The organism is Methylobacterium sp. J-070, from assembly GCF_022829385.1.
Taxonomy (GTDB): Bacteria; Pseudomonadota; Alphaproteobacteria; order Rhizobiales; family Beijerinckiaceae; genus Methylobacterium.
Window position 1 is genome coordinate 221,598 of record NZ_JAKSXX010000123.1, and the last position, 55,838, is coordinate 277,435.

A 55,838-nucleotide genomic window follows, 5' to 3' on the forward strand; every position below is an offset into this window, starting at 1 on the left:
TCGTCGCGCGCATCGTCAACGAGAATGCGCCATCGCCGCCAGACCGCCCGCTCTCCGTGCAGGTGACGGTCAGCGGCGACAAGACCAGCCTGTCCGCCAGCGTGACCGACACCTTCAGGCTGGCCTTCGGAGCCTTCGTGGGCATGCGGGTCGCGCCGATCACCGCCCGGTCGACCGCCACGATCATGGGCAAGATGCGCCTGTGCCTGCTCACCCTGGATCCCGCCGCGGTGGGCACCCTGCACCTGGAGAAGAACGCCAACCTGTCGGCGACCGCGTGCTCGCTGTACGCGGATTCCAAGGACGCCCACGCCATTCAGGGCGACGAGAACGCCATCGCCAAGGCCGACACGATCTGCAGCGTCGGCGGCGCCAGCACCACCCGGGCCAACTTCGCGCCGCCGGTCACATCGGGCTGCCCCGCGATCAAGGATCCCCTGGTCGGGACCATCACCGCGCCCGCGCCGGGCAGCTGCATCACCCTCGGCGCCTCCGCGGGGCCAGGGCCCGGGAAGGGACCGGGCGGCCCCGCCGCCGGGCTCGTCGCGGTCACGGCGAACACGACCCTCGATCCCGGCACCTATTGCGGCGGCCTGCACATCACCGGCACCGCCAACGTCACCCTCAACCCGGGCGTCTACATCATCAAGGACGGCCCGCTGATCGTCGATCAGACGGCCAGCATGGCGGGGCAGGGTGTCGGTTTCTACTTCATGGGCGACGCCGCCGGCGTCCTGTTCGATGCCGACAGCACGATCAGCCTGACGGCGCCGGTCACCGGCCCGCTCGCGGGGATCCTGATGACCGAGCAGCCCAGCGTCTCGTCCCCCGTCGCGCCGCCTCCGCCGCCGAAAGGATCTCCGCCGGCACCCCCCGGTCCGCCCTCGAAGCCGCTGCGCCAGTACCGGATCATCAGCAACAACGCCCGCACGATGCTGGGCACGATCTACCTGCCGGCCGGTCGGCTGATCATCGACGGCACCGCGGCCGTCAGCGATCAGTCCGCCTACACCGTCATCGTCGTGCAGCTGCTCAACCTCTATGACGGGCCGACGCTGTACCTGAACGCCAACTACGACGCGACGAGCGTGCCGGTGCCGAAGGGCGTCGGGCCGGTCACCGGCAAGATCCTCATCACGCAGTAGAGATCGTGGAGTCCCGACGACGGGCAGGCGTCCGGCTGCCGACCCCAACCGTCGGCAGACGCCGATCGACATCAGGCTCGCTGGCGAACGCGGGTCCCGCCCCGCGTACCGGGCTTCACCGCGTGCCGGCGGCGGCTAAGCCGGGGCGGTCGACAATCTTGACCGCCCCGCGCCGGAGTTCGATCAGTCCTGCCTCGGCCCATTGCGCGACAATACGGCTCACGACCTCGCGCACGCTGCCGACATCGTCGGCGAGCTTCTGGTGCGTCACCGCCGCGACGCCCTGCGGATCGGCCTCCGCCAGGAGCCGCTGCGCCAGACGCTGTTTCAGGGGGGCGAACGCCACCGCGTCGATCAGCGTGAACAGGCCCGACATCAGCCGCGTGTAGTCGTCCATCACGAAGCTGCGAAAGGCGGCGCTGTCGCCCATCAGGTGCTGGAACGTGCCCACCGGCAGGGCCGCAAGCTCGGTGCGTTCCTCGGCGATGCTCTGCGCCGGGAAGGTGCTGCCGGACAGGAGACATTGCGTGGTCAGGGCGCAGGTGCCGCCCGGGCCGACCTTGTAGATCAGGACCTCACGCCCGCCCTCCGACATGCGGAAGATGCGCGTGCGCCCCTCCAGGCACATCAGGTAGTGGGCGCACGCGCCGTCCAGTTCGTAGGCGACGGCGCCGGCCTCCAGAACCGGGAACTGCACGGTGCCCCTGGCGATCTGGAGGTGCGCGGGGCTGAGCGCCTGCATGAGCGGAAACCGGTCGATCCAGCGCTCGACCTTCTGCGCGTCCGTCATGGCTGGCATCGTCCTCCGGCCGTGACGACGGGCTGATCGTCCGGCGCGTGTCGCGTTTTTCTCCCGCCGCGCCGGACTTGTGTGACCTGGGTCACCGACCGGGCGCGGCGGCCCGGCATAGCATCGCGGCACACCGAACACGATACGGGCGCCGGTCATGCCCGGCCCCTGACGGGAGTGAACCGATGCGCCGCCTCGCCCTCAGCTTGATGCTCGCCGCCCTCGCCGCCGGCCCCGCGGCGGCCGAACAGGACCTGCTCCTCGGGGCCGACATGGCCTCGCCCGCGATGACGCAGGCCGAGATGAGCCGCGCCGACATCGAGGCGATGATCACGGCCGCCCACGGAAAGCCCATCGACCTCCACGACAAGGCCCTGTCCGGCCTCGATCTGTCCGGGCTGAACCTCCGGGGCGCCAACCTGCGGACCGCCCGCCTCAACAAGGCGAACCTGCGGGGCGCGGACCTCGGCGGGGCGAACCTCGAACAGGCGTGGTTCATCAAGGCGGACCTGAGCGGGGCCAAGCTGATGGACGCGCGGATGTTCGGCATCACCGCTCGGGATGCCAACCTCAGCGGTGCCGACCTGAGCCGGTCCATGCCGATCGGCGACTTCAAGGGCGCGAACATGAGCGGCGCGACGCTTGTCGATCTCAGAGGGGGTGCCGACATCAAGAACCAGTCCATGGGCCTGATGCGCGCGGTGTTCGTCTCGGTGAACCTCACGGGCGCGAACCTGAAGGGGGCCAACCTCGGCCGGTCGCGGCTCGAATACGCCGATCTCACGGATGCCGACCTCACGAACGTGATGCTGATGGGCTCGGACCTGTCCGGCGCGAACCTGACCGGCGCCACGGTCACGGGCGCGGACTTCAAGAACGTCGATGTCAGCGGCGCCCGGCTGATCGGCCTGAAGGGCCAGGACGGCGCCAAGGACTGGTCGGCGCGGGTGAACGTCGACCGCGCCATCACCCGGAGCGCCAACTGAGCCGTCCCCTTACGTCTGCGGCCACCCCGGAGAGACCTCCCATGACCCCCCGTCGCCTGCTGCTCGGCGCCTTCGCGGCCGCCCCCCTGCTGTTCGGTTCCGGCGCCGTCGCCGCCGGGACGGCCTACACGCCTGCCGCCTTCGCGGTCGCCCAGAAGGCGGGCAAGCCGATCCTCGTGCACATCACCGCGCCCTGGTGCACGACCTGCGCGGCGCAGAAGCCGATCCTGGCCAGGCTGGAGGCGGAACCCAGGTTCAAGGACCTGCAGGTGTTCGACGTCGACTTCGACAGCCGCCGGGACGTGGTGAAGCGGTTCGGCGCGACGATGCAGAGCACCCTGATCCCCTACAGGGGCGAGACGGAGGTCGGGCGCTCGGCCGGGGAGACCAAGCCGGAGGCGATCTCGGCGCTCCTCGACAAGGCGATCTGAGGCGGGGCCAGGGTCACGAGCATCGGCGGCGGGTTCCCGGCGATCGGCGATCGCGATGCGGGGAAGCGGATCGTCCGCCCCCGACCCACCCGGCTTTCGCACCGACCGGCCGGTCCCTCATGCCCTCCGGCGCGGGGCCACCCGGCCCAGGATGCGCCCGAGCTGATCGGCCGAGTACGGCTTGTGCAGCAGTTCGAAGCCGTGCAGCCCGTCCTGGGCCAGGACGTGGCTGTAGCCCGAAGCCAGGAGGACCGGCAGGCCGGGCATCCGGCGCTGCACGATCCTGGCGAGTTCGATGCCGCCCATGCCGGGCATCACCACGTCGGAGAACACGACATCGAAGCCGGCCCCGTCGGCTCCGAGCTTCTCCAACGCCGCCTCGGCGTTGGCGGTCCAGGTCGTGCGGTAGCCGATGTCTTCCAGGATCTGGGTGGCGAACCTGCCGACCTCGACATTGTCCTCGACGACCAGCACGCACTGGCCGTCGCCGGTCGGGAAGGTCTCATCGTCTCGGACGGAGGCCGGGCGTGCGGGCGCGCCCGCCAATATCTCCGGCAGGTAGAGCGTGAAGGTGGTGCCCCGTCCGGGCCCGCTCCGGACCGCGACGTCGCCCCCCGACTGCTTGGCGAAGCCGAAGACCTGGCTGAGGCCGAGCCCGGTGCCCTTGCCGACCTCCTTGGTCGTGAAGAACGGCTCGAAGATGCGGGAAAGCTGATCCGGCGCGATGCCGCTTCCGGTGTCGGTGAGGGCGATGGAGGCGAACCGGCCCGGCGCGGCGGCATGCCCGCGGATCGGCGGCAGGGTGCCGGTGTGATCGAGCCGGAGGGTCAGCGTGCCCTCGCCGTTCATGGCATCCCGGGCGTTCACCGCGATGTTGACGAGCGCCGTCTCGAACTGGCTGATGTCGGCCAGCACGAAGCACGGCGCGTCCGGGATCTCGGTGCCGACATGGATGCGGGCGCCGGTCACGGTATCGAGCATGTCGGCGACACCGCGCAGCCGCTCGCCGACGTCGAACACTTCGGGCTTCAGCGCCTGGCGCCGGGCGAAGGCGAGCAGCTGACCGGTGAGCTTGGCGGCGCGGTCGACGGTGTCGGAGACGGTATCCATGTACCGGACCCGACGCTCCTCGGGCAGGTCCGGACGCCTGAGGAAATCCACCGACGAGCGGATGATGGTCAGCAGGTTGTTGAAATCGTGCGCCACGCCCCCGGTCAACTGGCCCACAGCCTCGAGCTTCTGCGACTGGCGCAGCGCCTCCTCCGCCCGGCCCAGCGCGGCGGCCTGCTCGTACTCGACCGTCGTGTTCCGCCCGGTCGCGTAGATCTGGCCGTCCTCGAACGCCCCCGTCCAGGCGAACCGGCGATAGGTCCCGTCCGCGTGCCGGAGACGGTACTCGTAGGGTTCGACCAGCGGGGCCGTCATGATGCGGCCGAGCGCCGCCCGCGTCGGCTCCAGGTCCTCGGGGTGGGTGAACGTGACGAAGTTCTGCCCGATGAGGTCGGACGCCGCCCAGCCGAGCAGGTCCTGCCAGGCTGCGTTGACCGCCAGGAGCGTCCCTTGCGCATCCGCGATGGCCAGAAGATCCGGTGACAGCCGCCAGGCCCGCTCCAGGGCGCGCGCCCGGTCGGCGACCCGGGCTTCGAGGTTCGCGTTCAGGTCCCGCAGCGCGGCCGTCGCCGCCTCCGCGAGCCGCCGCGCCTCCAGCAGCTCGCGCTCGTAGCGCCGACGGTCAGAGGCGTTGAAGACGGTGATCCGGATGAAGCGCACGCCCCCCGCCGCGTCCTCGCGCACCACCGCGTTGACCAGGACCGGCAGCGTCGTGCCGTCCGCGCGCACGAGATCGAGGGCGACTTCGTTGAAGAAGCCCTGCATCCGCAGCATCGGCGCGAAATGGGTCTCGTAGTAGACCTTGCCGGCGAGGTTCAGGAGATCGAGGAAACGGCGTCCGACGAGCTGCTCGTTCGTGAAGCCGAGCCACGTCGCGAGCGTGCGATTGATCTTGGAGATGCGCCCGTTCGGCAGGGCCGAGGCGTAGCCGCAGGGCGCGTTCTCGAACAGATCCGACAGATCGTCCGTGTCCTGCACCCGGGCGTGAGGCGTCACCTCGTCCACGCTACCCACCCCGCAGGAAGCCCTCGATGGCCGCGATGGTCTCCCCGGGCGCACTCAGGTTCGGGCAATGGCCCGTCGCGTCGAGGAGAGCGAAGGCGCTGTTCTGCAGGTGCCGGTGGACGTACGTCCCTACCTCTATCGGGGCGATCACGTCCTCCGAGCTCTGGATGACGAGGCATCGCGCCGTCACGCCCGCCAGATCCGCGCGATTGTCGGCCAGGAAGGTGGTGCGGGCGAAGCGCTTGGCGATGTCCGGGTCCGTGCGGCAGAAGCTGTTGGTGAGTTCCTCGCCGAGTTCGGGGCGGTCGGGATTGCCCATGATCGCCGGTGCCATCGCCTGCGACCAGCCCATGTGGTTCGTGTCGAGGAAGTCGAGCAGCTCCTCGATCTGGGCTGCACTGAAACCGCCGACGTATCCGTCGTCGTCGAGATAGCGCGGCGACGGGCAAACCAGGACGAGGCTCGTAAACAGCTCGGGGGCCTTTATCGAGGCCAGAACCCCGATCATGGCGCTGACCGAGTGGCCGACGAACACGCCGCTCCTGACCTCCAGGGCGCGGCAGAGCTCGACCACGTCGTCGGCGTAGCCGTCGAGCGCGGCGTACTTCGCCGCCTCGTAGGCCGATAGGTCCGATCCGCCGGCGCCGATATGATCGAACAGGATCGTCCGGTAGCGGTCCGCGAACGCCGGATACACGAAGCGCCACATGTTCTGATCGCAGCCGAAGCCGTGCGCGAAGACCATGGCGGTTCCGCCGGTGCCGACCTGCCTCACGTTGTGTCGCCGTACGACAGACAAGCCCACGCTCCTCGGATGTCGCAAGTCTAGCATGCATCGGCGGACGGCGCTTGCCCACCCGTCGGACGTCTCCGGCGCGACGGCAGCCCGAAAGCCCACCGTGCCGGTGACCGGAATCGGTCGCCGGCCGGCGCGACAGCAATGTTCGCCGCCAGGCGCCGTCCCCTCGGACGCCGAGGACTTGTACGCCGGAGCCGGCTCATCTCCCGCGTGTCCCGCACCGGGCGTCCATGGGAATGCCAATCCGTTCAACCGGAAAGCGCAGACGCGGACGAGCCGAAGCCGCGCATTGTGGCATGTGGCCTCCGACCCGAGGTCGTCGCTTGCGGCGGCCCGAATTCCGCGCGGGAGCGGCCGTCCCTGGGGCGTCCGCGTCGGGCTCGAGGCCGCGCTCCGCGCGCTCTGGCAGGCCGGTCTGGCGCCGCACCTGCTGACGCCGGCGCGGGGCAACGTCGAGATCCTCGTGGGCGCGACCGCCCCTTGGGCACCGTCCGCCTCGGTGCTGCGGCATCGCCGACGCGGTGACCGGATCGGAGGCGGGGGACCCTGTCCGGAGGCGCGACCCGCACGGGGCCGTCCGCCGGACCGGCAACGGCTCTAACCAATGCTGATCCGGATGTATCAAATGCAATCGAAATCGGTATCGGCATCTACAGTCGGACGATGCATCCTGGAATGACCGGGGAAGGACGGCTCCGCCGACGATCGGCGCCCGCCACGGATCCCGGAAGCAGGACGCTCAGAGCATGCTCGCCCGCATCGTCAATGCACTGTTCCTCCGGGCTCTGCGTGCGCCGGCCTGCGGATGGGTGGTGCGTGCGGCCATCGTCCTGGCGTCGCGGGACGCATCGCCGCGCAGCGGCGCGGGCGCGATGGCGGCGGTCCGGTAGCCGGAGGGGGGGCGAGGGGCGGTTCAGGCCGCCCGAACGAGATCGCCCTCGATCGCGGCGAGCGCACGCTCCAGCGCCGCGAAGCAGTTCGGATCGAATGCCGTGCCGAGATCGGCGCGCATGATGCCGAGCGCCTTCTCCAGCGGCATGGCCGCCCGGTAGGGCCGGTCGGCGGTCAGCGCGTCGAACACATCGGCGACCGAGACGATGCGCGTCTCGGGTGCGATGGCGTCGCCTTTCAGCCCGCGGGGATAGCCCCGGCCGTCCAGCCGCTCGTGGTGGCCGCCGCCGATGCTGGCCATCTCGTGGAACACCGCCGCGCGGGTCAGGATGGTCTCCGACAGGGACGCGTGATTGCGCATGTCGCGCCACTCCGCGTCGTCCAGTTTGCCGTTCTTGTCGAGGATCGCGTTGGAGACGCCGAGCTTGCCGACATCGTGGAGGAGCGCCGCGCGCTTGAGCCAGCGGCGGCGCTCGGAGGGGTAGCCGAGTTCGGCCGCGATCATGTCGGCGTAGACCGCGACCCGCTCGGAATGGCCGGAGGTGAACGGGCTCTTGGCATCGATGATCTGGGCGAAGGCCCGGGCGATATCGTCGAGGTAATCCTCGTCCACGACGATCGGGCTGCCCGGAGCCAGCGCGAACACCGCCGCCTCGACCTCGTCCGAGGCCAGGGTCTCCCAGAAGCGGGATTCGGCGGCGACCGCCTCGAAGCAGGCGACGACCTCAGGATCGAACCATGTGCCCGAGCGCGCCCGCACCTCGGCGATCGCGGCCGCGCGGCCGGCTGCGGTGTGGAACACGTCCACCACTTGGGCGAGGAGCGCCACCCGTGCGTAGAGCGGGATCGCGGGGCCGGCGAGGTGGTCCGGTCGGCCGCTGCCGTTCCAGTGCTCGTCCAGCGCGTGGATGGCCTCGCAGACGCCCGCCGGGAAGCGAAGCTGACGGGCGATCTGGGCACCGCGCTGGCAGCGGGTCTGGATCAGGTCATCGACGATCGCGCCGCCATTCTGCAGGATGTTGAGCACGGCACGGAAGCGCTCGGCGAGGCCGGCCTTGAGGCCGGTATGGGCGAAGACGAAGCCCAGAACCTTGGGCAGGCTGTCGCTCACCGTCTTGAAGTCGCGCTTGAAGCCGAGATCGTCGGAGAGGTAGAGTTCGCAGATCCGCGCGGCGTTGCTGGAGCAACCGAGGTCCTTCAGCATGACCGTGTGGTAGAGTTCCCAGAGCTGCGCGTCGGTCAGCCCCAGCTCCCGACCGACGTGGAAGCCGATCCAGGTCGCCCGCACGCAATGCCCCACGGGCTGACCTTCCGTCAGGTCGAGGGCGTGGCTCAAGGCGCCGAGAACCTCCGATAGCTGAACCGTCCTGGCTTCTTCTTCTTTGCCTGACGCGATCCGCATCGTACTCGTCCAGCCTCTAGCGGTAGAAGCGGCAAGATTACCTTCAGAACCTGATCAAACCGTTGCGCCGTGCGCTTTCAGGCGGTTGTCCATCCGGTCCAAACCGAGGCGGCCGAAGGTGCGAGGCTTCGGCGATCCCGAAGCGGCCGCGCCCTTGATCATCGCCGCGTGAGCGGCCACGAGGCCGACCGGCCTGGCCCGGCAGATGACGACCGACCCACCGGGACGCAGGCCTGCACGTTCGGTGGCGGGCCAGCCGAATCGGTTTGAGCGCCGGCGGTCCGCGATCGGGCCGGCACCCGGGCCGACGCACGGGACGCGGCCGGGGCCTCCTTCGGTTGCGTAGCCCTCAGGAAGCCTCGGCCGTGTCCGTGACGGGCGCGGGGGCGCCGAGTTCGGCGGCGAAGGCGCCGAAGAACTGGTCGGCGAGCTTGCGCGAGGTCGCCTGGATCAGGCGCCCCCCGAGGGAGGCGATCTTGCCGCCGATCTCCGCCTTGGCCTCATAGGTCAGAACGGTCTCGACGTCCTCCTGCCGGAGCGCGACTGCGGCACGGCCCTTGGCGAAGCCCGCCATGCCGCCGTTGCCCTGACCCGTCAGGGTGTAACCCTCGGGCGCGCGGATATCCTCCAGCCGGACGGTGCCGGCGAAGGTCGCCGAGACCGGGCCGATCTTCAGGGCGACCTTGGCGGCAAACTCCTCGGGCGAGACCTGCGTGAGTTCCTTGCAGCCGGGGATGCAGCGCGCGAGCACCGCAGGATCGTTGAGGGCGGCCCAGACGGCCGCGCGCGGTGCCGCGATGCGGTATTCCCCGGTGATGTCCATCGTGTTCTCCCGTCCAAAGGCGCACCGGCCAGGCACTCAGACCGCGCAGTAGCGGTCCTGGATCTCGCTGTCGGCCCGCAGCGTCGCGGCCGAGCTTTCGTGGACGACCGCACCCTGGTCGATGATCACGGCGCGGTCGGCGAGGTTGAGGGCCCACTCGACGTTCTGCTCCACGAGGAGGAGCGTGACGCCGCGTGCCCGCAGGGCGACGAACAGGCGCCCCATCTCCTCGACGAGGACCGGCATGATGCCCTCCGAGGGCTCGTCGAGCAGGATCAGCTTGGGCCGCGCGATCAGGGCGCGGGCGATGGCGAGCATCTGCTGCTCGCCCCCCGACATCGTGACGGCGACCTGGTCGAGGCGCTCGGCGAGGCGGGGAAAGGTCTCGGCGATCTCGGCGATGGCCGGCCCCTCGCGGATCTCGGCCGGCGCGCGCAGCAAGCCGAGCTTCAGGTTCTCGCGCACGGTCAGGCCGGGCACGATCCGCCGGTCCTCCGGCACGTAGGCGAGCCCCAGGGGGAAGCGCGCATGGGCCGGGCGTCCGAGCAGGTCCTGACCGAGGAAACGGACCCGGCCGCCGACCTTGGGGATCAGGCCCATCACGGCCTTCATGGTGGTGGTCTTGCCGGCGCCGTTGCGGCCGATCAGGGCCAGGATCTCCCCCTCGCGCACCGCGAAGGTGAGGCCATGCAGGACGTGGCTCGCCCCGTACCACGCCTGGAGGCCGTCGAGCTCAAGCATGGCCGTACCCGCCGCTCTGGCCGAGATAGACCCGGCGGACCTCACGGTCGGCCTGGATCTCGGCCGGGCTGCCGTCGGCGATGAGGCGCCCATGGTGCAGGACGAGGATCCGTTCCGACAGGCCGAGGATCATCTTCATCTTGTGCTCGACCAGGAGGACGGCGCGCTCGGCCGACAGGCGGCGGAGCAGGGCCACCATGTCCTTCGTCTCCTCGGGCCCCATCCCGGCGGTGGGCTCGTCGAGGAGCAGAAGCGTCGGATCGGCGGCGAGCGCGATGGCGATCTCCAGGGCCCGCTGCTCCCCGTGTGCGAGGGCGGCGGCAGGCCGATCCCGGCGGCCGGCGAGGCCGACGGATTCGAGGAGCGTGTCGGCCCGCTCCGCGAGCCCGGCGAGCCGGTCGCGGCGGCTCCAGAAATCGTACCGGCTCACGCGCGCCTGCAGGGCCGTGCGGATGTTCTCGCGGGCGGTGAGCCGAGGGAAGACCGTGGTGATCTGGTAGGAGCGGGCGATGCCCAGATGCGCGAAGCGGGCCTGGGGCACGCGCCGCAGGTCCCGGCCGCCGAACAGGAGCGTCCCGCTCGTGGGCTTCAGGGCCCCGGAAAGCAGGTTGAAGAAGGTGCTCTTGCCCGCGCCGTTGGGACCGATGACCGCCGTGATGCGCTCGCGCCCGAGCGTCGCGCTGATCCCTTCGAGTGCGGTGAAGGCGCCGAAGCGGCGTCCGAGGTTCTCGACCTGGAGGACGGGTCCGGTCACGGGCGGCCCCGCATCGCATCGAGCCGGGCCAGAGCGGTGCCCCAGAGGCCCCGGGGCAGGAACAGCACGAACAGGATGAAGACGGTGCCGAGCGCCAGCTGCCAGTGCGGCGTCCAAAGGCTCAGGGTGTCCTCGAGCACGAGGACCGCCAGGGCGCCCACGAACGGTCCGAAGAAGGTCCCGGCGCCGCCGACCAGGGTCATCACCACGGCCATGCCCGAGGTGTGGTAGGCGAGGCTGTCCAGCGGCACGATCGACAGGTGGATCGCCGAGAGCGCGCCGGCGAGGCCGCAGAACAAGCCGGAGAGGACGAAGGCGAGCAGCTTGGTGCGCTCCACGTCGAAGCCGCAGGCCCGGGCCCGGGTCTCGTTCTCGCGGATCGCCTCGATCACCGCCCCGAAGGGGGAGGCGAGGATCCGCGAGATCATCGCCAGCGCCGCGCCGACGACGGCCAGCACCACGAGGTACTTGGTCAGCGGGTTCAGGATGTCGAAGGCGACCGGGCCGAGGCCGATCCGGGCGACCGTGAAGCCGCGCAGGCCGTTCTCGCCCCCCGTCCAGGCCGACGCCTGGAGCGCCGCGTAGTAGACGAGCTGCGCCAGCGCCAGCGTCACCATCGCGAAGTAGATGCCCCGCGACCGGATCGAGACCGCGCCGATGGCGAGCGCCAGCGCTCCGGCCGCCGCGACCGCGAGCCCCATCGCGGCCAGCGGGTGCAGGCCGTAGGCGCCGATCGCGATGCCGGTGACGTAGGCGCCGGTCCCGAAGAAGGCCGCATGGCCGAACGAGAGCAGGCCGGTGTAGCCGTAGAGCAGGTTGTAGCCGACGGCGTAGAGCCCGTAGATCAGGACGTTGACCGCGAGCGCCTGCGACGGGAGCAGGACGGGCAGCGCCAGGAGCGCGAGGATCGAGAGCGGCGCGCGCCATCGCGACAGGGCGCCGCCCGCCAGGGGCGAGCGGCGCGAGACCGCCGGCGCCGGGGGACCGATGACCGTCGGGTCGAGGGGCTGCGTCATCGCTCTCCCTCAGGCACCGAGGCCGGGCTTGCCGAACAGCCCCTGGGGCCGCACGAGCAGCACCAGGGCCATGAAGGCGAACATGGCGATGCTCGCCATCTCGGGGGCGATCAGAGCGGTCATCGAGACCACGACGCCGACGAGCAGCCCCGCCACGACGGAGCCCATCAGCGAGCCCATCCCGCCGATCACCGTGACGGCGAAGGCCTCGCCGAGGACGACATTGCCCATCTCCGGGTTGACCGAGCGCATCGGCGCGGCGAGGACGCCGCCGAGGGCCGCGAGCGCGATGCCGAGGCCGAAGACCCAGAGCCACAGCCGCTCGATATCGACGCCGAGCACCCGCAGGATCTCCGGGTCGCGGGCGCCGGCCCGGACGATCAGCCCGAGCTTCGTCCGCTCCAGCCCGATCCACAAGGCGACGAGGACCAGGGCGACGACGCCGATCACGAAGATCCGGTAGATCGGGAAGAAGCCGACCCCGAGGTCGGCCACGCCGGAGAGCGCCTCCGGCGTGGCGAAGGGCAGGCCGTCCGAGCCGAACAGGATGCGCACGCCCTCGACGAGCACGTAGCCGAGGCCGAAGGTTAGGAGCAGCGCGTCGTCCGGCGGGCGGCCGGCCAGCGGCCGGATCAGGAACCGCTCGATGAGCAGGCCCAGCGCCCCGACGAGGAGCGGCCCGAGGAGCAGGGCCGCCCAGAAGCTGCCGGTCCACTCCATCACGAACACGCCCGCATAGGCGCCGACCATGAAGATGTTGCCATGGGCGAAGTTCACGATGCCGAGCAGGCCGAAGATGATCGACAGGCCGAGCGCCAGCATCACGAACACCGCACCCAGCGCCACGCCCGAGAAGAGCTGCATGGCGATCAGTTCGAGGTCGAGGGATCCCCAATCCATGGCCGTCTCCCGCGCCCCGGTCAGGCGCGGTGCCCGAGTTCGTCGCAGCTCCGCAGGGCCGCCTCCGAGCCCGGCTCGATCTCCAGGATCTTGAACAGGTCCGCCTCGTTGGCCATCTCAGACTTCTTCTTGGATTCGGTGACGAGGACCGACTGGACGGCCTGATGGTCGCAGGCCCGGTAATGCTCCGGACCCTTGGCGACGTCGTACGTCAGGGTCTCCAGTGCCGCGATCACCTTGTCGGTGTCGGTGTCGCCGGCCGCCTTCACGGCCATCAGCAGCGAGCGGATGGCGGCATAGCCGTAGGCGCCGTAATCGGTGGGGACCGCACCCGCATAGGCGGCCCGGAACGCGTCGTTGAAGGCCTTCGCCGAGGGGACGGTGTCCTCCAGGCGCCAGTAATAGTTGCTGGCGCCGACGACGCCCTCGAACGCGTCGGGGCCGGCGGCGAGGCGCTGGTTGTGCAGGAGCACCGGAACGACGATCCGGGCGACCTTCTTCAGCCCGAAATCGTTGGCCTGCTTGATGCTGTTCGCCTGGTCGCGGCCGAAGTTGCAGATGCACAGGATGTCGGGCCGCATCGAGCGCAGGCGCGGCATGAAGGTCGAGTAATCCGCCGCGCCGAACGGGTGCAGGATCTCGCCGGCCGTCTCCGCGCCGATGGCGGCGGCGGCGCGCTTGAAGCCCCGCAGCATCTCGTGGCCGTAGGCGTAGTCGGCGACGAGATACGCCACCTTCGTGCCCTTGCCGAACGCGTGCTTGGCCACCGCCGCGGTGGTCATGTGCGGGTTCAGGGCCTCGTGGAAGGTCGTGCGGCTGAAGTCCTTGGCCTCGTTGATCGTGTCCGACTGGCTGATCGACACGTAGAGCACCTTGCGGGAGCGGGTGATCTCGTTGACCGACAGCTGCACCGCGCTCGACAGGGCGCCGACGATGAAATGGGCCCTGTCCTTCTCGATCAGCTCCAGGGTGCGCGTGGCGGCCTCGCCGGGGTTGAGCTTGTCGTCGCGGACCAGCAGCTCGGCCATCCGCCCGTCCAGGCCGCCGGCCTCGTTGAACTGCCTGACGGCCAGCTCGGCGGAGCGGATCTGGTCCTTGGCCTCGGCGCCGAACGGGCCGGTGACCGGCGTCGGGAAGCCGATGCGGATCGTCTCGGCGGCGCGGGCCGGGCGCGGCCGGCCGATCCCCGCGAGCGTGCCCGTGGCGGCCATGCCGGCGACGAGCGTCCGGCGCGAGAGCGTATCCTGACCCATCATCCGTTCCTCCTGTGCGCGCGGGCTCTTGCAGGCCGGCCCGCGTCGCGAAACCCAGAGAACCCTCACACCACGCCGAGCGCCCTCAGGATGCGCTCGGGCGTCATCGGCAGCTGCGAGACCGCGGCGCCGAGGGGAAGCAGGGCGTCGTTGACGGCGTTCAGCGCCGCGGCGCTGGAGGCGGCGGTGCCGGCCTCGCCGCAGCCCTTGGCGCCCAGTTCGGTGTCCTGCGTCGGCGTCTCGACGTGGCGGATGACGATGTCGGGCATCTCGCAGGCCATGGGCACGAGGTAGTCGGTCATCGACCCGTTCAGGAGCTGGCCGGTCTCGCCGTAGCGGCATTCCTCGAAGAAGGCGGCGCCGAGGCCCTGCACGACGCCGCCCCGGATCTGCTCGTCCACGAGGAGCGGGTTGATGATCCGGCCGCAATCCTCGACGACCCAATGCTTCAGGATGCGCACGAGTCCGGTCTCCGGATCGACCTCCACGAGGCTGCCATGGATGCCGTTGGTGAAGGCGAAGGGGTAGCCGCGCGGGGCGAAGTGGTGCGCCACCGTGAGCGCGGGCGACACGTCCGGCGGCAGCAGGTCGGAGCGGTAATAGGCGAGGTTGGCGACCTCGGTCAGCGTCATGCGGGGGCTGCCGTCCGCGTCGGTCACCGCGCCGTCGCGGATGTCGAGGGCGCTCGCTTCCGCCTGGAGGATGGCGGCGGCGATCTCCAGGATCCGCGCCCTCAGCTTGCGCGCGGCCTGGAGGGCGGTCTCGCCGCCGATCCCGGCCCCGCGGCAGGCCCAGGTCGCGCCGCCCGAGGGCGTCGTCTCGGTATCGCCGGTCAGCACCCGGACGCGGTCGCGGTCGAGCCCCACGCCCTCGGCGACGATCTGGCCGACGATCGCCTCGCTGCCCTGGCCCTGCTCGGTGATGCTGATGGCGCAGGCCACGTCGCCCGCGGGCGTCAGCTTGAGGACGCAGCCGTCCTGCGCCGAGATGTGGGCGCCCCCGACCCCGTAGAAGGCCGGCGTCGGGTTGGTGATCTCCACATAGGTGGCGATGCCGATGCCCCGGTGGATGCCCGTCTCCCGCAGGGCGGCCTGCTCGGCGCGCAGCGCCGGGTAGTCCATGAGGGCGTGGAGCCTGTCGAGGCAGGTGGCGAGGGAGAGCCTCTCGAACGTGTACCCGCTCGGCGTCCTGTGCGGGTACATGGTGTCGGTGACGTAGTTGCGCCGGCGGATCTCGAACGGGTCCAGGCCGAGCTCCCGCGCCGCCAGATCGACCAGCCGCTCCGTCACCGCGCAGGCGATCGGGTGGCCGACCGCCCGGTACTGGCTCATCTGCACCTTGTTCTGGGCGACGACGGTGAGGTCGGCCCGGTAGTCGCTGAGCCGGTAGGGCGCCCCGATCAGGCGCACCACCTGGTTGCCCTCCACGGCGCTGGTGCGCGGATAGGCCGAGAACGGGCCGACGCCGGTCACGTCGTCCACCTCGATCGCCCGCATCCGCCCATCCTCCGCGAAGGCGAGCCGGGCGCGCACCCGGTGGTCGCGGGCGTGGATGTCGCTGGCGAAGGCCTCCATCCGGTCGGCGGTGAACTTCACCGGCCGCTTGAGCAGCAGGCTCGCCCCCACCACCGCCATGTCCTCGTGGTAGAGATGCAGCTTCATCCCGAAGGAGCCGCCGACATCCGGGGCGATCACCCGGACCCGGGCCTCCGAGAGCCCGAAATGCCGGGCGTAGATGTCCTGGAACTGGTAGGGCGTCTGGGTCGACTGGTGGACCGTCAGCCGCTCCTCCGCCGGATCGTAATCGGCGACGAGCGCCCGGGGCTCCATGGTCACGGCGGTGTGCCGGCCGAAGCGCAGGTCGACCGCGACGCTGCGCGCCTCGGCGAAGGCCTCCGCCGTCGAGCCCGCCTCGATCCGGGTGCGGAACAGGACGTTGTCGGGGGCGTCCGCGTCGATCCGGGGCGCGTCGGCCGCCCGCGCGGCGTCGAGGTCGACGACGGGCTCCAGCTCCTCGAAGTCGATGCCGATGACCTCCAGGGCGTCCTCGGCCTCCGCGCGGCTCTCGGCGACGACCATCACCACCGGCTGGCCGGCCCAGACGACCCGGTCGGTCGGGAGGGGCCTCTGCGGGGCCGAGCGGAGCCCCTTGAAGTGGCTGAGCGTCCCGGTCCAGGGCGCGCAGATCCGCGCGAAGTCGGCGCCGGTCAGCACCGCATGCACGCCCGGCATCGCGGCCGCCTCGGCCGTCTCGATCGCCCCGAGACGGGCATGGGCGTAGGGGCTGCGCAGGAAGGCGGCGTGGAGCATGCGGGGCAGCACCACGTCGTCGGTGTAGCGCCCCCGTCCCGCGAGCAGCCGCTTGGCACCGGGCCGCGGAAGGCCCCGGCCGATATAGCGGCCCCGGCCCGGGCTGTCGGTGGCCGCGCTCACGCCGCCGCCTCGGCGGCGCACGCGGCCTCCGCGACGCCCTGGATGGCGTCGACGATCGCCTCGTAGCCGGTGCAGCGGCAGTAATTGCCCGACAGGGCGTCGCGGATCGCCCCCCGCGACGGGACGGCACCGCCGGCGCGGCAGTCCTTCAGGAAGGCGAGGGCGACGACCAGGATCCCCGGCGTGCAGAAGCCGCATTGCAGGGCATTGCGGGCGTGGAAGGCCGCCTGCAGCGCGGCGATGGCCCCCGAATCCGAGAGGCCCTCGACGGTCTCCACGTGCATCCCGTCCGCCTGCACCGCGAGCATCAGGCAGGCATGGACCGGTCGGCCGTCGAGATTGACGATGCAGGCCCCGCAGGCGCCGATCTCGCAGCCGAGATGCACAGCGGTGAGCCCGAGATCCTGGCGCAGGAAATCGGCGAGCGATAGGCGCGGCTCCACGAAGCGCCGGACCTTGGCGCCGTTGACCGTGAGGGCGACCGGTTGCGGCGCGATCATGCGGCCTCCGCCGTCAGACGGCCGTCCCCGAGGCCGGACAGGACCCGGCCGAGGAGGACCCCGGCCAGGTGCTTCCGCGCCGCGGCCGAGAGCGTGTCGTCGTCGTCCGGGTCGAGGTCCCCGGCCAGGGCCGCCTTCGCCGCCGCGATGCTCTCCGGTTCCAGGGGCCGGCCGGCCAGGGCCGCCTCGGCCGCAGGCGCCCGCACGGGGGTCGGGCCGACGGAGCAGAAGGCGAGGCGTGCCGTCTCGACGGCGTCGCCCGCGAGGACGAGGTGCGCCGCGAGCCCGACCATCGCGTAGTCGCCCCGCCGCCGGGCGATCTCGTCGAAGCGCATCCGCGTGTTCGGGCGGCCGAGCGGCACGCGCACCGCCGACAGGATCTCGCCCGGCGCGATCGCGGTCTCGAACAGGTCCCGGAAGAACGCGTCCGCGGCCACACTCCGGATGCCGGCCGGCCCGGTGATCTCGATGTATGCCCCGAGCGCCCGCATGCAGGCCGGCAGTTCGGAGGCGGGATCCGCCAGGGCGAGGCTGCCGCCCATCGTCCCGAGGTTGCGGATCGCCGGATGCGCCATGTAGGCCGCCGCCTCGGTCAGCATCGGCGCGTGGGTGGCGATCAGGTCGGAGGCCAGGGTCTCGGCGTGACGGGTCAGGGCGCCGATCCGCAGCGCGCCGCCCTCGACGGCGATTCCCCGCAGGGCGTCGATCCGGCCGATGTCGATGAGCAGGTCCGGTGCGTCGAGGCGCAGGTTCAGCGCCGGCAGGAGGCTCTGGCCGCCGGCGAGGTAGCGCGCCTCGCCCGGGCAGCCGGCATAGGCGTCGAGCGCCTCCGCCACGCTGGCGACGCGGCGGTAATCGAAGGCCCGCGCCTTCATGTGCGTCCCTCCCAGGCCGCCGATTTCGGGGTCGCTCGTTGTTGACCGCTTGGTTACAAGCTATCGAGAGGCGAACCGCGCCGTCAAGCGAAATAACCAACCGGTCACGAAGCATGGCTGAGATCGCCGCCTGCCCCGGGCATCCCGCGTCGACCAAGCCCCGGCGCCGCCTGCCTGCGGCCGAGCGCGAGCAGCAGATCGTGGAGGCCGCCGCGCAGTTCTTCGCCGAACACGGTCTCGGCGGACAGACGCGGGAACTCGCCCGGGAACTGGGCATCACGCATTCGGCGATCTTCCGGTACTTCCCCAGCAAGGACGCCCTGCTCGACCGCGTCTACGAGCACGTCTACGTCAAGCGCTGGAATCCCGCCTGGACCGGACTGGTCCGCGACCGGTCTCAACCGCTGAGTTCCCGGATCATCCGATTCTACACGGAGTACACCGAGCAGATCTTCGATTTCGTGTGGGTCAGGATCTTCGTCTTCTCAGGCCTGAAGGGCTACGACATCGCCCCCCGTTACCTCGCGACCATCCGCGAGCGGGTCATCCACCCGATCTGCGCGGAGGTCCGGGCCGATCTCGGTCTTCCGGACCCGGATACGATCCCGCTGACGGAACGGGAGATCGAGGCCGCCTGGGCGATGCACGGGAAGGTTTTCTATCTGGCGATCCGCAAATTCGTCTACGGATGGCCGATCCCGCAAAATCTGTCTCAGACGATCTCCGATGATGTCACATCCTTCCTGGAGGGATCGCGTTTCATCTTCCGGGACAGCGTGAGATCTGCCGGGCATTCATGATCGTGCGTCGGTCTTGATTTTGATTTGAGCGATAAAACAAGTGTCATGTACTCAGAATTGATGCGCATCTCTGCCGGTGAATTTGATTTCCTCCTGCCGCCAGATTGATGGGCCGCGCCTGTCGGGATCGGCGGCTCTTAAAATATTGTCGGTTTGAATTGGATCACGCGCTCGACGCTCTGAGCGCGCATCCCCTCCCCGCAAGGGGGAGGAGAGCGCGTTGCGCGTCGGGATCCAAATCAGGAAGAGAACGCTCTACGAAGCGCCCCCCGGCGGCGTCTCCGCGGCCGCCGTCCGCAGCGATCTGACGAGGCCGTCGACAGAGAACCGGCCGGCGCCGACGACCATGAGGGCGCACAGGCCGCCGGCGATCGCGAGATCCTTCTCGAAGTGCAGGACCTCGTTCCGCGCGGCGAAGTTGGTATGGAACAGGACGGCGGTGGCAAGGCAGAAGAGGCAGAGCGACAGCGCGGCCGCGCGCGTCTGCCAGCCTGTCGCGACCGCGAGCCCCGCGCCGAGCTGGAGCAGGATGGTCGCGGTTGCCAGCGAGGCCGGCACGCCGAGCTTGCCCATGGCCGTGAAGGCGGCATCGACGTTCGCCGCCAGGACGAACCCCTCGTGGAGGAAGATCCAGGCGAGCAGAAGCCGTGCGAGCAGGAGGAGGCCGTCGGCCACGGGGGCGGGGACGGCGCGAAACGCGTGGATCATGGCGACCTCCCGGTCGATGAGGGCCGGGCCCGGGACCGGTGACGGTGACGGGCCCAGCGGGGATCAGCCGCCGACCTTCGCGGCGATCGCTTTCTCGAGGTCCGCGCGCTCCTCGCAGCCGCCGGGACAGAGCTTCCCGAGTGCGGCAAGCTGGTCCCTCGCTTTGGCCATGTCGCCCATCTCGACGTACAATTCGCCGAGATACTCGCGTGCGGCCCTGAAGTCCGGCCTCAGGTCGAGGGCTTTCGTGTAGTAGGTCAGCGACGTCTTGAGATCGCCGGTCTTGCGCAGGGTGAAGCCGAGCAGGTTGTAGACCTCCGCCTGCTGGTTGTCCTCGGCCAGGTCGCGCAGCTCGGTCAGAGCCGCCTCGTAGTTCTTGGCGGCGATCTTCGCGCGCACGGAGGTGAGGTCGACCGATCCGCTCGCCGAGTCGTCATCGACCGCGAAGGCCGGACGCGACGCGGTGAGCAGGGTCGCCGTGAGGCCGGCCGCCAACGCGACGGCACGCAGGGAGGTTCTGTAAGTCATGGTCTGGCTTCCTTGTGTATCGGGCGGGTTCAGGCTTCCACGGGGGTGAAGGCGTAGGCGTTGCCGTCCCTGACGAAGGTGCCGAAGCCGGGGAACGGGAAGTGCGAGCCGCAGATCGACACCTTGTCGGCGATGATGCGGTCGACGAGCATGCGGCGGGTGCCGACAGCCATCGGCCCGTCCTGGTCGTAGGCGCCCTGCCAATCGGGATGGGGCGCGAGCAGGGCGGGCACGTACATCGTGTCGGCCGAGATCATCAGCTGGTCCGCGCCGGAGGACACCAGCAGCGCGGAGTGGCCGGGCGTGTGGCCCGGGGCGAACACGAGCCGGACGCCGGGCGCGACCTCGGAGCCGTCCTCCACCAGACGCCAGTTCTTCCAGGTCGGGAACACGTCCGCGATCCGCTTGCCCGCGCCGCGCCGACCCTCCGGCAGCTTCCCGAGCCGCTCCGGATCGGTCCACCACCGGTACTCCGTGCTGCTGACGACCAGTTCGGCGTTCGGAAAGGTCGGCGCGTTCGTGCCCTTCTGCATCAGCCCCCAGACGTGGTCGGGGTGGAAGTGCGAGACGAGAACGGTGTCGATCTTGGTGTGGTCGATGCCCGCCGCCGCCATGTTGCCGGGCAGGTGCGTGGCGTTGGCCTGCCACTGCCCGACGCCGGAGCCCGCGTCGCACAGGACGTAGCGATCGCCGAGCTTGAGCACGAAGACGGTCAGCGGGATCGGCATGAAGTCCGAGGCCAGGCCCGCCTTCTCCAGCGCCGCCTTGGTCTGGTCGACCGTCACGTCCCGGATGAAGGCCGGATCGTGCGGCTTTCGCCAGATGCCGTCGTAGACGGCCGTGACCTCGACCGAGCCGACCTTGAATCGGTGGAAGCCCACGGTCGGCTCAACCGGCGTGGCGCGGGCGTCGGGAATGAAGCGCAGGGGCCGGTTCAGGCCGAACGCCGCCGCCGCGCCCAGGGCCGCGCACGCGGCCCGGCGAGATAAAGTCACCATCGGTACCCTCTCCTATGTGAATGTCGGATCTCAAGGGGTGAGGGCAGGCGCGCTTCGCCGGGCATTCGGTCCGAAGAAGAGGCTCGTCTCCGGTGTGCAGCCAGGCAATGCCGCTCCTCACTACTGGGAGAGACTGCGAGCGGCGGCGATTTATTCGCTGGGTCCTGTCGTTTCGATCGTGGTTACGGAAGCGACGCGGGCGGAGAATAAATCGCGGCTGCGGACTGTCTCGCACGGAGAGGCCTGCACCGAGCCGCGTGACGGCACGAGAAGCGAGCGAGGGCGATGGCGAACGAACCGATGGGCGTGCCCGATCTGCACGGGGCGACGGCGGCTTACCGCGCGGGTCCGGCGATGCCGTTCGATTGGCTCGCGGGATGCTGGGACGCGCGCGCCGACGCGCTCGACCATGCCTGGGCGTGGATCGTCGCGCCTCGCGGCCGCCGGCCGGTGTCGCGGGTCCTCGCGTTCGCCGTGCAGTTGATCAAAGCGGCCTCGGTCGCCCACGACGAGGCGCGCCCGGTTCTCGACGCCGAGGCCAGCGAGCGGTTTCGGCGGCTGGTGCTCCCGCAACTGGACGCGGCCTACAGCTTCGCCCGCTTCCTCAGTCGCGATGCCGACGCCGCTCACGATATCGTACAGGACGCCTTCCTGAAGGCCTGCCGGCATTTCGGCAGCTTCCGGGACGGCAACGTCAGGGCGTGGCTGTTCGCGATCGTGCGCAACTGCCATCACGACTGGCACGCGGCCCGGGCCCGGACCGCCCGCTACGTGGCCGATCCCGATGCCGCCGACGACGACGATTTCGAGGGTGGGTCGGCGCTCGACCGGGTCGTCTCCGAGGAGGACACCCCCGAGGCAGCTCTGATCCGCAAGACGGAGGCGGGGCGTGTGCGAGGCGTGCTCCTCGGGCTGCCGCGGGCCCTGCGCGAAGTCCTCGTGCTGCGCGAGCTCGAAAACCTCTCCTACCGGGAGATCGCAGCGGTGACGGCGCTGCCGATCGGAACGGTGATGTCGCGCCTGGCACGGGCGAGGGGCGCCTTCGCTGCAGCCTGGACCGAGGATTCCGGGATCGGGAGGGCTCGCCCGTGAGGACCCCCGGACCTGACGGCTGCGCGCCCTGGGCTGCGACGCTGCATGGCTTCATCGACGGCGAACTCGACGCGGCCAACACCCTCGCGTTCGAGGCCCATCTGGCCGCCTGCCCGCATTGCCGCGCCGAGGTCGAGCGGTTCACGTCCTCGCGGCGGACGATGGGACAGGAGGGCGTCGCGTGGCCGGTCCCGGAACACGTCCGCGCGCAGGTGGTGGAGGCCGTCGCGCAAATGAGCGCGCGGCCGAAGCGCGACCCGCGTCGGCAGACGACCCAGGTCCTCGGCTTCGTCCGGCGCTGGAGCTTCGTCCCTTCGGCCGCCGTCCTGGCCGCCGGCCTCTTCCTGGTGCTCGCGGTCCCGCATTCGAGCTCGTCGCTTCAGGACGAGATCGTGGCGAGCCACGTCCGGTCGTTGCTGGTGGATCACCTCACCGACGTGCAGACCTCGGACCGACACACGGTCAAGCCGTGGTTCAACGGCAAGGCCGACGTCTCGCCGCCCGTCATCGACCTCGCCGCGCAGGGCTTCCCCCTGATCGGCGGGCGGCTCGACTACATCGCCGGACGCCCGGTGCCGGTCGTCGTCTATCGGCGCCACGGGCACGTCATCAATGTCTTCGTGTGGCCCGCCCGCGAGACGGCCGCGCAAACCTACAGCGAGCGCGGGTACAACATGGTCTGGTGGACGTCGAACGGGTTCACGTTCTGCGCCGTCTCGGACGTGGCGGACGCCGATCTGCTGCAGCTGCGCCAGGATTTCCTGCAGGCGGAGGCGCAGTGAGGACGTCCGTGCCGGGTCGGATCGCCGCGCATCCCGCTTCGTCACGGGTCCGAGGGGCGTGCGGGGACGCGGCCACGGCTTCCGCTCATGGCCCCGATTGGTCCGGGCGCCGTGTTCCGCCGCGATGCTCCGAACGTGACCGTACCGGCGGCATCAGGCGACGGATGAGCCCGTGCCCAGGAGGATCCCCGACGTGGCCGCGTTCGACAGGATCCGGCGGAGCAACTCCGATCTGATCCTGGCTTGGCTGCCGGGCACGGTCCGGATCAGCACCGCAAACCGGACGGATGATTCCGACAGCGCGGTCGCACCCAGGAAGCGGGGTGGCGAGATCAGCAGGGCACTCAACGTCGCGTCGGCCTCGATCTCGGCGACGGCCGCCTCGATGACGCCTGCCGGGACCGCGTAGGGCACGCCGAGGGGCACGTAGACCGGTACCTCCAGGCCTGCCCAGTCGCGCGAGAAGTTCGTCACCGCCTTCAACTCGCCGAACGCGACCGTGTGCATGTGGCCGTTGTCGTCGCGCAGGCGGACGGAGCGCAGCGAGAAGGCCTCCACCTGGCCTTGCAGGCTGCCGCTCTCGATGGTTTCGCCGACCCGGAAGGCGTCGTCGAGCAGCAGGAAGAAGCCCGAGATGATGTCCCGGACGAGCGCCTGTGCCCCGAAGCCGATCGTCAGACCGACCACGCCGGCGCCCGCGAGGAGCGGACCGATCTGCAGGCCGAACGCGGAGGCGATGCTCAGGGCGGCGGTGATCGAAAGCGCGACGAACACGACCGTGCGCACGGCGGGCAGCACCGTGGCGAGGCGGTCCGCGTGCTGTTCGCCGCCCACATGGGCGAGGCCGCGGTCGATGATGCTGCGGGCGACCTGCCAAGCCAGGTCGGTTCCGAGGAGGATCAACAGCGCGGACACGATCGCGCTGGTCATCGTGAAGCCCAGCCCCTGATCGGCCCCCGGGAGACCCTCGACGAGGAGCAGCAGGGCCGCGATCAGCGCGACGTTGCGCGCGACCCGCGCGACGATGCGTTCCTCGCGCGTCAGCGTGCCGGCGCGGTTCGGTCCGAACGCCACCGTCCGTGCCGCGTCACCCAGGGCCAGCGACAGGGCGGGGGCGAGGCCCAGAACCAGGACCGCCCAGGCGGACCCGGGGAGGGCGGCCTGGGCCAGCAGCCATGAGGCGGCGGGAACGAGTCCGAGGGCGACGGCGACCGGACGGGGCGACCGCCGCCCCGTCCCGCGCAGGGAGGCGACGACGCTGCCGATCACGGCCGGGCACACCAGGGCGCAGAGGAGCAGCGTCAGGCTGGTGACGGAGTCGGCGATCGCCGCATCCGCGCCGCCCAGACGCAGCAGGGTCGTCCAGAGGAGCCCCGTCGCCGCGGTGAGAGCCAGGATCGTGACCCCATGCTGCGCCCGCCACGCCGCGTTCGTCGGGAGGGCGACGAGGCGCAGCCGCGGACCGCCCGGCGCGAACAGGAAGCGGCCGATCGCGCGGGCGCTGCGCACGGCGACGATGGCCAGAAGCGCATCGAGCGCCATGACGCCCGCCAGACCCCGAGGGGCCGCGACGAGGTAGGCGAGGCAGGCGCCGGCCGCGAAGCTGAGGACGAGGCTCTGGGCGAACAACAGGCGCTGGGCCTGCGCCACGACTCTCTGGCGTGCCGTGGCGAGGGGGCTGTCCACGATCCGCTGCATCCACGGTGCGGACCAGTGCCAGAACAGCCGCTCAGCGAGGTAGCCGCCGAGCCAGAGAAGGAGCAGCCGCGCGACCAGACCGACGGGCGAGGCGGCCTCGTCGGCCACGAGCGCCGTGGCGGCCTTCAGGGTCGCCGCGGGCACCTTCGCCGCGGCCGCCGCCAGGGCGTCCGCCCGGTCGCGGATCGCACTGAGGTGCTGGTCGACGTCGCGGCCGAGCGCGAGGCCGGCGAAGCCGAGCGTCGGGGTCTGCGCGCGGGGTGGGGTCGCGATCATCGACAGGACGGCGGCGAGCGCCAAGCCCGGGACGATCCGGGACCTCACCACCATCGGCTCGCAGGCATGAGGCGTGACCCGCACACGAGAGGAATGCGACGCCGTCGGCCGGGTCGTCACTCCCTCCTACACGACCCTGCGCGCCGCGCCACCGGACCCCTCCAGATCGTCACCTCCGGGCCGTCGGGATCGGCCGGCCGTGTCCAGGCGCCGCGCCGCGGCGTCGCGGAGGTGCCGCCCAGGTGCCGGGCGGCGGGCCGGGCGCGTTCGGCCATCCGTCGCGCCGAGCGGCGTCATCCGCTCCGTGACCGACCTGCGCGATGGCGGCTCCGAATTGTCCCGGCGCGGGTTGAGCGACTGCGCCCATGGCGCGTTTGCGCGGTGACCCCGCGGAGCCGGAGACCCGATGTCCAGCCTGTCCGAGCGCAAGGCGCGCCTGATCGTCCACGGCGACCGCCCCTACAACGCCGAGCCGCCCCTGGACCGGCTGCGCACAGCTTACCGGACCCCGGCGCCGGACTTCTACGTCCGCTCCCACGGCGACCTGCCGGCGCTCGATCGGGACACGTGGCGTCTCACCGTCGACGGCGACGTCGGCACCGCGATGGAACTCTCGCTGCGGGGCCTGCGCAGCCGTTTCCGGGAGGTCACGGTGACGGCGACGATGCAATGCGCCGGCAATCGGCGGGCCGACATGCGCGCGGTCGCCCCCGTCTCGGGCGACCCCTGGGACGGGGGCGCCATCGGCACGGCCGACTGGACGGGCGTCCGCCTCGGCGACGTCCTGCGCGAGGCCGGAGCCGGGGAGGGGGCGGACCGCCACGTCGCCTTCGAGAGCCACGACGGGGTGGCGGGTCATCCCTACGGGGTCTCCATCCCGCTCGCCAAGGCGCTGGCCCCTGAGACCCTCCTCGCCTACGCGATGAACGGCGAGGCCCTTCTTCCCGAGCACGGCTTCCCGGTCAGGGCGGTGGTGCCGGGCTTCGCCGGCGTGCGCAGTCCAAAATGGCTGCGGCGCATCACGGTGCAGGACCGTCCCTCGGACAATCCGATCCAGGCCGGCGACTACAAGCTGTACCCGTCCGACGTGACCCCTGAGACCGCCGACCCGGTCCGGGGCCACACCATCGACGCGATGCCGCTCAACGCCGCGATCTGCGAGCCCGCACGCGGCGCGTCCCTCAAGGCCGGAGCGAACCGTGTCCGGGGCTACGCGATCGCGGGCGACCGGGCCGTCGTCCGCGTCGATGTCTCCGGCGACGGCGGACGGAACTGGGCGCAGGCCGCGCTGGAGCACGAGCCCGATGCGCCGTTCGCCTGGACCTTCTGGACGGCCGGGCTCGACCTGCCGCCGGGGGAACACGAACTCGCCGTCCGGGCCTGGGACTCGGCCGGACAGACCCAGCCGGCGCTGCCCGACGACACCTGGAACCACAAGGGCTACCTCTGCGCCTGCTGGCACCGGGTGCGGGTGAGCGTCGTCTGACGCTCAGGTCCTGGGGACCTCCATGCCGCGCTGGACCGCCGGCCGCTCACCGACCCGTGCCAGCCACGCGTGCACGTTCGGGACGCTCCCCAGCGTGTCCCTGAGCGGCTCTTTCAGGAACGACGTGGCCGCGAGGGTCCAGGCGTAGCAGGCGATGTCGGCGATGGAGTAGTCCGCACCCGCGAGGTAGGGCCCTTCGCCGAGGCGCCGGTCCATGACGTGCAGCAGGCGGTCGGCCTCGTCGGTGAAGCGCTTGATGGCCAACGGGGCCTTCTCGTCGGAACGCACCGCGAAGAAGCCGAGCTGGCCCAGCATCGGGCCCAGACCGCCGATCTGCCAATGCAGCCACTCCATCGCCCGGTAGCGGTCGGGACCGGACGGCGCGAGGAAGCGTCCGGTCTTCTCGGCGAGGTAGGTGAGGATCGCGCCGCTCTCGAACACGGATTGCGGGCCGCCTTCGGCCGCATCATCGACGATGGCGGGGATCTTGTTGTTCGGCGAGACCTTCAGGAAGTCGGGCGCGAACTGCTCGTCCTTGCCGATGTTCACCGGCACCACCGTGTAGGGCAGGCCGCATTCCTCCAGCATGATCGGGATCTTGCGACCGTTCGGGGTCGACCATGTGTACAGCGTGATCATGGCGCGTTCCTCACCTGACTGCCCGGATCGGAGGACCGCCGCTATCGCAGGGTCGGCGACTCGCCGGGCTTCAGGTGGGGGTCTCCGCCCTCGGGGCCACCGAGGGAGACGTGATCGTTCAGGCGTCCCAGGTGTTCGAAGACGTGCTCGAACGCGTTCGTGACGGCCTGCTCGAAGGCGCCATCGCCCTTCCCCTGCGCGGCCTTGAGGGCGCTGAGCAGCGCGCGGTGCTTCTCGAGATCGCTCGACATGTCATCCTCCCGGCCGGCGTGAGCGCCGGCTCGGTAAGCCAATTTCCGTCGTCAGGCCCGGTTCCTCCGCAGACCGGCGACAGATCCATCCGGGACGGCGCGCGGCCATCGGGATTGATGCGCGCGGGGTCTCGCACCTAACATCCGGGCCGCCACGATGCGGGCCCGGGCCCCGCGCCACCATCGGACCTCCGCGTCGGGGCGCCGGGCGCGCCGGCCTCCGGGGCCGCCCTCGACGGCCGGGAACCGGGCGTTGCCGCCCCGAAGGGTCACCGGCCTGCCACGTCACCCGGGGAATGCTGCCGATGCCGAACCCAGTCCAGTCCGCCTTCCGCGCCGCCGCCGAGGGCGGCGTCGCCCTGGTGGCGGCCTGCAACCGGCTGCGCCTGCCCGGAACGCAAAACCCCTTCGTGGTCGGCGTTCACGAGCCGATGCGCGAGGAGCTGACGCTGCACGACCTGCCCGTGACCGGGACGATCCCGCCCGGGCTCGACGGCCTCTACCTCAAGATGGGAGCCAACCCCGTCCGCCCGGCGACGCGGGGCCACGACTGGTTCCTCGGCGACGGCATGGTGCACGGCCTCGCGATCGAGGGCGGGCGGGCGCTGTGGTACCGCAACCGCTGGATCGGGTCGCGCACGGCCGCGGCAGCGCTGGGCCGGCCCGCCGCGCCCGGACCGCGGCGGGGCGGCAACGACACCGTCAACACCAACGTCGTCGAGATCGGCGGCCGGATCTTCGCGGTGGTGGAGGCCGGCAGCTTCCCCGTCGAACTCTCGCGGACCCTCGAGGCGCAGCGCTACGACCCGTTCGACGGGACGCTTGCCGGGTCCTTCACCGGACACCCGCACCGCGATCCGCTGACCGGCGAGACCCACGCGATCGCCTACGACGGCCGCGTCTGGGACAGCGTCCGCCACGTCGTCGTCGCGCCGACCGGGCGGGTCGTGCGGGAGGTGCCGGTCGCGGTCGCGCACGGCCCCTGCATCCACGACTGCGCGATTACGGAACGCTTCGCGATCGTGCTGGACCTGCCCGTCACGTTCTCGTTCCGGGCGCTGCTCGCCGGCTACCGCTTCCCGTTCCGCTGGAACCCCGGCCACCGGGCCCGCGTGGGCCTCCTCCCCCGGACGGGCGACGGCGCCGACATCGCATGGTGCGCCGTCGAGCCCTGCTTCGTGTTCCACGCCGCCAACGCCTACGACGACGCGGACGGGCGGGTGATCCTCGACGTCGTCGCCTACGAGACGGTGTTCGCCTCGGCCGGGGGCGGCCTCGACGCGCCGGGCCGGCTCGAACGCTGGACGATCGACCCTTCGGCGAAGCGGGTCGAGCGGCGGCTGATCGACCCTGCGGCCCAGGAATTCCCCCGCATCGACGAGCGGCTCTTCGGGCAGCGTCACCGCTACGTCTACACGGTCAGCGTCCCCGCCGACGGCAACACGCAGCTTTCCGGTGCGACGCAGCTCTACAAGCACGACCTGGAGACGGGCGCCCGCCGCGTGCACGAATTCGGCGGCCGTCGCGTCCCGGGGGAGTTCGTGTTCGTGCCGGCGCGCCCCGGGGCCGGCGAGGACGAAGGCTGGCTCGTCGGTCTCGTCATCGACACCGCGCGCGACACCACGGACTTCACCGTCCTCGACGCGCGCGCGTTCGAGGCGCCCCCCGTCGCCAGCGTCCACCTCGGGCACCGGATCCCGCCGGGCTTCCACGGCAACTGGTTCCCGACACGCGACCGGGCCGGGACGGCCACCCGCGGCACCCGCGAGGAGCGCGCCGGCGCGGGGTCGTGAGGCACCCGCCGTCAGGACCGCCGGCGCCTCACGCCGCGGCGGTCCAGCCGATCACCGCCGTCATGGGGTCGCCGGAGCCGCCCTCGGGCCTCAGCACGCGTACGTCGATGCGGGCGAAGCCGGCGCGCTGCAGATACAGCCTGACGAGTTGCGCGTGTCCCGCCCCGTCGAGGGCGTTCCAGACGGCAACCGCCTTGGTCGGGAAGCAGCGGTTCGAGAAGCTGATCACCGCCGGGGCGCCGGGGCGCAGCACGCGGGCGATCTCGGACAGGACGGCGACCGGCCGTTGCAGATACTGCACCGAGACGCAGACCAGGGCGGCATCGGCGCAGGCCGTGTCGAGGGGCAGGTGCGGCTCGGCGTTGAGGTCCTGCACGAAATGCCGGGTGAGCCGGGGGTTGGCGGCGAGTTCCGCCGCATTCAGGCCGTGACCGATGACGTCGGCGTAGGCGATCTCGTCCGGCAGGTGGCTGACCCAACTCGACATCAGGTCGAGGACGACACCCCCCGCAGGGACGACCGTCCGATACAGGCCGGTCACGGCCGCGATCGCTGCGGCATCGATATGGGTGACGAAGCGGGGCTGCGCGTAGAACTGGGGATCGGGCGCACGATCGTGCTTCGTGAACGCTTCCGGCGGCAGGCCCGACAGTTCTTGGGTCATCGTCGCGCAGGCCTCCGGACCGAATGCGGCGCCGGCATCGACAGCCGGCGCATGAACCTTGGAGCCGGGACGAGGGTAGGGGGGATCGGGCGGACTCCCAGGGCCGGCGTCCAAGTTGCCGCATCCCCACGAGGGCGCGGACGACGGCCCGCGCCGGGCCGCGCGGCGCATCGGCTCCTTTCGCGGGACGCGCCCGCGCAGGGCACCCCGACGCCCGTGACGGGGCCCGGCGGGAAGCCGCCGGTCCGCTTCTTGCTCGCCCCCTGCAGAGGACTCAGTCGAGGCTATCGAACCGGGAGATCCTGCATGCGTCGATCCCTGCACACGGATGAGGAGATCGCGTTCCTGCTCACGGAAGCCGAACGCGGCATTCCGGTCGCCGAGATCTGCGCGAGCGCCCATGTCTCGCTCGGCACCTTCTATCGCTGGCGCCGGCGGCTCGGCGGCCTGGAGCCCGCGGGCGTCGTCCGCCTCAAGGACGTCGAGCGGGAGAATGCCGGCCTCCGGGCGGAGGTGCAGCGCCTCCGGGCCGCCCTGCTCGTGCAGCCGTTGCATCCGGAGCCGATGCGGACAGCCGCGACGGACCGCACGGCCCCGCACCAAGGGCCGCGCCATCGCGGGGCTCCGGCCTGTGTCGGCCGCTTCGCCTTCGGGCGAAGCGCCAACTGAACGCCCGCCCGCCCCCTCAGGCCGCCCGGGACGGATCCGTGTGGAGGGCGGCCTTGGGCAGGAGCATGTGCACGCCCTTGTTGCCGTCCACCGTCTGGGTGATCCGCAGGTTCCCGGCGAGGGAGCACAGCATGTAGGCCTGGTTGCGGGTGAGGCCGGTCCGGGCACAGACGAGGCGGACCATCTCGCGCACCGCCTGCCGCATCGCCTCGTCCAGGCTCTCGTGCAGGCCGATGCTCATCAGGTCGTCGGGGGTCTCGGCGAAGGGCCACGCGCCCGGGAGATCCTTGCGCACGGTCAGCCGGAAGGTGCCGGTCAGTCCGGTCTCCAGGGCGGTGATGCAGACCTCGCCGTCGCCCTGCACGCCGTGGCCGTCGCCCGCGTAGAAGCCGCCGCCGGGGTTGAACACCGGCAGGTAGAGGGTCGTGCCGACCCGCATCTCCTTGTTGTCCATGTTGCCCCCGAAGGCCCGGGGCACCGGCGTGCCGACGCGCCCCCAGGCGGCGGGCGGGGCGGTGCCCAGGATGCCGAAGAACGGGTCGAGGGGCAGCTCCGTGCCCCAGGGCAGCCGGCAGACGCCGCGGGCGGTATCGATGTCGGCGTGGATCGTCTCGTAGTCGGTGAACTCGTCCGGCAGGGTGCCGAGCAGCGGCAGGATCGCCACGAAGCCCCAGTCCAGGCGGAACTTCAGGTCGAGGATGTCGACCTGCAGCATGTCGCCGGGCTCCGCGCCCTCCACGTGGACCGGGCCGGTGACGAAGTGCGGGCCGGGGCCGCGCTCCAGCGTGTCGAGGGCCTGCAGCAGGTCGGCGGGCACCCGGGCCGGATCGGGGTGGAGCGACTCGCGCCCGCCCGCCGGATGCGAGTGCAGGGTGACGGTGTCGCCGGACGCGACGGTGAGCACCGGCGGCAGGGCGGCGTCGAAATAGCCGAGCACCATCGTGTCGGGGGTGGCGGGGATCTCGTGATGCGTGGGCACGGCGTCTCCTTGTCTGGCTGTCAGACGGCGATGTGACGGGTGAGCGTGTCGTGGTTCAGCGCAGCCGGGTCGCCGCGCTCGACGACGCTGCCCCGGGACAGCACCACCACCGCGTCGGCGACCCGGAGCGCGAAGTCGAGATACTGTTCCACGAGCAGCACCGTGATCCGCCCCTTCAGGCCGGCGATCACGGTCTCGATGGCGGCCACGATCGAGGGCTGGATGCCCTCCGTCGGCTCGTCGAGGAGGAGGGCGCGGGGCCGGGTGGCCAGCGCCCGGGCGATGGCGAGCTGCTGCTGCTGGCCCCCCGAGAGGTTGCCGCCCGGGCGGTGCCAGAGCCCGCGCAGGGCCGGGAACAGGGCGACGGCCTCGTCCACGGCGTCGGTGCGGTCGAGCCCATGGGCGCGGGCAGCGACCCGCAGGTTCTCGGCGACGGTCAGCTCCGGGAAGATCTCGCGGCCCTGGGGCACGTAGGCGAGGCCCGAGCGGGCGCGCCGGTCCGGCGAGAGGCGGCTCAGCTCGGTCCCGTCCAGGGCGATCCGGCCGCGGCTCGCCGGGATGAGGCCGGTGAGGCAGCGCAGCAGCGTGGTCTTGCCGGCGCCGTTGCGGCCGAGCACGGCGAGGCAGGCCCCCGGCTCGACGGCGAGGTCGATCCCGCGCAGCACCTGGGCGCTGCCGTAATGCTGGTCGAGCCCCTCGACGGCGAGGCGTGCCGGTGCGGGCGTCATCGGCCGAGGAAGACCTCGATGACGCGGGCGTCGCCGCGGGCGCCGCGCATGCTGCCCTCGTAGAGGGTGCGGCCCTCGTGCAGCACCGTCACCCGGTCGGCGACGGCCTCGACGAAGCCCATGTCGTGCTCGATCACCAGGATCGCCCGGTCCGGCCGCCGCAGCGCGCGGATCAACGCGGCGGTGTGGGCCGTCTCGGCGTCGGACAGGCCGGCCACCGGCTCGTCGAGGAGGAGGAGCGCGGGCTCGGCGGCGAGCACCATGCCGATCTCCAGCCACTGCTTCTCGCCGTGGGCGAGGCGTCCCGCCAGCACCGCGGCGCGCGGAGCGAGGCCGATCTCCGCCAGGACGGAGGCGATGCGGGCCGGGCGCGCCCGCCCGCTCAGGGTCGGCCCGCAGCCGATCTCCAGGTTCTCCCGCACGGTCAGCGCCGGGAAGACGCTGGGCTTCTGGAACTTGCGCCGCACGCCGGCCCGGGCGATGGCGGCCTCGGAGCTCTTCGTCAGGTCGATCCCGTCGCCGAGCGTCACGCGGCCGGAGACCGGCTTGGTGATGCCGGAGATGACGTCGAGCAGCGTGGTCTTGCCGGCGCCGTTCGGCCCGATCACGGCCCGTACCTCGCCGGGATCGACCGCGAGGGAGACGGCATCGAGGGCGGTGAACCGCCCGAAGGCGACCGTCAGGGCGTCGACCACCAGCGCACTCATCGGGCCGCCCGCAGCCAGGTCGGGCGCAGGCGCAGGCCCGGGAGGTCGAGGAGCCCGTTCGGCAGGACCAGCACCACGAGCAGCACCAGTCCCGACAGGATGAAGGGCCACGCCTCCGGCATCGCGGCGCTGAGCCAGAACTTCAGGCCGTTGACGAGGATCGCGCCGATCACCGCCCCGCCGAGCCGCCCCAGCCCGCCGATCGCCACCCAGACGGCGATCTCGATGGACAGATCCGGCGCCAGCACCCGCGGGTTGATGATGCCGACCTGCGGCACGTAGAGGATGCCGGCGAGCGCCGCGATCATGGCCGAGAGGCACCAGATCCCGAGCTTCAGCCGGGTGGTGCTGTAGCCCAGCGTGCGCAGGCGGGTCTCGTCGTCGCGGCAGGCGAGCATCCGGCGGCCTAGCGCGCTGCCGACGAGGAGCCGGGCGCCCGCGAGCACCGCGGCCAGCGCCAGCAGGGTGGCGACCGCCAGCCCGGTGGCCACGCCGGGCGCGCCCATCGGCCAGCCGAACAGCAGCGGGAAGCCGGTCATGCCGTTGTTGCCGCCGAGCCCGGTATCGTTGCGGTACATCAGCAGCATCGCGACGTAGACGAGCGCCTGGCTGATGATCGAGAAGTAGACGCCGTTGACCCGGGAGCGGAACGAGGCGAGCCCGAACACGAAGGCGACGAGGCCGGCGAGCGCCAGCGCGAGCACGAAGGCGTAGGCGGCGTGGTCGAGGCCCGCCCAGTAGGCCGGCAGGCTCTTCCAGCCCATGAACTGCACGAAGTCCGGCAGCACGCCGGTCGCGGCGACGCCGTGGGCGAGCAGGTGCATGGCGCAGACGTAGCCGCCGATGGCGAAGAACAGCCCGTGTCCCAGGCTGAGGATGCCGAGATAGCCCCAGACCAGGTCGAGGGAGACGGCCAGGATCGCGAAGGCGGCGAGCTGGCCCACGGCATTGACGAGGTAGGGGGCGGGGGGCGCCACCAGCAGCGCCGCGGCGGCGGCGAGGCAGAGGCCGACGAGCCCGGCGACCAGGGGATCGCGCAGGGCCCGCGTCGCCGGTCCGGTGGAACTCGGCAGGGCGGTCTGGAGGGCGCCGCTCATCGCCGCCGCCGGACCGCGAACAGCCCCTCGGGCCGGCGCTGCAGGAACAGGATGATCCCGACGAGCACGATCACCTTGGCGGCGACCGCGCCGGAGATCGGCTCGATCAGCACGTTGGCGCCCCCGACCCCGAGGGCCGCCACCAGGGTCCCGATGAGGCTGCCGACGCCGCCGAGCACCACGACCATGAAGCTGTCGACGATGAAGCCCGATCCCATCCCGGGATTGACGCTGTAGATCGGGCAGAGCGCAACCCCGGCGAGCCCTGCCAGCCCCGAGCCCAACCCGAAGGCGAGGCGGTCGACCCGGCGGGTCGGCAGGCCGAGGCAGGCGGCCATGTCGCGATTCTGGGTCACCGCGCGGATGTCGAGGCCGAGGGGCGTGCGGCGCAGGATCAGCAGGGTCAGGACCAGCGTCGCCGCCGCGAAGCCGATGGCGAACAGGCGGTTCCAGGTGACGACGAAGTCGGCGTAGAGCGGCACGCCGCCGCTCACGTAGGCCGGCATCGCGAATTGCAGGTTCTGCGTGCCGACGGTGACGCGGATGAGGTTCACCAGGAACAGGCTCACCGCCCAGGTGGCAAGCAGGCTCATCAGTGGGCGCCGGTAGAGGTGGCGCAGGATCAGCGCCTCGACCACGATCCCCACCAGGGCGACGGCGCCGAAGGCCACCGGGATCGCCGCCACGAGATAGAGGTCGAGCAGCGCGGGGGCGAATTGGCGGAAGACCTCCTGCACGCCGTAGGTGGCGTAGGCGCCGAGCATTATGAACTCGCCCTGGGCGAGGTTGATGACGCCCATCAACCCGAAGATGATCGCCAGCCCGGCCGCCGCCATGAACAGGATGCTGGCGAAGCTCAGCCCGTTGTAGACGACCGCGAGGCCGTCCCCGATCGCCACCGCGCGGGAGACCTTCGCGAGCCCCGCATCGACGGCCGCCCGGAAGGCCGGGTCCGCCGCGTAGGCCGGATCGCCCTTCAGGGTCGCGAGCCGCGCCCGGGCGGTCCCGGACGGGCTCGCCGCCACGGCGCCGATCGCCCCGAGGCGCCGGGCCGGATCGGGCGACGACAGGGCGGCCGCCTGGGCAAGGCCGGCGATCGTCCCCCGCAGCGCGGCATCGGTCTCCGCGTCCCGCGCCCGGTCGAGCACCGCCTCCGGCACGGCGGCGATGCGCCGCTCCAGCACCGCGAGACCGGCGGCGCGGGCGGCCGGGTCCGGGCCGGTCAGCAGGGCGACGACGCCGCGCGCGGTCTCGATCGCGGCGCGCTGGCGCAGGCCGAGGACGGGGGCGCGCGCCTCCGCGGCCGGCCGGACCGCGTCGGTGACGGCGTCGCGGCCCTCGGGGGCGCCCGGGCGGTCGAGCAGGACCGCGCCCTCCGCCGTGCAGGACAGGCGGCGCTCGGCCAGCGCGCCGAGGAGCCGCCCGGCGCGGGCGAGATCGTCGGCCGGCAGCGCGCCGCCGGCCTGGACGAGGCCCTCGGCGCCGCGCACCTGGGCGGCGGCGTCGCCGCAGAGGGCTGCCGCGAAGGCCGCCCGGTCGAGCGGCGCGGCCCTCGCGGGGATCGCGAGACATGCGAGCGCGAGGCAGCCGAGCGCCAGGACGGCGCGGCGCGGACGCCGCCTCCGATCAGCCATAGGGGCTGAACGGGACCGGCTTCGGGGCATCGGGGGATTGCCAGAGCACGTCGAAGCCGCGCTTCTCGTTGACCGACCCGATGAAGACCCCGCGGGAGACGTAATTGTTCTCCCCCGTCATGGTCAGCGTGTAGCCGGACGGGTCGTCGAAGCGCAGGCCCGCGAAGGCCTTGCGCACCTCCGGGACCGCGAAGGAGCCGGCCTTGGCGGCGGCGAGCGCCCAGAGATGGACGCTGTCGTAGGCCGAGACCATCGGGTCGATCACCGTATCGGCGCTGAACGGGACGTTCTTGGCCTTCACGTAGGACGCCCAGTCGGACAGGAACGTCGTGTTCCGCGCGCTTTTGGCGGCCTGGAGATAGGCCCAGCAGTTCAGGTGGCCGACGAGCTTGCCGGTATCGAGCCCTTCGAGATCGGCCTCCACCATGTCGAGGCCGAGGATCGGCACGTCGGTGGCGCTGATGCCCTGGTTGGCGAACTCGCGCAGGAAGTCGGGGATCGAAGATCCGACGACGGTGAGCACCACGATCGGCTGGCCGCCGGGCTGGCTGGCGAAGCTGCGCACCTGGTTCACCAGCGTCTGGAAGTTGGAGAAGCCGAAGGGCACGTATTCCTCGCGCCACGCGGTCTCGGGGATGCCCTTGCCCGTCCAGTAGCCCTTCAGCTGCTTGTTGATGGTGCGTGGCCAGACGTAGTCCGAGCCGATCATGAAGAAGCGCTTCGCGCCGACCCCGTCCGGGCCCATCAGGTAGTCCACCGCCGGCAGCACGGAGCTGGCGGGCGGCGAATTCACGTAGACGACGCTCTTGGAATTCTCGTCGCCCTCGAAGTGGAGCGGGTAGAACAGCAAGCCGTCGTTCTGCTCGACCACCGGCAGCACCGACTTGCGCGACACGGAGGTCCAGCACCCGAACAGGGCGGCGACCTTCTCCTGCTGCAGCATCTGCCGCCCGACCTGCGCGTAGAGCGGCCAGTCCGAGGCGGGATCGGAGGTCACCACCTCGATCTGGCGGCCGTTGACGCCGCCGCGGCCGTTGATCTCGTCGGCCGCCATGCGGACCACGTGGTTCAGCCGGCCCTCGAGATTGGCCATCGTGCCGGAGGACGAGAACAGGCAGCCGAGCTTGACGGTGTCGGCGGCGTAGGCCGGCCGGATGAGAGCCGGCGCCGCGAGAAGCGCCGCCGTGCCGACGAAGCTGCGCCGCGTGAGATGCGTCATCGACCCCGAAGCCCCCATGGAATGCGGACGCGATTGTCGGTCGGCGTCCGGAAGACGGGAAGGTCAAAGAGGCTGCAGGTCGGCGAGGACTTTGCGCATATTGGCAGCATTTGTGCGCGCGACGGGCGGTCCTCGACGGAGAACGTCAAAATTATCGTATCGGATCTTACGTCTCGCGACTGCCGGATGACGCATCGCGTGGGGCGACGCGGCCGCAGACCGAGGTGCGGCCCTCTGCCCGCTCGGGTTCCGATGCGCGCATCGTCGCGCTGAGACCGACGCTGATGACGGAGCGCGACAGGCCCCCTCTTCCGCACGGGAGAGGGGACCCGCGCCCCTTCACGCTGCCCGGCCCGCCGAGACCTCAAACCTGTCTCGCCCCCGCCGCGGGCATGCCCGGCGTCTCAACAGATCGTGAGGGTGCGGCCGGCGGGGCCGCTCAACCGACGGTGGGGGCGCCGATGGCACGCTTCTTGTGAAGATCCCACCAGCGCAGCGTCGCCCCCGGCGGCGGCTACAGGTTGGCGTGCCGTCGAGACCATGAGGTGCCGGGTGACCGGATCTCATCGACCGCCACGACACCGACCACCAGACCCTGTCCCGAGCCACACAACCCCGCGCGTCCGGTGGGGCGCCGGCACGCACCGTCCGTAAGACCCTGACATCCGCCTCCCGAGGAGAGCCGATATGTGCGACCGTCACGGCGATTACCGCGTCCCCGACTTCGCGCGGTTCAAGCCCAGCCGCAGGCGCTTCCTCGGCGGCACCGCCGCCGCACTCACCCTGGCGGTGGGCCCGGGCATGGTCGGCCGCGCCGCGGCGGCCACCGGCATCCGGGCGACCCACGGGACCGGGTTCTGCAACCTCAACTTCTTCCTGGCCGAGGCGATGCAGCTCGCCAAGGATGACGGCCTCACCATCGATTTCGTGAACACCCCGACCTTCTCGGATCAGGTCACCTTCCTCGGCATGGGCCAGGTCGATGCCGGCGTGATGCCGTATACGAGCTTCATGGCCCTCTACGACGCGGGCGCCCCGGTGAAGATCGTGGCGGGCGGCGGCATCGAGGGCTGCGTGCTGGTGGCCCAGCCGGGCCTCGACAGCCCGGAGAAGCTCAAGGGCAAGACGCTCGGCACCTTCCAGCTCGATACGCTGGAGGTGCTGCCCTACGACTGGCTGAAGAAGAACGGCGTCGCCTTCAAGGACATCACGGTCCGCTACATGGGCTCGACCCCGGAGGCCGTGGAGGCCTTCCGTGCCGGCGCCCTCGACATCATCTCGACCATCGAGCCCTACGGCACCGCGCTGCTCACCGACGTGAAGGGCGCCGTGAAGCTCTCCGACGGCACCGACATCTACGGCAAGGGCTACACCGACTGCGTGCTCGCCGTACGCAACGAGCTGATCGCCAAGAACCCCGGTGCGGTCAGAGCCCTGATCAAGGGCATGATGAAGGCGCAGGCCCTGGCCGAGGGCGACCCCCAGTCCGCCCTGAACACCCTCGTCGGCTCCTACTACAAGACCTCCATGAGCAACGCCCAGCTCGCCATGGGCCGGCAGCCCTCGGTGGTGGACGCCCGCAACCAGACGCAGTTCATCCTCGACCGGACCGATTCCGTCGCCGAGATGGGCTACATCAAGAAAAAGCCCGGCCGCGACGCGATCGACTGGACGCTCCTGGAGCAGGTCATCGCCGAGAACCCGGATCTCTACGGCAAGCTCAAGCTGAAGTCGGCCTGAGCGGCATGGCCGTCGATCTCGCCCGCGCACCCGCCGTCCCGCACGGCCCGGCGCGCCTCCCCCTAATCCAGCGCATCGCGCTGCCCGAAGGCCTCGTCCCGCTCCTGCAGCGGACCGGCTGGATGCTGGTCTCGGTCGGCTGCTTCGCCGGCCTGTGGGAGCTGCTCTGGGCGTTCGGCATCGCCGATGCCAAGCTGCTGCCGCCGCCGCACATCTTCCTCGGCAACCTCGTCGAGCAGGCGCGCTTCTTCAACACCGCCCAGCGCTGGCAGATCGGCACCGGCATGAATGCCGGCCCGAGCCCCGCCATGGCGGTCCTGATCACCGTGCTCGCCTCCACGGGCCGGGTGCTGGCGGGCCTGTTCCTGGCCGCGACCCTGTCGATCCTGGTCGGCGTGGCGATCCGCTACGTCGTGCTGGTCGAGCGGCTGACCTTGCCGACCATCACGCTGCTCGCCCCGGTCTCGCCGATCGCGTGGCTGCCGGTGGCGATCTTCATGTTCGGCATCGGCAACGCCCCGGCGATCTTCATGGTGTTCATCGCCCTGTTCTTCACGATGGTCCTCTCGACAATCCACCAGATCGACGGGGTCAACCGGAACTACATCAACGTCGCCCGGACCATGGGGGCGTCGAAGCGCCAGATCTACGCCCGGGTGATCGTGCCGGCGATCCTGCCGGGGCTGCTGGCAGTGTTGCGCCTCAACCTGTTCGGCGCCTGGATGGTGGTGCTCGTCGCGGAGGCGACCGGCGTCGGCTACGGGCTCGGCCAGGTGATCATGCTGGCGCGCAACACCTTCAACCCGTCGCTCGTGTTCTTCACCATCACGCTGATCGGCCTGCTCGGCTTCGCCTTCGACCTGCTGTTCCGGGTCGTCCAGCGGCGGATGCTCTACTGGCTGCCGCGCGACGCGGGGTCGTCCCTTGGCCTCTGACCCCGCTGCCGTCGACGCCGTCTCCTGCCGGGGCGTCGCCAAGGTCTGGGCGGCCGGCACCGCCCGCGCCCACGAGGCCCTGCGCGACATCGACCTCACCGTGCGGCCGGGCGAGTTCGTGGTGTTCCTCGGCCCCTCCGGCTGCGGGAAGAGCACGCTGCTCTACCTGATCGCCGGGCTGGAACCTGCCTCCGGGGGCGAGCTCCTGGCCTTCGGCGAGGCCGTCACCGGCCCGTCGCCCGAGCGCAGCCTGATCTTCCAAGAGACCTCGCTGCTGCCCTGGCTCAGCGTCTGGCAGAACGTCAGCTTCGGCCTGTCGCTGAAGGGCGTGCCGGAGGCCGAGCGCCGAAGCATCGCCCGGGCCGCGCTCCAGCGGGTCGGCCTCGCCGAGGCCTTCGACAAGCGCCCCGACGAGCTGTCCGGCGGCATGCGCCAGCGCGTGGCGGTGGCCCGGGCGCTCGCCATGCGCCCGAAGGTCCTGCTGATGGACGAGCCCTTCGCGGCCCTCGACGTCCAGACCCGCCAGAAGATGCAGGACTTCCTCCTCGACGTCTGGCGCGACAGCGGCGCCTCGGTGCTGTTCGTGACCCACCACATCGACGAGGCGGTGGCGCTCGCCGACCGGGTGGTGGTGTTCACCGCCCGGCCCGGGCGGATCAAGACGATCGTGCGCAACGACCTCGCCCGCCCGCGCGACCCGTTCTCGCCCGAGGCCGAGGCGATGCGGCGGCATCTCACCGAGCTCCTGCGCGACGAGGTCGACCGGGCCTTCGCCGAGCAGGAAGCGCTCGTCTGACGCAATCTTCCCTCATGACGGACCGAAGCATGGCCACCTCGCTGATCCGCAGCCGGCGGATGATCACCCGCACCCTCGACCACGACCGCTGGGAGGAGATCGCCGACGGCGCGGTGCTCCAGAAGGACGGGATCATCGAGGCGGTCGGCACCTACGCGGACCTGCGCGCCCGCTACCCCGACGCCCCCGTGATCGGCTCGGGCCGCGAGATCCTGCTGCCGGGCTTCGTCAACGGCCACCACCATGTCGGCCTGACGCCGGTGCAGCTCGGCTCCCCCGACATGCCGCTGGAACTGTGGTTCGTCACCCGCATGGTGGCGCGCAACCTGAACCTCTACCTCGACACGCTGTATTCGGCCTTCGAGATGGTCGGCTCCGGCATCACCACGGTCCAGCACATCCACGGCTGGATGCCCGGGAGCCTGGAGGAGGTCGAGGCGCGCTCCAACGAGGTGCTGCGCGCCTATCGCGACATCGGCATGCGGGTCTCGTACTGCTTCGCGGTCCGCGACCAGAACCGCCTCGTCTACCAGGCCGACAGGGACTTCGTGGCGAGCCTGCCGGCGCCGCTGCAGGATCCGATGAAGCGCTGGTTCGAGCGCTTCCAGATGTCCCTGGAGGACAATTTTTCCCTGTTCCGCAGCCTGCATGCCGGCCAAGAGGGCGCCTCGCGGGCGAAGGTCCAGCTCGCGCCCGCCAACCTGCACTGGTGCTCGGACGCCGCCCTCGAAGGGCTGGCGGGTCTGTCCGAGTCCTACGACGTGCCGATGCACATGCACCTCGTCGAGACCGCCTACCAGAAGGCCTACGCGGAGAAGCGTGGCGGCGGGACGGCGGTCGAGTATCTCGACCGGTTCGGCATGCTCGGGCCGCGCCTGACGCTCGGCCACGGGGTCTGGCTGAACGAATCCGACATCGACCGGGTCGCCGCGACCGGCACCTGCATCTGCCACAACTGCTCGTCGAACTTCCGGCTGCGCTCGGGCGTGGCGGCGCTCAACCGCTTCGAGGCCAAGGGGATCAACACGGCGATCGGCCTCGACGAGGCCGGCATCAACGACGACCGCGACATGCTCCAGGAGATGCGCCTCGTGCTCCGCGCCCATCGGGTGCCCGGGATGGACGAGGCCGACGTGCCCGGCATGGCCCAGGTGCTGCGGATGGCCACCGTCGGCGGCGCCCGCACCACCCCCTACGGCGACAGCCTGGGCACGATCGCGGTCGGCAAGGGCGCCGACATGGTCCTGATCGATTGGGACCAGATCGCCTATCCCTACCTCGACCCGGAGACGCCGCTCCTCGACGCGGTGATCCAGCGGGCCAAGACCGGGGGCGTCACCACGGTGCTGTGCGAGGGCGAGGTGCTCTACGCGGACGGGCGCTTCACCCGGGTCGACCGGGACGCCGCCCTGAAGGCACTCCACGACGACCTGTCGCGGGCGCTTTCGGACGACGAGGTCGAGCGGCGCCAGCTGTCCAAGGCGCTCCTGCCCCACGCGCGGCGCTTCTACGCCGACTACATCGACCCGTCGCGGCACGAGCCGTTCTACCGGCCGAGCTCCCGCGTCTGAGGCGTGCGGCTCCTCCTCGTCAATCCGAACACCTCGGCCGCCATGACGGCTCGGATGGCGTCGGCGGCCGCCTCGGCGCTGGCCCCGGACGTCGCGCTCACCGCCCTGACGGCGGCCCGCGGCCTGCCCTACATCGCGAGCCGCGCGGAGGCGCAGCTCGCGGGGGCGGCTTTGCTGGAAACCCTGGCGGAGCATCAGGCCGGCTACGACGCCGCCGTGATCGCGGCCTTCGGCGATCCCGGGCTGATCGCGGCGCGCGAGCTGTTCGACCTGCCGGTCGTCGGCATGGCGGAGGCGGCGATGCTCACCGCCTGCCAGCTCGGCCAGCGCTTCGGCATCGTGACCTTCTCGGGTACGCTCCTGCCCTGGTACGAGGACGCGGTCGCGCTAACCGGCCTGTCGGCCCGCTGCGCCTGCGTCCGGGCGGTGACGGCGGCGTTCCGCTCGGTCGCGGAGGTGCAGCACGAGCTGGAAGCCGAGATCGTCGCCTTGGCCAACCGGGCCGTCACGGAGGACGGGGCCGACGCGGTGATCCTGGCCGGAGCCCCGCTCACCGGCCTCGCCGGGCGGGTCGCCGACGCGGTGCCGGTCCCCCTCGTCGATCCGCTGGCGGCCGCCCTCGGTCAGGCGCAGGCGCTGGTCCGGCTCGGGGCACGGCCGCCGCGGGCGGGCCGCTTCGCCCGGCCTCCCGCCAAGCCCGCCACCGGGCTGGCGCCGGCGCTGCGGCGCTGGATCGAGCACGAAGCCGGCGACGATGCGTGAGGTCAGGCCCCGCGATCCGGCGCGAACACGCTGCCCCAGCCGGCGATCGCCGCGGTATCCAGTCCGGCAAGGTCCATCGCCTTCCACAGGCTGACCGCCACGGAATCGTAGACCGGGATCCCGAGCTCCGCCTCCAGGGCGGCCGCAACGGCGCCGCCCGCGAGATTGGTGCAGACGATGGCGGCCGCCTCGGCCCCCTCGGCCGCGACGGCGCGCACCATCCCGGCGATCTCGGCCTCCCCGGCTTCCGCGAAGGCGAAGTTCTCCGACAGGCCGAGATGCCGCTCGGCCGCGCAGTCGAGCCCGTCGGCGTGCCAGTTCGCCCGGATCCGCGCCTGCACGTCGCCCGTATAGGGCGTCACCAGCCCGACGCGCCGGATCCCGCGCCGCCGGAACAGGTCGCGGAAGGCGAGCGCCGAGGTCGAGGCCGGCACGCCGGTCTGCCGGGTGATCGCCGCGGACAGCGCCGCATCGTTGGCGAAGCCGAGCCACGCCCCCGCCGTGCCGTTCCACAGGATCGCGGCGACGCGGGCATCGGCGAGGAGTTCCGCGGCGGCGAGCATCGGCGCCTGGTCGAACTGCCCGAGCGCCGCCGCCGACAAGCCGATCTGCGTCACCCGCAGGCGCGCGAAATGGGCTGTAATCCCGGGCTGGCCCGCCAGCATGCGCGCCGTCATGGGTTCGAGGACGCTGTTCGAGGACGGCGTCAGCATCCCGAGCCTGGTCGTCCGCGGCATATCCACCCTCCCGCCCTGTCTCCCGCGCGGATCGTGACGCGCCCGGCCGTCGCCGCGTGGCAAGGACCGTTCCGGTGCGGGCGGCACGGAAGTGGCAGCGCGGCCGAGACGTGGTTCGGCTTGATGAGGCATCGGGATGGAAGCGGTATCGGCGATCGGCACGGCGGTCCGCGCCCAGCGCGGCCCCGTGGAGGCCCTGTTCGCGGAGCTGGCCCGCTGCGGCCGGACCGATCCCGGGTTCACGCGGGCCTCCTACAGCCCGGAGGAGAGTGCGGCCCACGCGGTGGTGGCGCGCTGCGCCGACGCGCTCGGCCTCTCGGTCCGGCGGGATGCCGCCGCCAACACCGCCATGACGTGGCCGGGCCGGGACCGGAGCCTCCCGCCGATCCTGATCGGCTCCCATCTCGACACCGTGGCCCACGGCGGCAACTTCGACGGGGCCGCCGGCGTGGTGGCCGGCCTCGCCGCCGTCGCGGCGTTGCGCGCGCTCGGGCTCACGCCGGCGCGCGACATCACCGTCATGGGCATCCGCGCCGAGGAGAGCGTCTGGTTCCAGGTCTCCTACATCGGCAGCCGGGCGGCGCTCGGCACCCTGCCGGACGGGGCCCTCGACGCGGTCCGGATCGACGACGGCCAAACCCTCGCCGCGCATATCGCCCGGGCGGGCGGCGACCCGGACGCCCTGCGGCTTAGCCCGCCCGCCCTCGACGCCGCCGCCATCCACGCCTTCCTGGAGGTGCATATCGAGCAGGCGCCGAGCCTCGTGGAGGCCGGGATCCCGGTCGGGCTCTGCACCGGGATCCCGGGTAACGTGCGCTATCCCGATGTCCGGATCCGCGGGCGCTACGACCATGTCGGTACGCCGCGCCGCTTCCGCCGCGACGCCGCCATGGCCGGCGCGGAGATCGCCCTCGCCCTCGACAGGGTCTGGGCGGAGCGCGAGGCGGCCGGATGCCCGATGGCCGTCACCTTCGGCCGGTTCCACACCGACGCCGCGGCGCACGGCCTGACCACGGTCCCCGGCGAATTCCGTTTCAGCCTCGACATGCGGGCCTACGCCGCCGGGGTGCTGGCGGAGATGGAGGCCGCGTTCCTCGACGCGGTCGCCGCGGCGGCGGAACGCCGTGGTGTCACGGTGGTCCTCGGGCCCCGCGCCGAGGCCGGCGTGGGCGCGGTCTCGCCCCGGATCCGCGACGGGCTCGCGGCGGCGGCCGGGGCCCTCGGCATCGCGACCCGGCCGCTGGGCAGCCCGGCCTCCCACGACGCCGCCGCCTTCGCCAAGGCCGGCGTGCCGATGGCCATGCTGTTCGTGCGCAACGCCAACGGCAGCCACAACCCCGACGAGGCCATGGCGATCGACGATCTCCTCGACGCCACCGCGATCCTCGCCGCCTGGCTGGCGGCGGAGGCCTGCCACGGCTGACGGGGCCGGCCGGTGACCGCGAGGAATCCCGCCGGGGCTACTTCTTCACGAGCGCGCACGTGCTTTCGGACAGGGGCTGAAACGCCTGCTCGCCGGGAATGGTCTTCACGATGCTGTAGAAATCCCAGGGTCCTCGCGAGTCCGCCGGCGTCTTCACCTGTGCCAAGTACATGTCGTGCACCATGCGGCCATCCTCGCGAAGCTTGGCGTTCCGGGCGAAGAAGTCCTGGATCGGCAGCTCGCGCATCTTGGCCATGACCCGCACGCCGTCGTCCGTCCCGGCGGCTTCGGCCGCCTTGAGGAAGTGGAGCACGGCCGAATAGTCGCCGGCCTGCACCATGGTGGGCATCCGGCCGCCCATCCGCTCGCCGAAGCGGCGCGCGAACGCCCGCGTCTGCTCGTCCATGTCCCAGTAGAAGCCCGTCGTCAGGATCATGCCCTGCGCGGCCGGCAGCCCCACGGAATGGATGTCGGTCAGGAAGATGTTGAGGCCGCCCAGCCTCTGGCCGCCCTGCACGATGCCGAACTCGCTCGCCTGCTTGATGGTGTTGATCGTGTCGGCCCCGGCATTGGCCATGCCGATGATCCTGGCGCCCGACGCCTGTGCCTGAAGCAGGTAGGAGGAGAAATCGGCGTTGGGGAACGGGTGCTTGACCGAGCCGAGCACCTGGCCGCCCTTCGCCTTGACGACGCGCGTCACCTGCGCTTCGAGATCGTGCCCGAAGGTGTAGTCGGCGGTGATGAAGAACCAGGTGTTCTTCGGGTCATCCGCCAGGGCCGAGGCGGTGCCGGCGGCCAGCGCGTAGGTGTCCCACGTCCAGTGGGCGCCGGTCGGCGAGCAGGCGGCGTTGGTCAGCGCCATGGAGCCGGCGCCGGAGTTGATATCGATCTTGCCCTTGATGCGGGCGACCTCCCGCACCGCCAGGCCCGCGACCGACGAATTCGTGTCGAAGATCGCGTCCACGCCCTCGGTGTCGAACCAGCGGCGCGCGATCGACGAGGCGATATCGGCCTTGTTCTGGTGGTCGGCGAAGATCAGCTCGACCTTGCGACCGTTGATCGGGCGACCGAAATCCTCCAGCGCGAGTTCCGCCGCCGTCACGGATCCGCGGCCGGCGAGGTCCGAGTAGCCGCCGGACATATCGGTCAGGACGCCGATCTTGATGCCGCCATCGGCATACTGCGCGGAGGCCGGCACGGCTGCGAGTGAGGCTGCGCCGAATGCCGCGGCCGCGACGAAGCTACGGTAACCCACAAAGTTCCTCCCTGTTTGTTGATCGCGATACGACACGACTTCGCGGCCCCGGGAAAGCCGGTGGCGCGGCGCCGCGCGACTCCGATGCCGGCGGTGTCGCGCCGGTCGGACGACGCTCCCGGTGCGGCGGATGCGGCGGACGCCGTCGTCGCGCGCCGTCAGAGGCAGCTCCGACCGTCGAGGTAGGCCTTGCGCCAGCGCCTGATCTCCACGCGTTCGAAGAGGCCGACCTTGTGGAACGGGTCCGCCCGGATGAGCGCCTCGGCTTCGGCGCGGGTGTCGACATCGACGAGGTACAGGCCGCCGCCCGCATCGCTTCCGTCGTCGTTCAGCTTCGCCCCGCAGGCCAGGAGCCGGTGCCGGATCTGGTCGAGATAGGCGAGATGCTCGGCACGATGGGCCTTGCGGATGTCGAGGCTGCCGGTTCTGTCGAAGGTCTCGATCATGAAGGGCATGGCGCGCGACCTGTCAGTTGTCCACGATGGCGGAGGGATGCTGCGCCAGCGGCGTGACGCTGATCGCCATATACGGGTAGAGCGGCAGCGCCGTCAGCGTGTCGTGAAGCGCGTCGTTGCCGGGGACGTCGAACACGCTGTAGTTGGCGTACTGCCCGGCGACGCGCCAAAGGTGCCGCCACGTCCCCGCCTGCTGCAGCGTCTGCGCGTAGGCCTTCTCCTCCGCCTTCAGGCGATCGGCCTCCGCCTTCGGCAAGGTGTCGGGAATGTTGACCTGCATGTGGACCATGTAGAGCATGACGTTTCTCCCGTGCCGCGCGGATGCCTGAGAGCGTCCGCGCGGACCTGCGCTGCGTTGTACGGCGGCGATCCGCCACGAGGCCAGCCGTCAGGCGGCCTTCGGCCTTCTCTGCCGGCATGTCGTCAAGCGCGCCCGGTCCATCGCGGGACCGGCACCGTCATACCGACGGAGCACCGGCCTTGCTCCCCTCGGCGCTCGGGAAGACGAGGTCGAAGCGGCAGCCCCCCGTCGCGCCGGCGCGGACGGTCACGGTGGCGGTGTGGAGCTTCGCGATCGCCGCCACGAGGCTGAGCCCGAGCCCGTTGCCGGATGTCCGGCGCGCCACCTCCGCGCGGTAGAAGCGCTGGAACACCTTGGCGTGCTCCGCCGGCGGCAGGCCCGGGCCGGTATCCTCGACGGTGATGACGGTCGCGCCGCCGCTGCGGTCGACGCCCACGCGCACGACGCCGCCGCGGGGCGTGAACTTCAGGGCGTTGTCGAGGAGGTTCGACAGAGCCTCGAAGCACAGGTCGCGGTCGCCCCGGATCGTGTGGGCGCCGGGGCTGATCGAGACGGTGAGGCCGACGCCCCTCTGCTCGGCCACGGGCTCGAAGAACTCCACCGCGACGCCGACCACCTCGGCAAGGTCGACGCGCGAGAAGGCGGCCCGGCGGCGCCCGTCCTCCATCTCGCCGATCCGCAGCACGGCGGTGATCATCGTCAGCGTCTGGTCGATCCACGCGAGGCCCTGATCGATCGCCTCGTGGAACTCCGCCACCGTCCGGGCCTGCGCCCGGCTGCGCTCCAGCCGGGCGCGCAGCCGGGTCAGCGGCGTGCGCAGGTCGTGGGCGACCGCATCCCCGACGCTGCGGACCTCGCCCATCAGGTGCTCGATCTCGTCGAGCATCCGGTTCACGTTCCCGGCCAAGCGGTCGAACTCGTCGCCCCGGCTCCCGACCGGCAGGCGCTTGCGCAGGTCCCCGCGCATCACCTCGGCGAGGGCCGCCTCGGTGGAGGCCAAGCGCCCGCGGGCCCGGCGCGCGAGCAGGACGCCGCCGAGCCCCGAGAGCGCCAGCGTCGGCAGCAGCCCGAGGCCGAGGGCCCGCAGGGTCGTCACCCGGACCCGATCGATCTCGTCGGTATCGTGGGCGATCACCACGGTGCCGCCGTCCGGGAGCGCCAGGGCGGCGGCCCAGATCTCGTCGTCGAGGGTGCGCCCGGCGACGTCGACCGTGGCGCTGACCCGGTAGGCATCGCCGTCGCGCGCCAGACGATCCGGCACCGCGCCGAGATTGCCGGCCCGGCGCGCGCCGGCGGGGCCGAACAGGCCGCCGTAATGGGTGGCGTGAAGATCCATGGCGGTCCAGGTCTCGACCCGCATCGCCGCCGCCGCGGGATCGGCCGCGGCCGCCCGGACCTCCAGCCGCAGCGTCTCGGCCAGCTCCTCCCGCAGGTAGGTGGCCGTCTGCCAGTAGATGAAGGCGAAGATCGTCAGCGCCAGCAGGACCGACCACAGGGCGATCCCGAGCGCCCAGCGCAGCGTGGTGGAGCGCAGGAGCTCAGGCATCGGGCGAGAGCATGACACCGAGGCCGCGCACGCTCTGGATCAGGGGCGCCTCGCCGCCCGCTTCGAGCTTCCGGCGCAGGCGGCCGAGATGGACGTCGATGAGGTTCGATTTCGGCGTGAACCGGTAGTTCCAGACCTCCTCGAAGAGCATCGCACGGGTGACGATCTGCCCGGGGGAGCGCATCAGGTAGGCGAGGAGCTTGAGTTCGCGCGGCAGCAGGTCGAGATCGCGCCCGCCGCGCCGGCCGGTCCCGGCGATCAGGTCGATCTCCAGGCTGCCGACGCGCAGCACCGTCGCGCGGCTGTCCACCGGGCGCCGGAGCAGCGCCTCGATGCGGGCGGCCAGTTCGCCCAGGGCGAAGGGCTTGGCGAGGTAGTCGTCGCCCCCGGCGCGCAGGCCGCGGATGCGCTCGTCGACGTCGCCCAGCGCGCTGAGGACCAGGGCCGGCGTCCGGTCCCCGTCCCGGCGCAGGTCCTGGAGCACGCGGAGCCCGTCCTGGCCGGGCAGCATCCGGTCCAGGATGATCGCCCCCCAGAGCCCGTCCCGGGCCGCCCGGGCGCCGTCCGGCCCGGTCGCGGCCCAGACCATCTCGTGGCCGCGGCCGCGCAGGTCGTCGAGCACGTCCCCCGCCGTGTCAGCGTCGTCCTCGATCAGCAGCAGCCTCGCCACGCCCGCCCTTGCCTCCGACAAGTCGTTCTGCGGCCTGGACCCGGCTCGACCGCCCGCCGCGCGCCTGTGTGTCGGATTTCGCGCACGCCGTCCCGAACGGCAGCCAGTATGAACCCGAATTTAGTGGCGCCGCATCGGGTTCGACCAACTTATTAGAATGACTCTAGCACGTTTCGGCGCCCGCTCCGCGGCCCGAAGGCAGGCGCGCGGACATCAGCCATGCCGACCGCGACGCGCGGGACGCGCGCAACTCGGCCCGCATGCGGCGGCCTGAAGGGAACCGGAGATGCCCAGGAAACCGCGTCCACGGCGCCTGATCAACCGGTACGCGCAGACCCGCCTCTACGACGTGGCGAGCGGAACCTACGTCTCGCTCGACCGGCTGAAGGAGCTGCGCAGCGAGGGGTACGAGGTCGTGGTGCGCGAGGTCGAGACCGGCCGCTTCGTGACCGAGGAGGTCCTGCGCCCGGGCCTCGACGCATGAGGCCGTCAGTGCCGGGCCCGATTTCCTCCTGCGCCGGCAGGCCCGGCCGGCGCCCCCGCCGATGACGCTGCACGCCGAGGCGCCGTCTTCCGCCCACGAGGCCGAGATCGCCGGTCCGGCCGGCCCGCCGGCTTCCGAGCGCGACGTGGAGCCGGACCGCGTGCCGCCTGCCGCGCGGCGTCGCTGGCCGGCGGTCCTGGCGCTCGCCGCCGCGCTGGCCGCCCTGGCCTTCGCGGGCGGAACCGAGCGCGCCTCGATCCGCGACGCGCTCGGCCTCGCGGCGGCCCCGCCTGCGGCCGGGCCGGCCGGGACGCCGGGCCCCGGGGATCCTCCGGCCGATCCCGACGTCGTGACCCTCGACGCGGCCGGGCAGGCGCGGATCGGCCTCGCCTTCGGGACGGCCGAGACCCGTCGGATCGTGCTGCCGGTGCGGGCGCCCGGCACCGTCGCCTTCGACGAACGGCGGGTGACGCATCTCAAGCCGCGGACCCAGGGCCGGGTTCTCAGCCTCGCGGTCCAGCCCGGCGACCGCGTCGAGGCCGGACAGACCCTCGCGACCCTCGACGCGGCCGGCATCCTGGACGCCCGGAACGGGTTCCTCGCCGCGCAGGCCAGTCTGGGCGAGGCGCAGGCCTCCGAGAAGGTCGCGGAGCTGCAGCTTAGGCGCGGCCAGGAGCAGCTGAAGTTCGGCGGTGTCGCCCAGGCCGAGGTCGAGCGGCGGCAGGTCGATCTCGCCAAGGCGCATGCCGCGGTCCAGTCGGCCCAGGCCAGTGCCGACACGTACCGGGCGCAGTACCAGCGCCTCGCCCCCGCCGAGGGCGCCGCGCCCGGCACCAGCGCGGTGGTCACACCGATCGCCGGGGTGGTGACGCGCGTCGGCATCACCCTCGGCGAGGTCGTCGAGACCGGCCAGGACGCCTTCACGGTCGCCGATCCCGCCCGTGTCCTGGTGCTGGCCAGCCTCTACGGGCCGGACATCGTCCGGGTGAAGGCCGGGGACGCGGCCGTGGTGGAGAGCCCGATCCCCGGCCATCCGCCCTTCGAGGGCCGGGTCCGCTCGGTCAACGCCGCCCTCGACCCGGCGACCAACACGGCGCCCGCACGGATCGAGCTCGACAACCCGGGGGACCTGCTGCGCGCGAACATGTTCGTCTCCGTCACCCTGGCGGCGGATCTCGGCCGCGACGGCGTCACGATCCCGGCCGCTTCGGTGCAGCAGACCGAGGCGGGGCCGATCGCCTTCGCGCGTGTCGCGGCGGACCGCTTCCAGCGACGGCCCCTGACGCTCGGGATCCAGCGGTCCGACTGGGTCGAGGTGCAGAGCGGCGTCGCGGCGGGCGAGAGCGTCGCCACCGCGGGAAGCTTCGGCCTGAAGGCGATCCTGCTGCGCAGCCTGCTCGGCGCGACGGATTGAGGCGGCCGCCATGAAGACCTGGTTTGCCCTCCTGGTGCGCCGCCGCGTCCTCGTCCTGATGGTGGCGCTCGCCGCGGCGGCGGGGGGCGTCGCCAACCTCCGGGGGCTCTCGATCGACGCGGTGCCGGACATCTCCCCCAAGCAGGTGATGATCCTGACCCTGTCGCCGGGGCTCGGCCCGTTGGAGGTCGAGCGCCTCGTCACCTTCCCGGTCGAGACCGCCCTGGCGGGGGCGCCGGGGCTGACCAACGTGCGCTCGACCTCCCGGGCCGGAGTCTCGGCCGTCTACGCGACCTTCGACGAATCCCAGTCGGTCACCGAGGCCCGGGCGGAGGTGTTCCAGCGCCTGCCGCAGGCCAAGAGCCTGATGCCGGCCGGCGTCGGCGATCCCCAGATGGGCCCGATGGCGACGGGCCTCGGCGAGATCTACCAGTTCGAGCTGCGCGGGCCTGCCTACACGCCGATGCAGCTCAAGCGCATCCTGCAATGGACCGTCGCGCCCAAGCTGAAGCTCACGCCGGGCGTCGCCGACGTGAACATCTACGGCGGCCAGATGCCGACCTACGAGGCCCGGGTCTCCGCCGACGCGCTGCGCCGCTACGGCGTGACGCTCGCCCAGGTCTACACGGCGCTGGCCGACAACAACGCCGCCCGCGGGGGCGCCTATATCGAGCACAACGACCAGCAGGAGGTGATCCGCGGCCTCGGCCTCGCCAAGGGTCCGGAGGACATCGCCAACATCGTCGTCGCCACCGGCCCCGGGGGCGTGCCGGTGACGCTCGCGACGCTCGGCTCGGTGCAGGAGGCCCCCAAGGTCCGGCTCGGCGCCGTCACGCACGACGCGGCCGGCGAGACGGTCGTGGGGATCGCGCTGATGCGCTACGGCGCGAACGCCAGCGCGGTCGTCGAGCAGGTGAAGGCGACCCTTGACGACCTGCGCCCGCAGCTGCCGCCGGGGGTCGAGATCGTCCCCTATTACGACCGCAGCGCGCTCGTGGACCGCACGATTCACACCGTGGAGCACAACCTCCTGGAGGGGGCGGTGCTGGTGATCGTGGTGCTGCTCCTGCTGCTGGGCGACCTGAGGGCCGGCCTGATCGTGGCCGCGGCGATCCCGCTCGCGATGCTGATGGCCTTCGCGGGCATGCGGCTGCTCGGCCTCTCGGGCAACCTGATGAGCCTCGGGGCGATCGATTTCGGCCTGATCGTCGACGGGGCCGTGGTGATGATCGAGAACGTGCTGCGCGCCCGCGGGGAGCATCCGGACCGGCCGCCCCGGGCGGTGGTGCGGGATGCCGCCGCCGAGGTGGCCCGGCCGGTGCTGTTCGCGGTGGCGATCATCATCCTGGTCTACGTGCCGATCCTGGCGCTCCAGGGCGTGGCCGGCAAGATGTTCGTGCCGATGGCGCTCGCGGTGATCCTGGCGCTCTCGGGCTCCCTGATCGTCACCATGACACTGATGCCGGCGCTGGCGGCGATCCTCCTCGCCGGCCGGGGCGTCGGCGAGCGCAAGACGCGCCTCGTCCACTGGCTGCGCGCCGCCTACAGGCCGGTGCTGCGATGGGCCGAGCGTCACGCCGCCCTGACGGTCGTTACGACCCTCGCGCTCTTCGCCGGATCCTGCGTCCTGGCCACGCGGCTGGGCGGCGAGTTCCTGCCGAAGCTGTCGGAGGGCTCCATCGTGGTCACCTCGGAGAAGCTGCCGGGCATCAACCTCGACGCCTCGCTGGCCACGATGCGGCGCATCGAGCAGGTGCTGAAGGGGTTTCCCGAGGTGAAGCGCGTCGTCTCCCTCACCGGCAGCGCCGAGATCCCCACCGACCCGATGGGCGTCGAATCCACCGACAGCTTCATCACCCTCGCCGATCCCGCCACCTGGACCACCGCCGACACCCAGGACGGGCTGGTGGCGGCCTTCGACAAGCGGCTGAGGGCGGAGGTCCCCGGCGTCGCCTACAGCTTCTCGCAGCCGATCCAGATGCGCATGGACGACCTGCTGGAGGGCGTGCGCGGCGACGTCGCGATCAGCCTCTACGGCGACGACCTGAAGGTCCTGAAGGACACCGCCGACGCCATCGTGCGGACGGTCTCCGGGATCGACGGCGCGGCGGACGTGAAGGCCGAGGCCCAGGCCGGCATGCCCGCGCTCTCGATCCAGGTCGACCGCGCCCGGGCGGCGCGCTACGGCATCAACGTCTCGGATGTCCTCGACGTGGTGGAGAGCCTCGGCGGCCGCACCAGCGGGATGGTTTACGGCGACGACAACGCGATCACCGACATCGTGGTGCGCCTCGACCCGGCCGACCGCAGCGATCTCGAGCGGATCCGCGCCCTGCCGGTGGGTCGCTCCGGCAAGGAGGCCGGCACCCAGGCCCCCGTGCCGCTGTCGATGGTCGCCTCCGTGGAGGTCGCCTCCGGCCCGGCCCAGATCAGCCGGGAGCGCCTGCAGCGGCGGATCTCGGTCCAGGCCAACGTCCGGGGCCGCGACGTCCAGAGCTTCGTGGCCGATGCCCGGAAGGCCGTCGCCGAGCAGGTGCGATTGCCGCCGCGCTACGCGCTGGTCTGGAGCGGCCAGTTCCAGACGTTCCAGGAGGCGACCGCGCGGCTGGCCCTGGTCGTGCCGGCGGCCCTGGCGGCGATCCTCGTGCTCCTCGTGGTGATGTTCGCGGATCTGCGCCTGGCCGGCCTGATCTTCCTCAACGTGCCGGTGGCCGCCACCGGCGGCATCCTGGCGCTCACCCTGCGCGACATGCCGTTCTCGATCTCGGCGGCGATCGGGTTCATCGCGACGTTCGGCATCGCGATCCTGAACGGCGTGGTTCTGACGAGCTACATCCGCGACCTGGAGCGGGCCGGCCTCGATCCGCGGGAGGCGGCCACCCGCGCCGCCGAGATGCGGCTCAGGCCGGTGATGATGACGGCCCTGGTGGCGGCGCTGGGCTTCCTGCCCATGGCGCTCTCGACCAGCGCCGGCGCGGAGGTCCAGCGGCCGCTCGCCACCGTGGTGATCGGCGGGCTGATCTCCGCGACCCTGCTCACCCTCGTGGTCCTGCCGGCGGTCTATCCCGCGGTGGCGGGCCTGCGCCTTCGCGCCCGCCGCGGAGACCCCGTTCCGGCACGCGCATCCCCCCGGCCCGGATCCCGGATGCGGGCGGACACCGATGCGTGAGCGCGGTCCCCGGCATCGGGGCAGGCGGCGCCGCGTGTCCGGCGGTTCCGGTCCGTCAGGCGCTGAGGCGCGCCATCTCCGTCTCGACCCCCAGGCGGTGAAGCAGGTCCGCGACCGGCATCGGCTTGCCGACGAGGTAGCCCTGGACGTAGCGGCAGCCGTGGCGCCGCGCCGCCTGAAGCTGGTCGACGGTCTCGATCCCCTCGGCGATGCCGTCGAGCCCGAGGTTCTGGCAGAGATCCAGGATCGTGGACACGAGACTGCAGCCCAGGTCCGTGTCGATGTCGGCCATGAAGCTGCGGTCGATCTTGATCTTGTCGAGCGGCAGGCGGTGCACGTAGCCGAGGCTGGAATAGCCGGTCCCGAAATCGTCCAGCGCGATCTTGATGCCCAGGGTCCGCAACGCGGTGATGGCCGACTTCGCCCGCTCGAAGTCGCGCATCAGGGCGGTCTCGGTGAGTTCCATGGTCAGGCGGCGGGGGTTCAAGCCGCTCTCGGTCACGGCGGCGAGGATCGCCACCATGGTCTCGGGTGAGGCCAGATCGTGGGCGGACAGGTTGAAGGACAGACCGATCGCGGGCGGCAGGCGCGCGCAATCGGCGAGCGCCTTGCGCAGGAGCATCAGGGTCACCGTGTGGATCATGCCGCAGCGCTCCGCCGCGGCGATGAACCGGTCCGGCGGGATCCGGCCCAGCGTCGGGCTCGTCCATCGCGCCAGACCTTCGACGAGGGCGATCTCCCCCGAACCCGTATCGATGATCGGCTGGTAGTGCATCTCCATCTCGGCGGCGAGGTCGGCCGTCCGCAGGGTGGCCTCGACGGCGCGCTCGGCCCGGATCGCGTCCTCGTGCTCCTGCGAGAACAAGGTCGTCAGACCGCGCCGGTGCTCCTTCGAGTGGTACAGGGCGTAGTCGGCACGATCGAACAGTTCGTCCGCCGCGCGTCCCGCCCTTGGGAACTTCGCCAGGCCGCCCGAGCATCCCGCGATGAGCCGGATGTCCCCGAGTTGGATCGGCTTCTGCAGCGCGGCGCAGATGCCGTCGCAGAAGGCGATGATCTCCTCGGGCGGCCCGGGTGAGCGGACGAGCACGCCGAACTCGTCCCCGCCCAGCCGCGTCACGGTGACGTCGGCGCTCGCGAAGGCGGCCAGGCGCCGGCCGGTCTCGGCCAGGACGCGGTCACCCACGTTGTGGCCATAGGTGTCGTTGATCGGTTTGAAGTGGTCGAGGTCGAAGATCGCCAGCGCGAAGCGGACATTCTCCGCGGACGAGGCCCGGATGACCTCGTCGAGGCGCTGGAAGAAGAAGCGGCGGTTGGGAAGACCCGTGAGGCTGTCCGTATGGGCCAGGCGCGCGTTCTCCTCCGAGAGACGGCTCGCCTCGGCCTGGGATGCGACGAGCTCGACGAACGCGCGATAGTTGGTCCGGAGAACGCGCATCATGACCGCCGTCACGAAGGCGGTGTTGACGGCGATCGCCAGGAAGACCGGGTTCCCGCACGCGACGCAGCAGAACAGGAACACGCTCATGACGATGCCCGTCACGAGGAGGGCCGCGACGGGCAGGTGCGTCAGGCAGAAGATGCAGGCGATGACCGTGATGGCGACGAAGATCGCGACGTGGCCCTGCTCGTAGGGGCCGCCATACAAGCTCAGGGCGATCGCCCAGCTCACGAAGGCGACGGAGAAGAAGGCCGTCAGGACGGCGGTGCTTCGGAGTTGACGGGCGGCCCGGGCCTCGCCGATCGCTTCGGGGCACATCCGCCACCAGTGGAGCGCCCGGGCCATGCAGATGGCGATGAAGGTGCCGGGCAATGCGAGCGTCAGGGTCGCGGGGGCGAGGGGGTAATGCGTCGCTGCGACCGCGCAGGCATTGGCGCAGAGCAGGCCGTAGAGGGTCGGGATCTGCTTCCGAAGCTCCACCAGCTGACGGACGGCGGTCAGGTCATTGGCGGTTCCGGACAGCGGCGCGGCCAGCGTG

52 protein-coding genes (2 of these 52 cut by a window edge) are annotated in these 55,838 nt (G+C 71.5%); 19 read left to right on the top strand and 33 right to left on the bottom strand.

The window, feature by feature from the left end; translation table 11 throughout:
• Positions 1-1,145, top strand: partial view of a TadE/TadG family type IV pilus assembly protein gene (locus MKL01_RS11550; RefSeq protein ID WP_243905350.1) — the 3' portion only. 274 nt of this gene lie to the left of the window's left edge; 1,145 of the gene's 1,419 nt are visible here — the last part of the coding sequence; its start codon lies beyond the left edge, outside the window; its stop codon occupies positions 1,143-1,145.
• 115 nt (positions 1,146-1,260) lie between these two features.
• On the opposite strand, the gene MKL01_RS11555 is transcribed toward MKL01_RS11550, so the two are convergent.
• On the bottom strand, positions 1,261-1,935 hold the full coding sequence (locus MKL01_RS11555) for a Crp/Fnr family transcriptional regulator (RefSeq protein WP_243905351.1): 675 nt from the start codon (positions 1,933-1,935) through the stop codon (positions 1,261-1,263).
• 185 nt (positions 1,936-2,120) lie between these two features.
• On the opposite strand from MKL01_RS11555, the gene MKL01_RS11560 reads away from it, so the two are divergent.
• Together MKL01_RS11560 and MKL01_RS11565 are read left to right on the top strand one after the other, a co-directional pair.
• Positions 2,121-2,921, top strand: coding sequence for a pentapeptide repeat-containing protein (locus MKL01_RS11560; RefSeq protein WP_243905352.1), 801 nt, complete (start codon positions 2,121-2,123; stop codon positions 2,919-2,921).
• A 41-nt stretch (positions 2,922-2,962) separates the two neighbouring features.
• Positions 2,963-3,352, top strand: a complete 390-nt coding sequence (locus tag MKL01_RS11565; RefSeq protein ID WP_243905353.1) for a thioredoxin family protein — start codon at positions 2,963-2,965, stop codon at positions 3,350-3,352.
• 117 nt (positions 3,353-3,469) lie between these two features.
• On the opposite strand, the gene MKL01_RS11570 is transcribed toward MKL01_RS11565, so the two are convergent.
• Both MKL01_RS11570 and MKL01_RS11575 read right to left on the bottom strand, forming a co-directional pair.
• A complete protein-coding gene (locus MKL01_RS11570; RefSeq protein ID WP_313901457.1) occupies positions 3,470-5,521 on the bottom strand; it encodes a PAS domain S-box protein in 2,052 nt (683 codons plus the stop codon).
• Positions 5,469-6,212 carry an alpha/beta fold hydrolase gene (locus MKL01_RS11575; protein WP_409566245.1) on the bottom strand — a complete coding sequence of 248 codons (744 nt, stop codon included), beginning with the start codon at positions 6,210-6,212 and terminating at the stop codon, positions 5,469-5,471. Before MKL01_RS11575 ends, MKL01_RS11570 begins: the two co-directional genes overlap by 53 nt.
• Positions 6,213-7,012: 800 nt before the next feature.
• Here MKL01_RS11575 and MKL01_RS11580 point away from each other — a divergent pair.
• Positions 7,013-7,156 carry a hypothetical protein gene (locus MKL01_RS11580; RefSeq protein ID WP_243905355.1) on the top strand — a complete coding sequence of 48 codons (144 nt, stop codon included), beginning with the start codon at positions 7,013-7,015 and terminating at the stop codon, positions 7,154-7,156.
• 23 nt (positions 7,157-7,179) lie between these two features.
• On the opposite strand, the gene MKL01_RS11585 is transcribed toward MKL01_RS11580, so the two are convergent.
• The 10 genes from MKL01_RS11585 to MKL01_RS11630 form a co-directional block, all read right to left on the bottom strand.
• Positions 7,180-8,559, bottom strand: a complete 1,380-nt coding sequence (locus MKL01_RS11585; RefSeq protein ID WP_243905356.1) for an HD-GYP domain-containing protein — start codon at positions 8,557-8,559, stop codon at positions 7,180-7,182.
• 349 nt (positions 8,560-8,908) lie between these two features.
• Entirely contained in the window at positions 8,909-9,382 is a 474-nt protein-coding gene (locus MKL01_RS11590; protein WP_243905357.1) for an SRPBCC family protein, read from the bottom strand.
• Positions 9,383-9,418: 36 nt separating this feature from the next.
• Entirely contained in the window at positions 9,419-10,123 is a 705-nt protein-coding gene (locus tag MKL01_RS11595) for an ABC transporter ATP-binding protein (RefSeq protein ID WP_243905358.1), read from the bottom strand.
• A complete protein-coding gene (locus tag MKL01_RS11600) occupies positions 10,116-10,877 on the bottom strand; it encodes an ABC transporter ATP-binding protein (protein WP_243905359.1) in 762 nt (253 codons plus the stop codon). Before MKL01_RS11600 ends, MKL01_RS11595 begins: the two co-directional genes overlap by 8 nt.
• Positions 10,874-11,893, bottom strand: a complete 1,020-nt coding sequence (locus MKL01_RS11605) for a branched-chain amino acid ABC transporter permease (RefSeq protein ID WP_243905360.1) — start codon at positions 11,891-11,893, stop codon at positions 10,874-10,876. The genes MKL01_RS11600 and MKL01_RS11605 overlap by 4 nt, the downstream gene beginning before the upstream one ends.
• Positions 11,894-11,902: 9 nt before the next feature.
• On the bottom strand, positions 11,903-12,793 hold the full coding sequence (locus tag MKL01_RS11610) for a branched-chain amino acid ABC transporter permease (protein ID WP_243905361.1): 891 nt from the start codon (positions 12,791-12,793) through the stop codon (positions 11,903-11,905).
• 20 nt (positions 12,794-12,813) lie between these two features.
• Positions 12,814-14,049, bottom strand: coding sequence for an ABC transporter substrate-binding protein (locus MKL01_RS11615; protein WP_243905362.1), 1,236 nt, complete (start codon positions 14,047-14,049; stop codon positions 12,814-12,816).
• A gap of 62 nt (positions 14,050-14,111) precedes the next feature.
• Positions 14,112-16,478 carry a xanthine dehydrogenase family protein molybdopterin-binding subunit gene (locus MKL01_RS11620; RefSeq protein ID WP_243905363.1) on the bottom strand — a complete coding sequence of 789 codons (2,367 nt, stop codon included), beginning with the start codon at positions 16,476-16,478 and terminating at the stop codon, positions 14,112-14,114.
• Positions 16,475-16,978, bottom strand: a complete 504-nt coding sequence (locus MKL01_RS11625) for a (2Fe-2S)-binding protein (protein WP_243905364.1) — start codon at positions 16,976-16,978, stop codon at positions 16,475-16,477. The genes MKL01_RS11620 and MKL01_RS11625 overlap by 4 nt, the downstream gene beginning before the upstream one ends.
• Complete coding sequence (locus MKL01_RS11630) at positions 16,975-17,853, bottom strand: FAD binding domain-containing protein (RefSeq protein ID WP_243905365.1); 879 nt, start codon at positions 17,851-17,853, stop codon at positions 16,975-16,977. The genes MKL01_RS11625 and MKL01_RS11630 overlap by 4 nt, the downstream gene beginning before the upstream one ends.
• 113 nt (positions 17,854-17,966) lie before the next feature.
• Here MKL01_RS11630 and MKL01_RS11635 point away from each other — a divergent pair, with 113 nt between their 5' ends.
• Positions 17,967-18,653 carry a TetR/AcrR family transcriptional regulator gene (locus MKL01_RS11635; protein ID WP_243905366.1) on the top strand — a complete coding sequence of 229 codons (687 nt, stop codon included), beginning with the start codon at positions 17,967-17,969 and terminating at the stop codon, positions 18,651-18,653.
• Between the two features lie 255 nt (positions 18,654-18,908).
• Here the strand turns inward: MKL01_RS11635 and MKL01_RS11640 are convergent, their stop codons facing one another.
• From MKL01_RS11640 to MKL01_RS11650, 3 genes are all read right to left on the bottom strand, one after another.
• A complete protein-coding gene (locus MKL01_RS11640; protein WP_243905367.1) occupies positions 18,909-19,361 on the bottom strand; it encodes a DoxX family protein in 453 nt (150 codons plus the stop codon).
• 63 nt (positions 19,362-19,424) lie between these two features.
• The gene (locus MKL01_RS11645) at positions 19,425-19,889 is read right to left on the bottom strand and encodes a tetratricopeptide repeat protein (RefSeq protein WP_243905368.1); all 465 of its coding nucleotides are present in this window, start codon (positions 19,887-19,889) and stop codon (positions 19,425-19,427) included.
• A gap of 29 nt (positions 19,890-19,918) precedes the next feature.
• Positions 19,919-20,887, bottom strand: coding sequence for an MBL fold metallo-hydrolase (locus MKL01_RS11650; RefSeq protein WP_243905369.1), 969 nt, complete (start codon positions 20,885-20,887; stop codon positions 19,919-19,921).
• Between the two features lie 285 nt (positions 20,888-21,172).
• Between MKL01_RS11650 and MKL01_RS11655 the strand changes: the two genes are divergently transcribed.
• Together MKL01_RS11655 and MKL01_RS11660 are read left to right on the top strand one after the other, a co-directional pair.
• Positions 21,173-21,979 carry a sigma-70 family RNA polymerase sigma factor gene (locus MKL01_RS11655; RefSeq protein ID WP_243905370.1) on the top strand — a complete coding sequence of 269 codons (807 nt, stop codon included), beginning with the start codon at positions 21,173-21,175 and terminating at the stop codon, positions 21,977-21,979.
• Positions 21,976-22,761: an anti-sigma factor family protein gene (locus MKL01_RS11660; protein WP_243905371.1), complete on the top strand. Its 786-nt coding sequence runs from the start codon at positions 21,976-21,978 to the stop codon at positions 22,759-22,761. Before MKL01_RS11655 ends, MKL01_RS11660 begins: the two co-directional genes overlap by 4 nt.
• A 153-nt stretch (positions 22,762-22,914) precedes the next feature.
• Here the strand turns inward: MKL01_RS11660 and MKL01_RS35975 are convergent, their stop codons facing one another.
• Positions 22,915-24,783: a mechanosensitive ion channel domain-containing protein gene (locus MKL01_RS35975; RefSeq protein WP_243905372.1), complete on the bottom strand. Its 1,869-nt coding sequence runs from the start codon at positions 24,781-24,783 to the stop codon at positions 22,915-22,917.
• 358 nt (positions 24,784-25,141) lie between these two features.
• On the opposite strand from MKL01_RS35975, the gene MKL01_RS11670 reads away from it, so the two are divergent.
• Positions 25,142-26,221: a molybdopterin-dependent oxidoreductase gene (locus tag MKL01_RS11670; RefSeq protein WP_243905373.1), complete on the top strand. Its 1,080-nt coding sequence runs from the start codon at positions 25,142-25,144 to the stop codon at positions 26,219-26,221.
• A gap of 3 nt (positions 26,222-26,224) precedes the next feature.
• Here the strand turns inward: MKL01_RS11670 and MKL01_RS11675 are convergent, their stop codons facing one another.
• Together MKL01_RS11675 and MKL01_RS11680 are read right to left on the bottom strand one after the other, a co-directional pair.
• Positions 26,225-26,860 (bottom strand): glutathione S-transferase family protein, encoded by a 636-nt coding sequence (locus tag MKL01_RS11675; protein ID WP_243905374.1) that lies wholly within the window; start codon positions 26,858-26,860, stop codon positions 26,225-26,227.
• A gap of 41 nt (positions 26,861-26,901) precedes the next feature.
• On the bottom strand, positions 26,902-27,111 hold the full coding sequence (locus tag MKL01_RS11680) for a hypothetical protein (RefSeq protein ID WP_243905375.1): 210 nt from the start codon (positions 27,109-27,111) through the stop codon (positions 26,902-26,904).
• 305 nt (positions 27,112-27,416) lie between these two features.
• On the opposite strand from MKL01_RS11680, the gene MKL01_RS11685 reads away from it, so the two are divergent.
• Positions 27,417-28,904, top strand: coding sequence for a carotenoid oxygenase family protein (locus MKL01_RS11685; protein ID WP_243905376.1), 1,488 nt, complete (start codon positions 27,417-27,419; stop codon positions 28,902-28,904).
• Positions 28,905-28,932: 28 nt separating this feature from the next.
• On the opposite strand, the gene MKL01_RS11690 is transcribed toward MKL01_RS11685, so the two are convergent.
• Positions 28,933-29,568 carry a class I SAM-dependent methyltransferase gene (locus tag MKL01_RS11690; protein WP_243905377.1) on the bottom strand — a complete coding sequence of 212 codons (636 nt, stop codon included), beginning with the start codon at positions 29,566-29,568 and terminating at the stop codon, positions 28,933-28,935.
• 306 nt (positions 29,569-29,874) lie between these two features.
• Here MKL01_RS11690 and MKL01_RS11695 point away from each other — a divergent pair, with 306 nt between their 5' ends.
• Positions 29,875-30,237, top strand: a complete 363-nt coding sequence (locus MKL01_RS11695) for a transposase (RefSeq protein WP_243905378.1) — start codon at positions 29,875-29,877, stop codon at positions 30,235-30,237.
• 16 nt (positions 30,238-30,253) lie between these two features.
• On the opposite strand, the gene MKL01_RS11700 is transcribed toward MKL01_RS11695, so the two are convergent.
• The 6 genes from MKL01_RS11700 to MKL01_RS11725 are packed head-to-tail and all read right to left on the bottom strand — an operon-like array spanning position 30,254 to position 36,601.
• The gene (locus MKL01_RS11700) at positions 30,254-31,216 is read right to left on the bottom strand and encodes an acetamidase/formamidase family protein (RefSeq protein ID WP_243905379.1); all 963 of its coding nucleotides are present in this window, start codon (positions 31,214-31,216) and stop codon (positions 30,254-30,256) included.
• Between the two features lie 20 nt (positions 31,217-31,236).
• Complete coding sequence (urtE, locus tag MKL01_RS11705; RefSeq protein ID WP_243905380.1) at positions 31,237-31,944, bottom strand: urea ABC transporter ATP-binding subunit UrtE; 708 nt, start codon at positions 31,942-31,944, stop codon at positions 31,237-31,239.
• Complete coding sequence (locus tag MKL01_RS11710) at positions 31,941-32,651, bottom strand: ATP-binding cassette domain-containing protein (protein ID WP_243905381.1); 711 nt, start codon at positions 32,649-32,651, stop codon at positions 31,941-31,943. Before MKL01_RS11710 ends, urtE begins: the two co-directional genes overlap by 4 nt.
• Positions 32,648-33,748 carry an urea ABC transporter permease subunit UrtC gene (gene urtC, locus MKL01_RS11715; RefSeq protein WP_243905382.1) on the bottom strand — a complete coding sequence of 367 codons (1,101 nt, stop codon included), beginning with the start codon at positions 33,746-33,748 and terminating at the stop codon, positions 32,648-32,650. Before urtC ends, MKL01_RS11710 begins: the two co-directional genes overlap by 4 nt.
• Positions 33,745-35,382, bottom strand: a complete 1,638-nt coding sequence (urtB, locus tag MKL01_RS11720) for an urea ABC transporter permease subunit UrtB (RefSeq protein WP_243905383.1) — start codon at positions 35,380-35,382, stop codon at positions 33,745-33,747. The genes urtC and urtB overlap by 4 nt, the downstream gene beginning before the upstream one ends.
• A complete protein-coding gene (locus tag MKL01_RS11725) occupies positions 35,375-36,601 on the bottom strand; it encodes a transporter substrate-binding protein (protein ID WP_243905384.1) in 1,227 nt (408 codons plus the stop codon). Before MKL01_RS11725 ends, urtB begins: the two co-directional genes overlap by 8 nt.
• A gap of 687 nt (positions 36,602-37,288) precedes the next feature.
• On the opposite strand from MKL01_RS11725, the gene MKL01_RS11730 reads away from it, so the two are divergent.
• From MKL01_RS11730 to MKL01_RS11750, 5 genes are read left to right on the top strand one after another with little or no spacing between them, the layout of a single operon-like run.
• Positions 37,289-38,341, top strand: coding sequence for an ABC transporter substrate-binding protein (locus MKL01_RS11730; RefSeq protein WP_243905385.1), 1,053 nt, complete (start codon positions 37,289-37,291; stop codon positions 38,339-38,341).
• A gap of 5 nt (positions 38,342-38,346) precedes the next feature.
• A complete protein-coding gene (locus tag MKL01_RS11735) occupies positions 38,347-39,276 on the top strand; it encodes an ABC transporter permease (protein ID WP_243905386.1) in 930 nt (309 codons plus the stop codon).
• Complete coding sequence (locus MKL01_RS11740) at positions 39,266-40,072, top strand: ABC transporter ATP-binding protein (protein ID WP_243905387.1); 807 nt, start codon at positions 39,266-39,268, stop codon at positions 40,070-40,072. The genes MKL01_RS11735 and MKL01_RS11740 overlap by 11 nt, the downstream gene beginning before the upstream one ends.
• A 29-nt stretch (positions 40,073-40,101) precedes the next feature.
• Positions 40,102-41,643 carry an amidohydrolase family protein gene (locus MKL01_RS11745; protein ID WP_243905388.1) on the top strand — a complete coding sequence of 514 codons (1,542 nt, stop codon included), beginning with the start codon at positions 40,102-40,104 and terminating at the stop codon, positions 41,641-41,643.
• Between the two features lie 3 nt (positions 41,644-41,646).
• On the top strand, positions 41,647-42,405 hold the full coding sequence (locus MKL01_RS11750; RefSeq protein WP_243905389.1) for an aspartate/glutamate racemase family protein: 759 nt from the start codon (positions 41,647-41,649) through the stop codon (positions 42,403-42,405).
• Between the two features lie 2 nt (positions 42,406-42,407).
• Here the strand turns inward: MKL01_RS11750 and MKL01_RS11755 are convergent, their stop codons facing one another.
• Positions 42,408-43,142, bottom strand: coding sequence for an aspartate/glutamate racemase family protein (locus MKL01_RS11755; RefSeq protein WP_243905390.1), 735 nt, complete (start codon positions 43,140-43,142; stop codon positions 42,408-42,410).
• Positions 43,143-43,278: 136 nt separating this feature from the next.
• On the opposite strand from MKL01_RS11755, the gene MKL01_RS11760 reads away from it, so the two are divergent.
• Positions 43,279-44,565 (top strand): hydantoinase/carbamoylase family amidase, encoded by a 1,287-nt coding sequence (locus MKL01_RS11760; protein ID WP_243905391.1) that lies wholly within the window; start codon positions 43,279-43,281, stop codon positions 44,563-44,565.
• A gap of 37 nt (positions 44,566-44,602) precedes the next feature.
• Here MKL01_RS11760 and MKL01_RS11765 read toward each other — a convergent pair whose 3' ends face one another.
• The 5 genes from MKL01_RS11765 to MKL01_RS11785 all read right to left on the bottom strand — a co-directional run bounded on the left by MKL01_RS11765 (position 44,603) and on the right by MKL01_RS11785 (position 48,792).
• Positions 44,603-45,820: an ABC transporter substrate-binding protein gene (locus MKL01_RS11765; protein ID WP_243905392.1), complete on the bottom strand. Its 1,218-nt coding sequence runs from the start codon at positions 45,818-45,820 to the stop codon at positions 44,603-44,605.
• Positions 45,821-45,978: 158 nt separating this feature from the next.
• Positions 45,979-46,275 carry a YciI family protein gene (locus MKL01_RS11770; RefSeq protein ID WP_243905393.1) on the bottom strand — a complete coding sequence of 99 codons (297 nt, stop codon included), beginning with the start codon at positions 46,273-46,275 and terminating at the stop codon, positions 45,979-45,981.
• Positions 46,276-46,288: 13 nt separating this feature from the next.
• Entirely contained in the window at positions 46,289-46,573 is a 285-nt protein-coding gene (gene catC, locus MKL01_RS11775; protein ID WP_243905394.1) for a muconolactone Delta-isomerase, read from the bottom strand.
• 160 nt (positions 46,574-46,733) lie between these two features.
• Positions 46,734-48,122, bottom strand: coding sequence for a sensor histidine kinase (locus MKL01_RS11780; RefSeq protein ID WP_243905395.1), 1,389 nt, complete (start codon positions 48,120-48,122; stop codon positions 46,734-46,736).
• Positions 48,115-48,792, bottom strand: a complete 678-nt coding sequence (locus tag MKL01_RS11785) for a response regulator transcription factor (protein WP_243905396.1) — start codon at positions 48,790-48,792, stop codon at positions 48,115-48,117. The genes MKL01_RS11780 and MKL01_RS11785 overlap by 8 nt, the downstream gene beginning before the upstream one ends.
• Before the next feature lie 286 nt (positions 48,793-49,078).
• Here MKL01_RS11785 and MKL01_RS11790 point away from each other — a divergent pair, with 286 nt between their 5' ends.
• From MKL01_RS11790 to MKL01_RS11800, 3 genes are all read left to right on the top strand, one after another.
• Positions 49,079-49,276, top strand: coding sequence for a polyhydroxyalkanoate synthesis regulator DNA-binding domain-containing protein (locus tag MKL01_RS11790; RefSeq protein ID WP_243905397.1), 198 nt, complete (start codon positions 49,079-49,081; stop codon positions 49,274-49,276).
• Between the two features lie 61 nt (positions 49,277-49,337).
• Positions 49,338-50,690, top strand: coding sequence for an efflux RND transporter periplasmic adaptor subunit (locus MKL01_RS11795; RefSeq protein ID WP_243905398.1), 1,353 nt, complete (start codon positions 49,338-49,340; stop codon positions 50,688-50,690).
• Between the two features lie 10 nt (positions 50,691-50,700).
• The gene (locus MKL01_RS11800) at positions 50,701-53,859 is read left to right on the top strand and encodes an efflux RND transporter permease subunit (RefSeq protein WP_243905399.1); all 3,159 of its coding nucleotides are present in this window, start codon (positions 50,701-50,703) and stop codon (positions 53,857-53,859) included.
• Positions 53,860-53,914: 55 nt separating this feature from the next.
• Here MKL01_RS11800 and MKL01_RS11805 read toward each other — a convergent pair whose 3' ends face one another.
• Positions 53,915-55,838, bottom strand: partial view of a putative bifunctional diguanylate cyclase/phosphodiesterase gene (locus MKL01_RS11805; protein WP_243905400.1) — the 3' portion only. The gene runs 26 nt beyond the window's last position; 1,924 of the gene's 1,950 nt are visible here — the last part of the coding sequence; its start codon lies off the right edge, out of view; it ends in the stop codon at positions 53,915-53,917.

Bases quoted from the DNA above. Each gene is read 5' to 3' on its own strand.
- MKL01_RS11645 (WP_243905368.1), bottom strand. From the start codon at position 19,889: ATGACTTACAGAACCTCCCTGCGTGCCGTCGCGTTGGCGGCCGGCCTC.
- MKL01_RS11730 (WP_243905385.1), top strand. From the start codon at position 37,289: ATGTGCGACCGTCACGGCGATTACCGCGTCCCCGACTTCGCGCGGTTC.
- MKL01_RS11780 (WP_243905395.1), bottom strand. From the start codon at position 48,122: ATGCCTGAGCTCCTGCGCTCCACCACGCTGCGCTGGGCGCTCGGGATC.
- MKL01_RS11650 (WP_243905369.1), bottom strand. From the start codon at position 20,887: ATGGTGACTTTATCTCGCCGGGCCGCGTGCGCGGCCCTGGGCGCGGCG.
- MKL01_RS11795 (WP_243905398.1), top strand. From the start codon at position 49,338: ATGACGCTGCACGCCGAGGCGCCGTCTTCCGCCCACGAGGCCGAGATC.
- MKL01_RS11580 (WP_243905355.1), top strand. From the start codon at position 7,013: ATGCTCGCCCGCATCGTCAATGCACTGTTCCTCCGGGCTCTGCGTGCG.
- MKL01_RS11605 (WP_243905360.1), bottom strand. From the start codon at position 11,893: ATGACGCAGCCCCTCGACCCGACGGTCATCGGTCCCCCGGCGCCGGCG.
- MKL01_RS11790 (WP_243905397.1), top strand. From the start codon at position 49,079: ATGCCCAGGAAACCGCGTCCACGGCGCCTGATCAACCGGTACGCGCAG.
- MKL01_RS11745 (WP_243905388.1), top strand. From the start codon at position 40,102: ATGGCCACCTCGCTGATCCGCAGCCGGCGGATGATCACCCGCACCCTC.
- MKL01_RS11595 (WP_243905358.1), bottom strand. From the start codon at position 10,123: ATGCTTGAGCTCGACGGCCTCCAGGCGTGGTACGGGGCGAGCCACGTC.
- MKL01_RS11625 (WP_243905364.1), bottom strand. From the start codon at position 16,978: ATGATCGCGCCGCAACCGGTCGCCCTCACGGTCAACGGCGCCAAGGTC.
- MKL01_RS11555 (WP_243905351.1), bottom strand. From the start codon at position 1,935: ATGACGGACGCGCAGAAGGTCGAGCGCTGGATCGACCGGTTTCCGCTC.
- MKL01_RS11735 (WP_243905386.1), top strand. From the start codon at position 38,347: ATGGCCGTCGATCTCGCCCGCGCACCCGCCGTCCCGCACGGCCCGGCG.
- MKL01_RS11640 (WP_243905367.1), bottom strand. From the start codon at position 19,361: ATGATCCACGCGTTTCGCGCCGTCCCCGCCCCCGTGGCCGACGGCCTC.
- MKL01_RS11760 (WP_243905391.1), top strand. From the start codon at position 43,279: ATGGAAGCGGTATCGGCGATCGGCACGGCGGTCCGCGCCCAGCGCGGC.
- MKL01_RS11710 (WP_243905381.1), bottom strand. From the start codon at position 32,651: ATGAGTGCGCTGGTGGTCGACGCCCTGACGGTCGCCTTCGGGCGGTTC.
- MKL01_RS11575 (WP_409566245.1), bottom strand. From the start codon at position 6,212: ATGGTCTTCGCGCACGGCTTCGGCTGCGATCAGAACATGTGGCGCTTC.
- MKL01_RS11585 (WP_243905356.1), bottom strand. From the start codon at position 8,559: ATGCGGATCGCGTCAGGCAAAGAAGAAGAAGCCAGGACGGTTCAGCTA.
- MKL01_RS11725 (WP_243905384.1), bottom strand. From the start codon at position 36,601: ATGACGCATCTCACGCGGCGCAGCTTCGTCGGCACGGCGGCGCTTCTC.
- MKL01_RS11680 (WP_243905375.1), bottom strand. From the start codon at position 27,111: ATGTCGAGCGATCTCGAGAAGCACCGCGCGCTGCTCAGCGCCCTCAAG.
- MKL01_RS11655 (WP_243905370.1), top strand. From the start codon at position 21,173: ATGGCGAACGAACCGATGGGCGTGCCCGATCTGCACGGGGCGACGGCG.
- urtB (WP_243905383.1), bottom strand. From the start codon at position 35,382: ATGGCTGATCGGAGGCGGCGTCCGCGCCGCGCCGTCCTGGCGCTCGGC.
- MKL01_RS11670 (WP_243905373.1), top strand. From the start codon at position 25,142: ATGTCCAGCCTGTCCGAGCGCAAGGCGCGCCTGATCGTCCACGGCGAC.
- urtC (WP_243905382.1), bottom strand. From the start codon at position 33,748: ATGAGCGGCGCCCTCCAGACCGCCCTGCCGAGTTCCACCGGACCGGCG.
- MKL01_RS11630 (WP_243905365.1), bottom strand. From the start codon at position 17,853: ATGAAGGCGCGGGCCTTCGATTACCGCCGCGTCGCCAGCGTGGCGGAG.
- MKL01_RS11590 (WP_243905357.1), bottom strand. From the start codon at position 9,382: ATGGACATCACCGGGGAATACCGCATCGCGGCACCGCGCGCGGCCGTC.
- MKL01_RS11565 (WP_243905353.1), top strand. From the start codon at position 2,963: ATGACCCCCCGTCGCCTGCTGCTCGGCGCCTTCGCGGCCGCCCCCCTG.
- MKL01_RS11560 (WP_243905352.1), top strand. From the start codon at position 2,121: ATGCGCCGCCTCGCCCTCAGCTTGATGCTCGCCGCCCTCGCCGCCGGC.
- catC (WP_243905394.1), bottom strand. From the start codon at position 46,573: ATGCTCTACATGGTCCACATGCAGGTCAACATTCCCGACACCTTGCCG.
- MKL01_RS11770 (WP_243905393.1), bottom strand. From the start codon at position 46,275: ATGCCCTTCATGATCGAGACCTTCGACAGAACCGGCAGCCTCGACATC.
- MKL01_RS11800 (WP_243905399.1), top strand. From the start codon at position 50,701: ATGAAGACCTGGTTTGCCCTCCTGGTGCGCCGCCGCGTCCTCGTCCTG.
- MKL01_RS11695 (WP_243905378.1), top strand. From the start codon at position 29,875: ATGCGTCGATCCCTGCACACGGATGAGGAGATCGCGTTCCTGCTCACG.
- MKL01_RS11755 (WP_243905390.1), bottom strand. From the start codon at position 43,142: ATGCCGCGGACGACCAGGCTCGGGATGCTGACGCCGTCCTCGAACAGC.
- MKL01_RS11685 (WP_243905376.1), top strand. From the start codon at position 27,417: ATGCCGAACCCAGTCCAGTCCGCCTTCCGCGCCGCCGCCGAGGGCGGC.
- MKL01_RS11610 (WP_243905361.1), bottom strand. From the start codon at position 12,793: ATGGATTGGGGATCCCTCGACCTCGAACTGATCGCCATGCAGCTCTTC.
- urtE (WP_243905380.1), bottom strand. From the start codon at position 31,944: ATGACGCCCGCACCGGCACGCCTCGCCGTCGAGGGGCTCGACCAGCAT.
- MKL01_RS11615 (WP_243905362.1), bottom strand. From the start codon at position 14,049: ATGATGGGTCAGGATACGCTCTCGCGCCGGACGCTCGTCGCCGGCATG.
- MKL01_RS11675 (WP_243905374.1), bottom strand. From the start codon at position 26,860: ATGATCACGCTGTACACATGGTCGACCCCGAACGGTCGCAAGATCCCG.
- MKL01_RS11690 (WP_243905377.1), bottom strand. From the start codon at position 29,568: ATGACCCAAGAACTGTCGGGCCTGCCGCCGGAAGCGTTCACGAAGCAC.
- MKL01_RS11635 (WP_243905366.1), top strand. From the start codon at position 17,967: ATGGCTGAGATCGCCGCCTGCCCCGGGCATCCCGCGTCGACCAAGCCC.